Annotated in this window: 54 protein-coding genes and 4 pseudogenes (1 of these 58 cut by a window edge); 28 read left to right on the forward strand and 30 right to left on the reverse strand. The window is 47.3% G+C overall.

Annotation, left to right across the window (positions count from 1 at the left end; all coding sequences use genetic code 11):
• Positions 1-113: pseudogene (locus tag H6G00_RS11515) on the reverse strand (photosystem II D2 protein (photosystem q(a) protein)); the annotation flags it as partial.
• A gap of 386 nt (positions 114-499) precedes the next feature.
• On the opposite strand from H6G00_RS11515, the gene H6G00_RS11520 reads away from it, so the two are divergent.
• The 9 genes from H6G00_RS11520 (at position 500) to H6G00_RS11560 (ending at position 8,849) form a co-directional block, all read left to right on the forward strand.
• On the forward strand, positions 500-1,072 hold the full coding sequence (locus H6G00_RS11520; protein WP_190646549.1) for a photosystem I assembly protein Ycf4: 573 nt from the start codon (positions 500-502) through the stop codon (positions 1,070-1,072).
• A 47-nt stretch (positions 1,073-1,119) separates the two neighbouring features.
• Positions 1,120-1,908 (forward strand): peptidylprolyl isomerase, encoded by a 789-nt coding sequence (locus H6G00_RS11525; RefSeq protein ID WP_190796839.1) that lies wholly within the window; start codon positions 1,120-1,122, stop codon positions 1,906-1,908.
• A gap of 9 nt (positions 1,909-1,917) precedes the next feature.
• Positions 1,918-3,030 carry a beta-ketoacyl-ACP synthase gene (locus H6G00_RS11530; RefSeq protein WP_190796840.1) on the forward strand — a complete coding sequence of 371 codons (1,113 nt, stop codon included), beginning with the start codon at positions 1,918-1,920 and terminating at the stop codon, positions 3,028-3,030.
• A 24-nt stretch (positions 3,031-3,054) separates the two neighbouring features.
• Positions 3,055-4,629 carry an FAD-binding oxidoreductase gene (locus H6G00_RS11535; protein ID WP_190796841.1) on the forward strand — a complete coding sequence of 525 codons (1,575 nt, stop codon included), beginning with the start codon at positions 3,055-3,057 and terminating at the stop codon, positions 4,627-4,629.
• A gap of 83 nt (positions 4,630-4,712) precedes the next feature.
• Entirely contained in the window at positions 4,713-5,537 is an 825-nt protein-coding gene (locus H6G00_RS11540) for a SirB1 family protein (protein ID WP_190796842.1), read from the forward strand.
• Between the two features lie 199 nt (positions 5,538-5,736).
• Complete coding sequence (locus H6G00_RS11545) at positions 5,737-6,411, forward strand: amino acid ABC transporter permease (RefSeq protein ID WP_190646544.1); 675 nt, start codon at positions 5,737-5,739, stop codon at positions 6,409-6,411.
• 31 nt (positions 6,412-6,442) lie between these two features.
• Positions 6,443-7,096, forward strand: coding sequence for an amino acid ABC transporter permease (locus tag H6G00_RS11550; protein WP_190796843.1), 654 nt, complete (start codon positions 6,443-6,445; stop codon positions 7,094-7,096).
• 16 nt (positions 7,097-7,112) lie between these two features.
• Complete coding sequence (locus H6G00_RS11555) at positions 7,113-8,012, forward strand: transporter substrate-binding domain-containing protein (RefSeq protein WP_190796844.1); 900 nt, start codon at positions 7,113-7,115, stop codon at positions 8,010-8,012.
• Positions 8,013-8,060: 48 nt separating this feature from the next.
• Complete coding sequence (locus H6G00_RS11560) at positions 8,061-8,849, forward strand: amino acid ABC transporter ATP-binding protein (RefSeq protein ID WP_190796845.1); 789 nt, start codon at positions 8,061-8,063, stop codon at positions 8,847-8,849.
• 19 nt (positions 8,850-8,868) lie between these two features.
• On the opposite strand, the gene H6G00_RS11565 is transcribed toward H6G00_RS11560, so the two are convergent.
• Positions 8,869-9,816 (reverse strand): bifunctional helix-turn-helix transcriptional regulator/GNAT family N-acetyltransferase, encoded by a 948-nt coding sequence (locus tag H6G00_RS11565; protein ID WP_190796846.1) that lies wholly within the window; start codon positions 9,814-9,816, stop codon positions 8,869-8,871.
• A gap of 136 nt (positions 9,817-9,952) precedes the next feature.
• The gene (locus H6G00_RS11570) at positions 9,953-10,417 is read right to left on the reverse strand and encodes an SRPBCC family protein (RefSeq protein ID WP_190688323.1); all 465 of its coding nucleotides are present in this window, start codon (positions 10,415-10,417) and stop codon (positions 9,953-9,955) included.
• 310 nt (positions 10,418-10,727) lie between these two features.
• Between H6G00_RS11570 and H6G00_RS11575 the strand changes: the two genes are divergently transcribed.
• The 5 genes and pseudogenes from H6G00_RS11575 to H6G00_RS11595 all read left to right on the forward strand — a co-directional run bounded on the left by H6G00_RS11575 (position 10,728) and on the right by H6G00_RS11595 (position 15,381).
• Positions 10,728-12,539 carry a mechanosensitive ion channel gene (locus H6G00_RS11575; protein ID WP_190796847.1) on the forward strand — a complete coding sequence of 604 codons (1,812 nt, stop codon included), beginning with the start codon at positions 10,728-10,730 and terminating at the stop codon, positions 12,537-12,539.
• Between the two features lie 161 nt (positions 12,540-12,700).
• Positions 12,701-13,525: an SDR family oxidoreductase gene (locus H6G00_RS11580; protein ID WP_347278172.1), complete on the forward strand. Its 825-nt coding sequence runs from the start codon at positions 12,701-12,703 to the stop codon at positions 13,523-13,525.
• Positions 13,526-13,864: 339 nt separating this feature from the next.
• Positions 13,865-14,050 (forward strand): annotated as a pseudogene (locus H6G00_RS35285) (LuxR C-terminal-related transcriptional regulator); the annotation flags it as partial.
• Positions 14,051-14,188: 138 nt separating this feature from the next.
• Positions 14,189-14,782 (forward strand): TetR/AcrR family transcriptional regulator, encoded by a 594-nt coding sequence (locus H6G00_RS11590; RefSeq protein ID WP_190646536.1) that lies wholly within the window; start codon positions 14,189-14,191, stop codon positions 14,780-14,782.
• A 203-nt stretch (positions 14,783-14,985) separates the two neighbouring features.
• Positions 14,986-15,381: a hypothetical protein gene (locus tag H6G00_RS11595; protein WP_190796849.1), complete on the forward strand. Its 396-nt coding sequence runs from the start codon at positions 14,986-14,988 to the stop codon at positions 15,379-15,381.
• Positions 15,382-15,607: 226 nt separating this feature from the next.
• Here H6G00_RS11595 and ggt read toward each other — a convergent pair whose 3' ends face one another.
• Complete coding sequence (ggt, locus tag H6G00_RS11600) at positions 15,608-17,407, reverse strand: gamma-glutamyltransferase (RefSeq protein ID WP_190796850.1); 1,800 nt, start codon at positions 17,405-17,407, stop codon at positions 15,608-15,610.
• A gap of 383 nt (positions 17,408-17,790) precedes the next feature.
• Here ggt and H6G00_RS11605 point away from each other — a divergent pair, with 383 nt between their 5' ends.
• From H6G00_RS11605 to H6G00_RS36605, 3 genes are read left to right on the forward strand one after another with little or no spacing between them, the layout of a single operon-like run.
• Positions 17,791-19,221, forward strand: coding sequence for a circularly permuted type 2 ATP-grasp protein (locus tag H6G00_RS11605; protein WP_190796884.1), 1,431 nt, complete (start codon positions 17,791-17,793; stop codon positions 19,219-19,221).
• A 58-nt stretch (positions 19,222-19,279) separates the two neighbouring features.
• Positions 19,280-20,239, forward strand: a complete 960-nt coding sequence (locus tag H6G00_RS11610; protein ID WP_190796851.1) for an alpha-E domain-containing protein — start codon at positions 19,280-19,282, stop codon at positions 20,237-20,239.
• Between the two features lie 7 nt (positions 20,240-20,246).
• Positions 20,247-21,173 carry a transglutaminase family protein gene (locus tag H6G00_RS36605; protein WP_190796852.1) on the forward strand — a complete coding sequence of 309 codons (927 nt, stop codon included), beginning with the start codon at positions 20,247-20,249 and terminating at the stop codon, positions 21,171-21,173.
• A gap of 34 nt (positions 21,174-21,207) precedes the next feature.
• Here the strand turns inward: H6G00_RS36605 and H6G00_RS11620 are convergent, their stop codons facing one another.
• A complete protein-coding gene (locus H6G00_RS11620) occupies positions 21,208-21,993 on the reverse strand; it encodes a class I SAM-dependent methyltransferase (RefSeq protein ID WP_190646531.1) in 786 nt (261 codons plus the stop codon).
• Between the two features lie 123 nt (positions 21,994-22,116).
• Between H6G00_RS11620 and H6G00_RS11625 the strand changes: the two genes are divergently transcribed.
• Positions 22,117-22,440: a hypothetical protein gene (locus H6G00_RS11625; protein WP_242042234.1), complete on the forward strand. Its 324-nt coding sequence runs from the start codon at positions 22,117-22,119 to the stop codon at positions 22,438-22,440.
• Between the two features lie 82 nt (positions 22,441-22,522).
• On the opposite strand, the gene H6G00_RS11630 is transcribed toward H6G00_RS11625, so the two are convergent.
• A complete protein-coding gene (locus H6G00_RS11630) occupies positions 22,523-23,347 on the reverse strand; it encodes an NADPH-dependent oxidoreductase (protein WP_190796885.1) in 825 nt (274 codons plus the stop codon).
• A gap of 256 nt (positions 23,348-23,603) precedes the next feature.
• Complete coding sequence (locus H6G00_RS11635) at positions 23,604-24,146, reverse strand: HNH endonuclease (RefSeq protein WP_190688889.1); 543 nt, start codon at positions 24,144-24,146, stop codon at positions 23,604-23,606.
• 467 nt (positions 24,147-24,613) lie between these two features.
• Here H6G00_RS11635 and H6G00_RS11640 point away from each other — a divergent pair, with 467 nt between their 5' ends.
• On the forward strand, positions 24,614-26,104 hold the full coding sequence (locus H6G00_RS11640; RefSeq protein WP_190796853.1) for a peptidase S10: 1,491 nt from the start codon (positions 24,614-24,616) through the stop codon (positions 26,102-26,104).
• Between the two features lie 86 nt (positions 26,105-26,190).
• Here H6G00_RS11640 and H6G00_RS11645 read toward each other — a convergent pair whose 3' ends face one another.
• The 7 genes and pseudogenes from H6G00_RS11645 to H6G00_RS11670 form a co-directional block, all read right to left on the reverse strand.
• A complete protein-coding gene (locus tag H6G00_RS11645; protein WP_190796854.1) occupies positions 26,191-26,919 on the reverse strand; it encodes a DUF899 domain-containing protein in 729 nt (242 codons plus the stop codon).
• 16 nt (positions 26,920-26,935) lie between these two features.
• The gene (locus tag H6G00_RS11650; protein ID WP_190688900.1) at positions 26,936-27,337 is read right to left on the reverse strand and encodes a VOC family protein; all 402 of its coding nucleotides are present in this window, start codon (positions 27,335-27,337) and stop codon (positions 26,936-26,938) included.
• 79 nt (positions 27,338-27,416) lie between these two features.
• On the reverse strand, positions 27,417-27,827 hold the full coding sequence (locus tag H6G00_RS11655) for a VOC family protein (RefSeq protein WP_190796855.1): 411 nt from the start codon (positions 27,825-27,827) through the stop codon (positions 27,417-27,419).
• 94 nt (positions 27,828-27,921) lie between these two features.
• Positions 27,922-28,365: a nuclear transport factor 2 family protein gene (locus H6G00_RS11660; RefSeq protein WP_190796856.1), complete on the reverse strand. Its 444-nt coding sequence runs from the start codon at positions 28,363-28,365 to the stop codon at positions 27,922-27,924.
• Positions 28,366-28,451: 86 nt separating this feature from the next.
• A complete protein-coding gene (locus H6G00_RS36610) occupies positions 28,452-28,883 on the reverse strand; it encodes a nuclear transport factor 2 family protein (protein ID WP_347278173.1) in 432 nt (143 codons plus the stop codon).
• Positions 28,875-29,276, reverse strand: a pseudogene (locus H6G00_RS36615) (YciI family protein); the annotation flags it as partial. The pseudogene H6G00_RS36615 and the gene H6G00_RS36610, both read right to left, overlap by 9 nt.
• A gap of 96 nt (positions 29,277-29,372) precedes the next feature.
• Positions 29,373-29,729, reverse strand: a complete 357-nt coding sequence (locus H6G00_RS11670) for a YciI family protein (protein WP_190796858.1) — start codon at positions 29,727-29,729, stop codon at positions 29,373-29,375.
• Between the two features lie 224 nt (positions 29,730-29,953).
• Here H6G00_RS11670 and H6G00_RS11675 point away from each other — a divergent pair, with 224 nt between their 5' ends.
• A complete protein-coding gene (locus H6G00_RS11675; RefSeq protein ID WP_190796859.1) occupies positions 29,954-31,207 on the forward strand; it encodes an RNA polymerase sigma factor in 1,254 nt (417 codons plus the stop codon).
• A 31-nt stretch (positions 31,208-31,238) separates the two neighbouring features.
• Here H6G00_RS11675 and H6G00_RS11680 read toward each other — a convergent pair whose 3' ends face one another.
• From H6G00_RS11680 to H6G00_RS11695, 4 genes are all read right to left on the reverse strand, one after another.
• Positions 31,239-33,422 (reverse strand): GAF domain-containing protein, encoded by a 2,184-nt coding sequence (locus tag H6G00_RS11680; protein WP_190796860.1) that lies wholly within the window; start codon positions 33,420-33,422, stop codon positions 31,239-31,241.
• Positions 33,423-33,575: 153 nt separating this feature from the next.
• Positions 33,576-35,063, reverse strand: a complete 1,488-nt coding sequence (locus H6G00_RS11685) for an ATP-binding protein (RefSeq protein WP_190796861.1) — start codon at positions 35,061-35,063, stop codon at positions 33,576-33,578.
• Positions 35,064-35,089: 26 nt separating this feature from the next.
• Entirely contained in the window at positions 35,090-37,903 is a 2,814-nt protein-coding gene (locus H6G00_RS11690) for a PAS domain S-box protein (protein WP_190796862.1), read from the reverse strand.
• Positions 37,904-38,488: 585 nt separating this feature from the next.
• Positions 38,489-39,214, reverse strand: coding sequence for a response regulator transcription factor (locus H6G00_RS11695; protein ID WP_190646518.1), 726 nt, complete (start codon positions 39,212-39,214; stop codon positions 38,489-38,491).
• A 399-nt stretch (positions 39,215-39,613) separates the two neighbouring features.
• On the opposite strand from H6G00_RS11695, the gene H6G00_RS11700 reads away from it, so the two are divergent.
• From H6G00_RS11700 to H6G00_RS11710, 3 genes are all read left to right on the forward strand, one after another.
• Positions 39,614-40,642 carry a fatty acid desaturase gene (locus H6G00_RS11700; protein WP_190646517.1) on the forward strand — a complete coding sequence of 343 codons (1,029 nt, stop codon included), beginning with the start codon at positions 39,614-39,616 and terminating at the stop codon, positions 40,640-40,642.
• A gap of 315 nt (positions 40,643-40,957) precedes the next feature.
• On the forward strand, positions 40,958-41,377 hold the full coding sequence (locus H6G00_RS11705; protein WP_277881869.1) for a response regulator: 420 nt from the start codon (positions 40,958-40,960) through the stop codon (positions 41,375-41,377).
• A gap of 65 nt (positions 41,378-41,442) precedes the next feature.
• Positions 41,443-41,850 carry a response regulator gene (locus tag H6G00_RS11710; protein ID WP_190646515.1) on the forward strand — a complete coding sequence of 136 codons (408 nt, stop codon included), beginning with the start codon at positions 41,443-41,445 and terminating at the stop codon, positions 41,848-41,850.
• A gap of 271 nt (positions 41,851-42,121) precedes the next feature.
• Here H6G00_RS11710 and H6G00_RS11715 read toward each other — a convergent pair whose 3' ends face one another.
• From H6G00_RS11715 to H6G00_RS11735, 5 genes are all read right to left on the reverse strand, one after another.
• The gene (locus H6G00_RS11715) at positions 42,122-42,445 is read right to left on the reverse strand and encodes a hypothetical protein (protein ID WP_190646514.1); all 324 of its coding nucleotides are present in this window, start codon (positions 42,443-42,445) and stop codon (positions 42,122-42,124) included.
• A 137-nt stretch (positions 42,446-42,582) separates the two neighbouring features.
• Complete coding sequence (locus H6G00_RS11720; protein ID WP_190796863.1) at positions 42,583-42,816, reverse strand: hypothetical protein; 234 nt, start codon at positions 42,814-42,816, stop codon at positions 42,583-42,585.
• Between the two features lie 273 nt (positions 42,817-43,089).
• The gene (locus H6G00_RS11725; protein ID WP_190646550.1) at positions 43,090-44,133 is read right to left on the reverse strand and encodes an ABC transporter substrate-binding protein; all 1,044 of its coding nucleotides are present in this window, start codon (positions 44,131-44,133) and stop codon (positions 43,090-43,092) included.
• A 152-nt stretch (positions 44,134-44,285) separates the two neighbouring features.
• Entirely contained in the window at positions 44,286-46,289 is a 2,004-nt protein-coding gene (locus tag H6G00_RS36620) for an ATP-binding protein (RefSeq protein WP_190646512.1), read from the reverse strand.
• Between the two features lie 650 nt (positions 46,290-46,939).
• A complete protein-coding gene (locus H6G00_RS11735; protein ID WP_190646511.1) occupies positions 46,940-47,503 on the reverse strand; it encodes a hypothetical protein in 564 nt (187 codons plus the stop codon).
• Positions 47,504-48,008: 505 nt separating this feature from the next.
• On the opposite strand from H6G00_RS11735, the gene H6G00_RS11740 reads away from it, so the two are divergent.
• Positions 48,009-48,386 (forward strand): DUF6876 family protein, encoded by a 378-nt coding sequence (locus H6G00_RS11740; RefSeq protein ID WP_199318437.1) that lies wholly within the window; start codon positions 48,009-48,011, stop codon positions 48,384-48,386.
• A gap of 121 nt (positions 48,387-48,507) precedes the next feature.
• Here the strand turns inward: H6G00_RS11740 and H6G00_RS11745 are convergent, their stop codons facing one another.
• From H6G00_RS11745 to H6G00_RS11755, 3 genes are read right to left on the reverse strand one after another with little or no spacing between them, the layout of a single operon-like run.
• Positions 48,508-48,855 (reverse strand): hypothetical protein, encoded by a 348-nt coding sequence (locus H6G00_RS11745; RefSeq protein ID WP_190646508.1) that lies wholly within the window; start codon positions 48,853-48,855, stop codon positions 48,508-48,510.
• Positions 48,839-49,309 (reverse strand): hypothetical protein, encoded by a 471-nt coding sequence (locus tag H6G00_RS11750; protein WP_190646507.1) that lies wholly within the window; start codon positions 49,307-49,309, stop codon positions 48,839-48,841. Before H6G00_RS11750 ends, H6G00_RS11745 begins: the two co-directional genes overlap by 17 nt.
• Positions 49,310-49,357: 48 nt before the next feature.
• Entirely contained in the window at positions 49,358-49,702 is a 345-nt protein-coding gene (locus tag H6G00_RS11755) for a hypothetical protein (RefSeq protein WP_190646506.1), read from the reverse strand.
• 265 nt (positions 49,703-49,967) lie between these two features.
• On the opposite strand from H6G00_RS11755, the gene H6G00_RS11760 reads away from it, so the two are divergent.
• Positions 49,968-50,213 carry a hypothetical protein gene (locus tag H6G00_RS11760; RefSeq protein ID WP_190646505.1) on the forward strand — a complete coding sequence of 82 codons (246 nt, stop codon included), beginning with the start codon at positions 49,968-49,970 and terminating at the stop codon, positions 50,211-50,213.
• A gap of 143 nt (positions 50,214-50,356) precedes the next feature.
• Here the strand turns inward: H6G00_RS11760 and H6G00_RS11765 are convergent.
• Positions 50,357-50,797: pseudogene (locus H6G00_RS11765) on the reverse strand (IS1 family transposase); the annotation flags it as partial.
• A gap of 80 nt (positions 50,798-50,877) precedes the next feature.
• Between H6G00_RS11765 and H6G00_RS11770 the strand changes: the two are divergent.
• The gene (locus H6G00_RS11770; RefSeq protein ID WP_190796864.1) at positions 50,878-52,089 is read left to right on the forward strand and encodes an IS256 family transposase; all 1,212 of its coding nucleotides are present in this window, start codon (positions 50,878-50,880) and stop codon (positions 52,087-52,089) included.
• A 25-nt stretch (positions 52,090-52,114) separates the two neighbouring features.
• On the opposite strand, the gene H6G00_RS11775 is transcribed toward H6G00_RS11770, so the two are convergent.
• The 3 genes from H6G00_RS11775 to H6G00_RS11785 all read right to left on the reverse strand — a co-directional run bounded on the left by H6G00_RS11775 (position 52,115) and on the right by H6G00_RS11785 (position 53,477).
• The gene (locus H6G00_RS11775; RefSeq protein WP_190796865.1) at positions 52,115-52,372 is read right to left on the reverse strand and encodes an IS1 family transposase; all 258 of its coding nucleotides are present in this window, start codon (positions 52,370-52,372) and stop codon (positions 52,115-52,117) included.
• 141 nt (positions 52,373-52,513) lie between these two features.
• Complete coding sequence (locus H6G00_RS11780; protein WP_190796866.1) at positions 52,514-52,921, reverse strand: response regulator; 408 nt, start codon at positions 52,919-52,921, stop codon at positions 52,514-52,516.
• A 151-nt stretch (positions 52,922-53,072) separates the two neighbouring features.
• On the reverse strand, positions 53,073-53,477 hold the full coding sequence (locus H6G00_RS11785; RefSeq protein WP_199318438.1) for a response regulator: 405 nt from the start codon (positions 53,475-53,477) through the stop codon (positions 53,073-53,075).
• 447 nt (positions 53,478-53,924) lie between these two features.
• Here H6G00_RS11785 and H6G00_RS11790 point away from each other — a divergent pair, with 447 nt between their 5' ends.
• Positions 53,925-54,335, forward strand: coding sequence for an NUDIX hydrolase (locus H6G00_RS11790; RefSeq protein WP_190646600.1), 411 nt, complete (start codon positions 53,925-53,927; stop codon positions 54,333-54,335).
• A gap of 1,124 nt (positions 54,336-55,459) precedes the next feature.
• Positions 55,460-57,322, forward strand: the start of a protein-coding gene (locus H6G00_RS11795) for a PAS domain S-box protein (RefSeq protein WP_190646601.1). Its footprint extends 2,763 nt past the window's final position; only the first 1,863 of its 4,626 coding nucleotides appear in the window; its start codon is at positions 55,460-55,462; its stop codon lies beyond the right edge, outside the window.

Here is a 57,322-nt window from a genome sequence, read left to right on the forward strand (position 1 = left end):
AAGAGCAAAAGACCAGACCAGCCGATGAAGACGAATCTGTCGCGCTTGAGCCAGTCGTCGAGGACGTCAAACCATCCTCGTTCCGCTTGGGCGCGCCCCATTGCTATGGTCATTTCATAACCTCTTAATATTCATCAAATCCTCAAAAGGGCGGCAGGATAACTCTTTTACTACTGTAAAAGAGACTCTGCTAGTAGAAAAGGCGGACTTTTAATTTAGCGTCGGCAGATGCTAAATAGCTGACTCTTCGATCAGCGCACCTTTCACGCCTGCTCTTTGACGAGCAACCGACGGGTGTTACCGGATAGGATTTAACGTTTCTATATGATAGGGATATATGAAAATTTTTACAATCTGACACGATAATCTCAGCAACAGATTTGTGAAAAATCCTGTCTTATCGCCTTGTTCTATGTCACAACTCCCTTGAGGTTAGATAATGGGGACTGAACGTTTCCTCTAATTCTGAACCGACTTCATCGAACCTGAGCGGATCACCATGGCTACACAAACCGTATCTACAACCGACAAAGACAAAATATTCCGTCAGCAAGTTTTGGGGTCGCGTCGTCTCAGCAACTACTGGTGGGCAACTGTGATCACCGTTGGTGCCACTGGCTTTCTGCTGTCTGGAATTTCTAGCTATTTCCAAGTCAACCTGCTGCCCTTTTCCGATCCCACTCAGCTGATTTTTATTCCACAGGGACTCGTAATGGGTTTGTATGGAACACTGGGTCTGCTGTTGGGAGCTTACCTCTGGCTAATTATTACCTGGGATGTAGGCGGTGGGTATAACGAATTTAACCGAGAGACTGGGTTGGCCACCGTGTTCCGTTGGGGATTTCCAGGGAAAAACCGCCGAATTGAGGTGTCTTATCCCCTAGAGGATGTGCAGGCAATTCGAGCTGACATCAAGGAAGGGTTGAACCCTCGTCGTGCCCTCTATCTACGCGTCCAGGGTAAGGGAGAAACACCACTAACTAGAGTGGGGCAGCCATTGCCACTGTCTGATTTAGAAAATCAGGGAGCTGAGTTAGCTCGTTTTCTCGGTGTGCCTTTGGAAGGGCTATAAAGCGCGAGTAGTGAAAGGGCTTTTCATTAAGAGTTTGGTTGATAAGAATGAAAATCATGATTAATCAATGGGTTGTATCAGTTTTTGTCGTGGTGGCTCTGCTGGTTGGGGGGTGTTCGCCCGCAGCAGATACGACCTCAACGACAGATCCTGCTGCGACCGAAACTGCCTCTGTTCCGGCGGTTGAGGCAAGCCCTCAACCGCCGGATTTGCCCCGCCTGGAAGGTGAGGCAACGGTTGAAATGGTTGTTAACGGTTCAACTATCACGATTCAGGTAGACGGAACCAATGCACCCATTACAGCGGGAAATTTTGTTGACCTGGTACAGCGTGGAGTTTATGACGGGTTAACATTTCACCGCGTCGTGAAGCAGCCAGAGCCGTTTGTGGTGCAGGGGGGCGACCCGCAAGGCAGCGATCCAAATTTCCCAGCAGAGCAGTTAGGAACGGGCGGTTTTATTGACCCGGATACTTCTGCACCCCGCTACATTCCTTTAGAAATCAAGCCAGAAGGCGCAGAGGAACCTGTCTATAGCCAAACTCTCGATCCGGGTGGCGCGCAACCTGTGTTAAAGCACACGCGTGGTGCTGTGGCGATGGCTCGGTCTAATTTGCCGGATTCGGCTTCGTCTCAGTTTTATTTTGCGCTGTCTGATCTGAGTTTCCTCGATGGTAGCTATGCCGTGTTTGGCTATGTGACTGAAAGGATGGATGCAGTAGATCAGATTCAGCAGGGCGATCGCATTGAGTCTGCTAGAGTCACCGCCGGAGCAGAGAACCTGCAAGGTGGCGGAGCCGCAGCTTCAACCGATGCACCCACCCAGCAGCCCCAGTAGTCCTTTGCGGTGGAAGTTGTAGTTACAGGAATTGGGCTAGTTTCAGCGTTAGGAAATCTGGAGCAAACCTGGAGGCGCTCGCTCTCTAAAGAAACCGCAATCTGCCTCCAGCAGCCCTTTTCCGAATTAGCCCCACGCCCTCTAGCGCTAATTGGCAATTCTCCTAGTGCGCTGTTGCCTCTAGTGCAAGTGGCGATCGCCGCTCTCCAGGATGCTGGACTGGAGCTTCCTTTAACCGATTGTGGGATTGTCGTCGGGTCCAGCCGGGGACAGCAAGCGCAGTGGGAAAAGCTGACTCGATCCAGACAAGACGGAATTGAGAATTGGCTAGAAACCTTGCCTAATGCAGCGGCGATCGCCACTGCTCATCAAGTGGGCGCAGTTGGACCAGTGCTATCCCCAATGGCGGCCTGTGCAACGGGATTGTGGGCGATCGCTCAAGCTTTTGAATTGATTCAAACGGGGCAGTGCGAAAGGGCGATCGCTGGGGCTGTCGAAGCCCCTATCACGCCGCTCACCTTGGCTGGCTTTACTCAGGTTGGGGCACTGGCTCAAACTGGAGCTTATCCCTTTGATCGCTATCGAGAAGGACTGGCGCTAGGGGAAGGTGGCGCAGTCTTTGTGCTGGAAACGGCAGAGTCAGCTAAAAAGCGAGCGGCAAAGGTCTACGGACGCATTCTCGGTTTTGGCTTGACGGCAGATGGTTATCACGTCAGCGCTCCTGATCCCGATGGGCGAGAAGGGGCGATCGCCATTAAGCAATGTCTGGAGCGAAGTGGCTTAACTCCAGAGGCGATCGGCTACATTCACGCTCACGGTACGGCAACTCAGCTAAACGACCGCAACGAGGCCCGCTTAATTCAGCGAATTTTTCCCAAAGGAGTGCCCGTCAGTTCTACCAAAGGCGCGACGGGTCATACCCTAGGCGCTTCTGGTGCCTTGGGAATTGCCTTTTGCTTAATGGCGCTAAAGCATCAAATATTGCCACCCTGTGTTGGCTTGAGTCAGCCAGAGTTTGATCTCGATTTAGTTACCGAACCTCGCCGCGTGACGATTCAAAACGCCCTTTGCCTTAGCTTTGGCTTTGGCGGACAAAACGCGGCGATCGCCTTAGGATGCTGATATTGCTGCGCTACCTAAATTCCTATGACCCTGACCGAACAAATTCTCTCGCAGTTACCTGGCGACGTGTTGGGTGGGCTGCGCCATGTCGATCGCCTTTGGCAAAGCTATAAACAAGACGAAATTCCAGCTACTTCAGTGGTTGAAACGAGTGCTGAACCGCTGCAAAGCGTGGATTGGGACGTGGTCGTTTGCGGCGGCACCTTAGGAATTATGCTGGGCTGCGCTCTGGCTCAGCGGGGTTGGCGCGCAGCAGTTTTAGAGCGGGGAATTTTGCGCGGGCGCGATCAGGAGTGGAATATTTCACGCAAAGAGCTAGAAGTGCTGGCGGAGTTAGAGTTGCTGAGCCAGGAGGAATTGGAAAGAGCGATCGCCACCCAATACAATCCTGCCTGCATCCGATTCCTGGATGGGGTTGAGCTTCAGGTTAAAGATGTTCTCAACATCGGCGTTGATCCCGTTTACCTGCTGGATACCTTAAAAGCAAAATTTTTAGCGGCTGGTGGACAGCTTTTTGAACACACCGCGTTTAGCTCAGCTACCATTCATCCGAATGGGGTGAATGTGTCAGCAGGAGAAGGGTTTACCAGCCGTTTGCTGTTAGACGCGATGGGGCACTTCTCACCCATTTCCCAACAGGTGCGAAAGGGACAAAAACCAGATGCCGTTTGTCTGGTCGTTGGCAGTTGCGCTCAGGGATTTCCAGAAAACCCTACGGGCGACCTGTTTGCTTCTTTCACACCGCTGCAAAACCAGTGCCAGTATTTTTGGGAAGCCTTTCCTGCCCGTGATGGCAGAACGACCTATCTGTTTACTTACCTGGATGCCCATACCGATCGCCCCAGCTTAGAAGACTTGTTTGAAGATTACCTGCGCCTTTTGCCGGAATATCAAAACGTTGAGTTGGAACAGTTAACCTTTCAGCGGGCATTGTTTGGATTCTTCCCCTGCTATAGGCAAAGTCCTTTACAGCCAGTGGGCGATCGCATCCTGCCCATAGGTGACAGCAGCGGCAGCCAATCCCCCCTCAGCTTTGGTGGCTTTGGCGCAATGATTCGCCATCTGAGACGTTTGACCGAAGGCATCAATCAGGCACTCGAGGCTGATTTGCTTGATCGTTCTGCCCTAGCCTTACTCCAGCCCTACCAACCTAACCTGTCCGTCACCTGGCTATTTCAACGGGCGATGAGCGCTGGAGTCAACCAAAAACCTGATCCCGACCAAATCAATGCCCTGCTCTCGGCTGTATTTGAGCAGATGGATCAGCTTGGCGATCGCGTTCTCAAGCCTTTCCTACAGGACGTTGTGCAATTTCCTGCGCTCTCCCAAGCAATGCTGAGAACTGCACTATTTCACCCAGGTGTAGTCCTGCGCGTCATTCCTCACGTTGGCTTGCCCGCCCTTCTAGATTGGACAATCCATTACTTAAACTTGGGCGTTTATAGCCTTCTCTCTCCCCTCGGACAAATGGTAGAACCCTGGACAAGAACGCTGACTTCAACCCAGCAATACTACTTTCATCGCTGGCTAGATGCCTGGAAATACGGCTCCGGAGGCGACTATGAAGAGGGACTAGGGGCTAGGGAGGATGAAGGATAAAGGATGAAGTAGATAGCATGGGAATAGGTATGAACAAAATGCTTTCCCTAGCCCTATCCAAACCTTAATCCTTAATCTCTATCATGGACTTCCCCCGCGCACGCCAGCTTTTTTACCAGGAGATTCGCCAACCTGACGAGGCGATCGCCCTCTCCAGAGCTGCACTCTACATTGCTCAGGAAGAATATCCAGACCTGGATGCAGAAGAATACACCAACGCGCTAGATACAATGGCGGCGGAAGTCGAGGAGCGTTTACCAAAAGAACAGTACCCGCTGCGAATTATTAAAACGATCAACCAATACCTTTACGAAGATTTAAAATTTGTAGGGAATGTTGAAGATTACTACGATCCCCGTAACAGTTATTTGAACCAGGTAATCGATCGCCGCACCGGAATTCCGATTACGCTCTCTCTGGTTTATCTCGAAATTGCCCAACGGCTTGACTTTCCAATGGTGGGAGTGGGAATGCCCGGACATTTCCTGATTCGTCCTGCCCTGGATGAGATGGAGGTGTTTGTCGATCCGTTTTATCAAGGGGAGATTTTGTTTCCGGCGGACTGTGAAGAGCGACTAAGCCAACTTTACGGCAAGCCCGTAGAATTGCAGCCAGAATTTGTCGAGGCGATCGCCCCTAAAAATTTTTTGGCGCGAATGCTGACCAATCTCAAAATGCTCTACCTGAATCGTGGAGAAATACCCAAAGCCTTGGCAGCGATTGAGAGAATTTTGTTGCTGTTTCCCGATGCGATCGGAGAGAGGCGCGATCGTGGCGTGGTTTACTACCACACAGGTCGCTGGATAGAAGCCAGTCAAGATCTGGAATATTACCTGGACAACACACCCGATGCAGAAGATGCCTCAATGCTACGCCAATTACTAAAGCGGATTAGCGACGATTCCTAAATCTGCTGAGTGGTAATCCTAAATTTATTCAAAGTCGTAAAGATTATTGTATAAATTTCACTCTGTATTTCAAGGTACAAAAGCAGATTGGTCACTATGTTTCTATAAGCTGCAAATAGCTGTTGAACTGTTTGATTAAAAAGTTTGATTCAGAGTCAGTCAGCAAGCTTTAGATCCTTAAGATCTGCGGTGCTTTGAAATGAATTACGCATTCGACTTTGGAGTCATTTGGGATAACGCTGGAGTTTTACTGGCTGGAGCCTGGTTGACTTTCAAGATATCGTTATTAGCCATTACCTTTGGCTTAATCATTGGCATCATTGGCGCAGCCTTTAGAACTTCTGAAAATCGCATTTTAGATGGAATTGCACTTGCCTACGTTGAGATTATTCGAAATACACCCTACCTGATTCAGCTTTTTTTCATCTTCTTCGGACTGCCCAATTTGGGGCTTAAGCTATCCGCAGAGCAAGCCGCGATTTTCTCACTGGCGGTTAACTTCGGAGCTTATTCAACCGAAATCGTGCGGGCAGGAGTACAAAGCATTGCCAAAGGGCAAATCGAAGCAGGATTGGCGATCGGGTTTAAGAAGTTAGCGGTGTTTCGCTATATTGTTTTGCCGCCTGCGTTAGCTAATGTTTATCCCGCCTTAATTGGGCAGGTAATTTTGGCAGTCTTGTTCACGAGCGTTGTCTCACAAATTGCGGCAGAGGATTTGACCTTCGCTGGAGATTATCTAAACGCTCGTACCTTTCGCAGCTTTGAAATTTATTTCACGATCGCCCTGATCTATCTAGCAATTGTTTGGTTAATCAAGCTCTTGTCTTTTCTAATTGAAAGACGATTCTTTGAGTTTGCTAAGTACAGACGCTAAGCAAGATATTTGAGAACAAAAGCTAAAAAAGATGGACGAATTTACTGTCTCTCGAATTTTTATTAATCTTCTAATTGCTGCAAAGTGGACAGTTATTTTGTCCCTCATTGCCTTCATCGGTGGAGGTATTGTTGGGGCTGCGATTACCTTGATGCGGATTTCTTCAAGTAAGTGGCTCAGGGGAATCAGTTGGGCATACATTGAATTTTTTCAAGGTACACCTCTGCTGCTGCAACTATTCCTGGCATTTTTTGGGCTATCGGTCGCTTTTGGCATCAACCTATCGCCGCTGCAAGCAGCAACCCTGGCACTTACTGGATTTACCAGTGCATTTTTAGCAGACATCTGGCGAGGTTCGATTGAAGCTCTTCCTCAGGGGCAATGGGAAGCGGGTTCTGCAATCGGGTTTGGCTATTTCAAACAGCTTCAGCTGATCATTTTGCCCCAGGCAGTAAGGATGTCAGTTGCTCCCACAGTTGGCTTTCTGGTGCAGGTGATTAAGGGAACTTCGCTGGCTTCCATCATCGGATTTACGGAACTGTCTCGCGCCGCAACTCAGATTAACAATGTGACTTTGCAATCCCTGCTGATTTTCTCGCTGGCAGGGGTGATCTATTTTCTGTTGTGCTATCCCCTTTCGACCTGGAGCCAGCACTTAGAGCGAAAACTGAGCTACAAAACCTGAGCATGGAGCGCTAAAAATGGTTTGGGATTTGTTAAAGGCACTGTTTTACACAAAGCTGCGACGAGTGTTGGCTTTGTTTTTCACCAGTTTGTTAATCACGATAAGTATTGCGTCCTGCTCTGCTGGGGAAGACACCGCTTCGGTGCGATCGCTAGCCACTATTGAAGCCGAAGAAATCGTCTTGCCCTATGCAGACGGTTCAACCCTGAGCAGAATTATGGAGAGGGGCACCGTCAGAGTTGCGGTTCCCGATGACTTCCCTCCCTTTGGTGCGGTTAACGCCACGATGCAGCTACAGGGCTATGACATTGATGTGGCGAATGAAATGGCTAAAGGGCTGGGGGTTGAGCTACAGCTAGTTCCGGTTGTAGGGAACTACCGCATTCCGTTTTTGCAGACCGATCGCGCTGATATGGTCATTTCTAGCTTAGGAAAAAACGCTGACCGTGAAGTGATTATCGACTTCTCTGAACCGTATGCTCCCTTCTTTTCTGGAGTCTACGGGGGCCCAGATATTCAGGTTTCTTCGCTTGAAGAACTGAATGGGCAGACGATAGGCGTCTCACAGGGTTCTCTAGAAGATTTAGAAATTTCCAAGCTACCCGCTGGAACAGTTGAGGTCAAGCGCTTTGCCAGCAACAGCTTAACGGCTTCTGCCCTGGTTTCTGGGCAGGTTGAACTGATTGCAACCGGCAACGTAGTAGCTGCCAAATTGATTCGTGATAACCCCGATCAGCAGATTGAGAGCAAATTCATCATGAAAGACTCTCCTTGCTACGTGGGCGTGCGTAAGGGTGACACAGAGTTTTTAACAGAAATCAACACTATCATCGCTGACTTAAAGCAGTCTGGGCGCTTAAACGAAATCTCGGTTCAATGGTTTGGTGAACCGTTACCGACCAGTCTCGCGAGCTAAATGACCAATGGCGATCGCACTCATCCTTAAAACAGGAGCACATCAGGCATGACATCTTTTGAGCCTCAAATCAATGCAGCAAGTACGGCAACCTTGGGCACTGAACCGATCATCGTCGCCAAAGATGTGGAGAAATGGTACGGCAACGGGTTTCACGTGCTTAAGGGAGTGAGCCTGACGGTGAATAAGGGCGAAGTGGTCGTGCTAATGGGTCCATCGGGGTCTGGTAAATCTACCTTTATTCGCACGTTTAATGGACTGGAACCCTATCAGGGCGGCAGCATTGAAATTGATGGAATTGCGATCGCCCACGACAACAAAGGAATTGAACTGGTGCGCCGAGAAGTCGGCATGGTATTTCAACAGTTCAACCTGTTTCCTCATCTGAGTGTGTTGAAGAATATCACGCTGGGTCCAATTCACCTGCGAGGAATGTCCCCAAGTGACGCAGAAGAACTGGGAATGAGTTTGCTCGATCGCGTCGGCATTTCTCACCAGGCAAGTAAGTATCCAGGGCAGCTTTCGGGCGGGCAGCAGCAGCGAGTGGCGATCGCCCGTGCCCTGGCTATGCGTCCTAAAGTAATGTTGTTTGACGAACCGACCTCAGCGCTTGACCCAGAAATGGTGAGAGAGGTGCTGGACGTAATGCGAAAACTGGCAGAGTCGGGCATGACGATGGTGTGTGTCACCCATGAAGTCGGATTTGCCCGTGAGGTCGCCGATCGCGTCATCTTCCTGGCAGAAGGACACCTGCTCACAGACACAACTCCTGATGAGTTTTTCAACCATCCTAAAGATGAGCGAGTGAAGAAATTTCTATCTCAAATTTTGCATTAGTTGCTGTAAACCTGTTTTGCTAGTTGAGTTTAAGCTCCATTTGAATATTGCAGCGCTCATAGTGTGAAGACGGTCTGACCACTTTTTGAAACCCTAGCTTTTGGTAAAGATTGATCGCAGGAGCTAAAGCAGTATTACTTTCTAGAAACACCGTTTTTGCGCCTAATTCGCGTGCTTTGTTGATCGCCGCTTGCCCTAACAGCCAGCCGATTCCTTTACCTTTAGCCGTTTCGGTGACTGCCATCTTTGCTAACTCATAGGTGTCATCATCCATTTTGATCAGGGCGCATGTTCCTACCATCTCACCATTAAAGCGAGCCATGTAAATATGTCCGCCAGTCGCCAAAATCTTCTCGTTAGGATGATTGAGGGATTGACGGTCAGCTTCTTCTAGCTTGAAATATTTTTCGATCCACTCATAATTCAAGCGCTTAAACTCATCGTGAAACTCTGGTTTGTAATCGATGATTTCAACCTGCTGACGTTCACGCACCTTACGGATTTCTTTGACCCGATCAAAAAAGCTTTGATTCGCAAGTAAAAACTCAACTTCCTCGATCGCTTTCCATAGATCATGCTGCATCTCTGCCAAGAGATCTTCAACCACTTGAGTGACATCAAGCTGCTGTTTATCAAGGTTAGGAATCAGTTGTTTTCCAATATCAGAAAGTTTTACAACACTTACCCTTGCGTCCTCAGCGCTTTTGTCAATCTTGACGAGTTTTTTCTTGCTCATCTCTTTGACAATTTGGCTTACAGACGGGTGTGAGTGACCGATCTTCTGAGCAATTTCAGTGATAGACGCACTTTCTTGATGGGAAAGCACATAAAAAACTGGAAACCACTTTGGGTCTAAGTTTGTTTCGTAGAGCGAATAGATTTTTGCAGCATCCTCTGTAAAAGTTTCGCTCAATCGCCGCAGACGGCTACCTAATGCCACCTTGCCGACTTGAGAGTAGAAATCCATAAGTATGCAACCGCTTACGTAATTAGCTACACATTATCATAAACGACACAAAGCCATCTTCGAGGGAAGTAACAGTACATCCTAGGGTCTAGGTGAGTGTTGGGTTTCGCTGTGCTACACCCAACCTACATTCGCTCTAAACTTTTTGTAGTCCTTGATAAACCTGCTCTGCCAAGCGCTTTAACCGTCGTAGCTGAGCCTGCATGTCTTGCTTAGTCCAATCCGCCGCAAATCGATCAAAGCCATAGCGGACGATCGTATTAGGAATCTCAAATTCAAATCGATTAATCAGATAAGTGCCGTCTTGATCAGGCTGACATTCCCAGCGATCGCGCCCTTTAAAGAACCCATCAAAGCCCCACACAATCAGCCCCGGTTCCCGCTCTAAAACCACACTTTCTAGAGTCGGCTGAATTAATGGAACCTTAATCACAAAGCGGCTTTTGCTGCCGACTTCGGTACTCCATACACCAACGGGGTCGCAGCGTAAAGCCGGATTTAACCAGCGGTGCATCAAAGTGCGATCGGTGATACATCGTTCAACCGTCGTTGCACTGGCCTTGATCTGAATCGATTGCTCAAAAACTTGACGAAATGGCATCCGATGCGTCGGAGTCACAACCTAAACTGCTACTCTACAGTAACCTTAAATTGATCTTGGCTGCTGCACCGCGATAGCTGCCCTTTTTCAGAACTTATTCCTTAAAAACGCAGGTTTTAGCGTATTATTCAGCACTAAGGTAGATGAAAGGCTCGGAGACAAAATTTACCCTTGCTGATGTAGCTTTTACGCAGTTTTGGTAATTTACGGTTGACCAGAGAGATTAAGCAAGGGAATCGCTGGTCAATCTAATGATAGCCACCTATGGTAGCTGCTATCTTCACGTTTGCTGTCGCTAGTTGAGGAAATAATGAACGAAACATGGCAGGGCATGGCGCAGGCGTTGATAGCCTCCACCTCAATGCCTAAAATGCACAGCATTTATACTTTCTTAGCTCAAGTAGAATCTGCACCCACGACCAGACCAGCAAGGGGAGGGGATGTGCTGCGGACGGTTGGTTCTGATTTGAGTGCTTCATTGCCGGACCTACTAAGGGCAATTGTGATCCTGGTAGTGGGTTGGCTAATTGCACTGATTGCAGCGGCGATCGTCAGAGGAATCTTAAAGCAAACAGACCTCGACAATCGTTTAGCTCGATCAGTTGTGGGCGGACAGCCAGGGGCAGAAGCTCCAGCCATCGAGAAGTGGATCTCTAGTGCTGTTTTCTGGCTAATTTTTATTTTCACGATTGTTGCGTTTCTTCAGGCGCTTCAGCTCACGGCTGTATCTGAACCTCTCAACAACTTCTTAAATCAAATTATTGGCTACCTGCCCGCCATTGCGGGAGCCGCGATTTTGCTGGGGGTTGCCTGGCTGCTAGCAACGTTGGTAAAGCTAATTGTCACCCGAACTCTGAAAGCTTTCAACATAGATGAGCGGTTGGGGCAACAGGTAGAAAGCCCATCCACCACTCCCCCCACGGATGCAGTGAGAGATCCCACTGTCCCAGGTGGTTATTCCACAACTAGCGCAGTAGATCCGAGAACTGGCACGGCTACGCCTCCGCCACCGTCCTCAAGAAATCAGTTTTCTCTCAGTGACACGATTGGAAACACCCTGTACTGGTTCATTTTCCTGCTATTCCTGCCGCTAATTTTAAATACGCTGGGGTTGCAAGGAACGCTGGCTCCTGTGCAGGAGTTGCTGAATGAAATTTTGGGCATTTTGCCGAATGTGTTTGCCGCGATTTTGATTGCAGCGGCAGGTTGGCTCGTTGCTCAAGTGGTACGGCGGATTGTGACCAACTTCCTGGCAGCAACTGGAACAGACCGAATTGGGACTCGACTAGGATTGAACCGGACCTCTGGAAGCCAATCGCTCTCCTGGATTCTTGGCACCGTTGTCTATGTTTTAATTCTGATTCCGACGGCGATCGCTGCCCTCAACGCTCTGCAAATTGAGGCGATCTCTGGGCCAGCGATCGCAATGCTAGAGCAGATTCTCACGGTACTACCGCAGATCTTTACTGCTGGACTAATTCTGGCTCTTGCTTATGTGATCGGACAGTTTCTCTCTGATCTCGTAACGGGTGTCCTGACCGGAGTTGGCTTTAACAACGTCTTCTATTGGCTGGGGCTACAGTCTACCCCTTCAGCCCCAACCTCTGCTACAGTTCCCCCTCCGGCTCAGCCCGAAGCGTTACAAGGGCGAGTTCCTCCTGCTACGGTGCCCACCAAAACGCCTTCGGAGGTCGCTGGGATCATTGTTCTAGTTGGGGTAATGTTGATTGCTGCACTTGCGGCAATCGATGTACTGAACATTCCGGCACTGACCGCCTTGGTAGGTGGAATAGTCTTGATTGCAGGGCGCATCTTAGCTGGACTGGTGGTATTTGCGATTGGCTTATACTTAGCGAACCTCGCCTTTAACTTGATTACGAGCTCTGGTGGTCGTCAAGCTAAAATCTTGGGTCAAGTCGCTCGGATTGCAGGTATCGCCTTCTCGGCTGCGATCGCATTGCAGCTAATCGGCGTTGCTAACGATATCGTCAATCTAGCGTTTGGCTTGCTCTTGGGTGCGATCGCAGTAGCGATTGCTTTGGCCTTTGGCTTAGGCGGTCGAGACGTTGCTGCTGAGCAGCTCCGCGAATGGTTAGCTTCGTTTAAGCAAAATCGTCTCTAATAATTCCCTAACTCCATTCGCAAGCATTAACTGGAGTACGGAGGTCATACCCTTCGCACTCCAGTTTTTTTGCGGTAGTAGCATTCTGTCAATCGAGAGATTAGAGCAAGGAATGATTCGTTTAGCCTTGAATAAAGGTGTCATAAATAGGAGAAAGTCCCGTGTCTGAGCGAGTATTGGTTGCAGGAGCAACGGGGGGCGTTGGGCAACTCACCGTCGCAAAGCTGCTTGAAAAAGGATACGCAGTGCGGGCCATGACCCGCAGTTCTGAGAAAGTGCAGCAGATGTTTGACGGCAAAGTGGAAGTGGCGATTGCCGACACCCGCCAACCTGAGACCCTTCCCGCTGCAACCCAGGGTATTACCCACATCATCTGCTGCACGGGCACGACCGCCTTCCCTTCAGCAAAATGGGATTTTGACTTCAGCTCACAAACCAATGGCTTTCAGCAAGTCTTGAACTGGGGCAAAGTGTTCTTGGACTCCAACTATCGCCGCACCCAGGCTAAAAACAGTCCTGAACAGGTTGATGCTCAAGGCGTGATTAACCTGATTGCAGCCGCTCCTAAGGACTTAAAGCGATTTGTGTTTGTCTCATCGTGTGGTGTTGAACACAAAGATAAACCACCCTACAGCTTCTTGAATGCCTTTGGCGTGTTGGATGCAAAACAGAAAGGTGAAACCGTACTGATTCAATCAGGATTGCCATACACCATTGTTCGACCGGGACGGCTGATTGATGGGCCATTTACCTCTTACGATCTCAATACTTTGCTCAAAGCGACAACTAACGGGAAGCAGGGCGTTGTAGTGGCTACGGGTGACACCTTGACTGGACAAACTAGCCGCATTGATGTCGCTGCTGCTTGTGTTGCAAGTGTGAATAGCTTGGCAGCGGAAAACAAAGTGTTTGAACTGATCAACCGGGGTGAAAGACCAGCCACGGTGGATTGGGAAGGGCTTTTTGCTCAACTGCCAGCTCATTAAGGCAGACTTAAGGACGCGCGACAATAGAAATTAGAATTTGTCCAGCCAGAAATGTTTTGGCAAGGACGTAGTGAATCGCGTCTCTACAAGTCTCAGAAATCTTTTCATTTACTTGACTTCACGGCTCAAAAGCGTCATCTTAAATATAACGCACGTTCGATATAAGATAAATCCTCAGGGAGTGGTGATATGCAGCAAGCAAAAAGTCTTCCTCAGCCGACCCCTTCCGCATCTGAAAAAGCTAACCGTGATGCGATTGAGTACCCAATCAGTGACAGTCAACAGCAGGGCTATGTAGAAAAACATAGATCCCTGCGGCAGTTCAAACCAATTAATCGGTTGTCGAAACGAGAATTAGAGATTCTAAAACTGCTGATTGAAGGTCGTAGCAACACCGAAATTGCGACGCTCCTTTACCTCAGTCCTAACACCATCAAAACTCACATTCGAGGAATTCTAAATAAGCTTTCCGTTGAAAACCGCATTCAGGCAGCAGTTGCAGCAGTGCGAATGGGATTGATGTAGAGCGTGCAACCCAACTGGTTTGAGCGCCTCCATTACGCATGAAACCTAAAGCATTTCAGCCGAAATTCTCATGAACTATCTAGATGAGCATCGTATGCTGAAGCTAGATAAACTCAACGTTTCATATCAACGTCACGAATGCCCAAAATTGTTGATCATAATGAGTACCGCAAAGACCTGCTAAACAGAGCCTTTGACCTGTTTGCCCAAAAAGGGTTTGCGGCGGTCACAATGCGCGAAATCGCGCAGGGGTTAGGCGTCTCTACTGGAACTTTGTATCACTACTTTCCTAGCAAGGAAGCCCTGTTTGAGCAACTCATGCAGGAAAAAGCGGATTACTACATTCTCATGCTGACTCGTGAGTTAGAAGGCGCAAAAACACTAACCGAACAGGTAGATGCGCTGGGAAGATTTCTGCAAAAAAATGAGGAGAGTTTAATCAAAGAGACTTACATCTCTGTTGATTTTTGTCGTCACTATGGCTGTGAAGCCTATCAAAACAATAGAGCCAATAAGCAAGCCGACGAACGCTTTAAGCAAACCGTGGCCAACTTTGACGGGATCACTAGTCCAGCCTTTCAACATTTCATGAAAAACTTGTTTATGGGGCTGTTACTCAATCGACTGTATGGAGATCAAGCTGCCTGCTTTAATGAGCAAGTATCTCTGCTAGGAAAAATGCTGACCGCTTATTTAGAAAAACATTCTGACTCTCAACCAGACTCTCAATAAATTGCGACCGCAGCGCACCGTTCCGTAATGCTTGATGCAGAACGGTGTTGCTTAGCCGAGGATGACTGACACGCGCCTTCAACAGTTCTTAGCCACAGAAGGATAAAGCTTGAGACAGCCGGATTTGGATTAGCAAGCTTTACAGAAGTTCATATTGCGTTAATATCTAGATACACTCACGTTGGCTCTGCATTAATACTTCCATGAATAAGAAATTACTCGCTCCTCTTGCAGCGATCGCTCTGAGCCTGGTGATTCTAGTGACTGCTGGCTTCAACCTTGGCTCTGGTCATCTTCTAGGCGAATCGAGAACTGATTACTTCATCAAATCAATCCAAGCTGATCGAGTTTTGTTAGTAGAACCAAATTTGCTGAGCTTTGTTAATTCAAATACAGCAGATGGCAGCATGAATGAACGCCTGCTCAGTGCGCTTGAGGAAATTGGACAGTCCTATACCGTCGACAGTGCAAGACCTATCCAGATCACCAAAAACATTGGCACCATTGTGCCTAATTTAGTGGTGTACGTTCAGCCAAAGCCATTGCAGCAAGACATCGGTGATGCTTTGGCAACAGGCAATGCAGTAACGGTTAACTAAAATTGGGTTTGTGTAAGCAGATCTGCGACTTCTTGAAGAAGTCGTAGATTTTAACGTTTTAGGTTGACAGCGTTTGGCTTACAGCAATTTCCACTTGTATAAACCACAAATCTCTTTAGAGGCGGTTTGCGAACCGCCTCTACGCTAAGGCTTATTCATCTGAAGATGGCTGTAAGTTCTTTATTTCGCCAGTACACTCGGATAAGGATATAAGGTCTGTACTGTTTTACGGTTCAACGGTTTGGGCTGCTCCACCTCCTCGGCGAGTTGGCTCTGCGGCTGCAATCATTGTTCCGTCAGGGTTGATGGCTATACCTGTAGCGGCTCCAATTTCGGCAACAGGTTCCAGCACATGTCCTAACTCGGCCAGGGCTAACCCCAACTCACTAGTTTCAAAGCCACTATCTACTTGAGTTACGCCTCCGTTGCGTTGAGAGATACGAGGAGCGGCGATCGCCTCATCAAGCGGTAGATCAAAGTCAAATACATTAAAGGCAATTCCTAGAACTGTTGTGATGATGGTTGAACCACCCGGAGAGCCAAAAGCTATCACTTGTCCATCTGGAGCAAAGGCGATCGTTGGAGACATACTGCTGCGTGGACGCTTTCCCGGTTCTGGGGTGTTGGGATGAGGACTTTCGGGGTCAAAGTCAGTTAACTCATTGTTGAGAAGAAATCCATATCCTGGGACAACAATGCCAGAGCCACCCGTAGACTCAATCGTGAGTGTGTAGGAAACGACATTGCCAAAGCGATCGGCAACGGTTAGGTGAGTGGTGGAAAGCCCCTCATGATCGCCAATTTGAGCAATAGGAGTGGCGGCAGTCATGCTGGGACTAGGATCAGTTTGATAGGGTAATGGATTGCCTGCTGTGGTGCGGGCTTCGCTCCCTTCAGGTGGGGCAGTATTTCTGATTAGCAATCGCCTCTCCGCTGTGTACTCTTCACTCAACAAACCTGCAAGAGGGACATCAACATACTCTGGATCGCCCAGAAAAGAAGAGCGATCGGCATATGCCAACCTCTCAGATTCAATAATGGCGTGTAAAGCTTGAGCGCGATCGAGTGTAGCTAAGTCAAACCCTTCCGCTAAATTAAGCGTTTGAAGTCCAGTAATGCCGCCACTGCTGGGCAGTCCCATACCGTAAATTGTGTAACCGCGATAGTCGGTCGCCACAGGTGGACGAACCTGTAAATGATACTCATCCAAATCATCTAAAGTCATTCCTCCCGGCAGTGCGGCAAAGGGTGTAATTTCCTGTGCGGGAGGGTTTTGCACCGTTTCTACAATTGCTTGTGCGATCTCACCTCGGTAGAACGCATTCACGCCTTGTTCAGCCAGCAGTCGATAGGTTTTTGCCAAATCTGGATTGCGAAAGGTTGAACCCACTTCGGGCAGCCCATTCGCTAGGTAAAGCGATCGGGTAGGAATGTAGGCACCAAATCGCTCTTGATTCTGCTCAAGCTGAGTGACAAAGGTTGTATCTACCTCGAAACCGTTTTCTGCAATGGCGATCGCAGGTTCTAAAGCTTCTGCCAATGAGATCGTGCCATAGCGACTTAAAGCCTCTGCCCAAGTTAGAGGGGTGCCCGGTACACCAACAGCAAGTCCGGTGCTGATGCGATCGGGGGAAAACGGTAACAGTTCTCCTGGATTGTTGGGATCGTTAAACATATCCACACTGGCAGAAGCGGGAGCCTGTTCGCGTCCATCCAATGTGATCACTCGATCGGCATCCTTCAGGTAAATCACCATAAAGTCGCCACCCCCAATTCCTGCCGAAAAGGGTTCGACTACACCCAGTGCCGCCGCTGCCGCAACCGCTGCATCAATTGCATTACCGCCTGACTGTAGCACTTCAATTCCAACCTCGGTTGCTCTTGCATCGACTGAGGCAACCGCCCCACCCCTTCCTCTAGCAACTGCTGCTGCTCCTTCCTGGGCACGAGGTGGTGCGCCTGTTAGCAATACAATTCCTAAAAAAATGGCGATCGCCAAAACGGCAATAACTCGTCGTCGTCTCATCTCTCACCCCCTTTTGAATACGGAGTATGGTAAACGAGTTGAGCCAATAGGGAAACCTAAGTCAGTTCAAACTCTCTTATTACTAAACTCGATTTCACCAACAGGAGAAAAGTATTAGAAAACCTATCCAAAGATAGTTGTGTTTGCAACTCATTTTTAGGCTCTGTGAAGGCGCAACGGTGGTGGATTTAGGGTGAGTAATCGCTGTATCAGCCCATTACCAATACTGCTTAGGCTACATTCAAACTGTTTCTGTATCATCCATTACAGTCAGCAGTTTCCACTACCCTCTATTGAATAGGTATAAATTGAAGAAGCGTTTGCGCTCAGGCGAGTGGCGTTGCATGAAAGCAAACACCTGGCAGCATTGAAAGGGACTATTGATTGTGATTGACCAGTATAACCCCGGAGACTTTTACGATGAGCTATTTGCGGCAAAGGGGCAACCCCGAGCCGAAGCCACGCTGCTGATTGAGCGAATTCAGTCCTTGACTCTACAAGAACTTCAGCGACGGCAGCAGGCTGCCCAGAATGCTTTGTTTAAGCTAGGGGTAACGTTTAATGTCTATGGCGACAATCAAGGAACTGAGCGAATTTTTCCGTTTGATATTGTGCCACGCATTGTTTCAGCTCAGGAATGGAGCTGGCTGGAGCAAGGGTTAAAACAGCGAATTCAAGCTCTAAATCTTTTTTTAGCAGACATCTACGGAGAGCAGAAGATTCTCAAAGATGGAGTAATTCCTGCTGAGCTAATTTATTCAGCGTCGGGATTTCTCAAACCCTGCATGGAGTTGAAGCCACCTCAGGGGATCTGGTGTCACATTACCGGGACGGATCTGGTACGCGATCGCAGCGGTCAATGGTATGTCCTAGAAGATAACCTGCGCTGTCCTTCTGGCGTTTCCTATGTGCTAGAAAACCGGCGCGTGATGAAAAACACCTTTCCCCTGGTGTTTAACTCGATGGCAATTCAGCCAGTTGATGATTACGCCAGTCAGCTCCTTGAAACGCTGTTAAACCTGGCTTCTTCGGGTTTGCCTGATCCTACAGTAGTGGTACTAACGCCTGGAATCTACAACTCTGCTTACTTTGAACACTCCTTCCTGGCACAGCAAATGGGTATTGAGTTGGTCGAAGGGCGAGATCTGGTGGTGGCAGATGGCTATCTGCAAATGCGAACGACTAGAGGACTGCAACGAGTTGATGTGATTTACCGTCGCATAGATGATAACTTTATTGATCCAAAGGCATTTCGAGCAGATTCGTTATTGGGTGTTCCTGGGCTGACCGAGGTGTATAAGCAAGGACGGGTAGCGATCGCCAATGCCTTAGGAACAGGCGTAGCAGACGATAAAGTAATTTACGCCTATGTGCCTCAAATTATTCGCTACTACCTGGACGAAGACCAGATGTTGCCTAACGTTCCCACTTATCTTTGCTGGGAAGCCGACCAACAGTCACATGTATTAGCCAATTTGGATAAGCTAGTAGTCAAAGCTGCTAATGAATCAGGTGGCTATGGAATGCTGGTCGGGCCCCACGCTACTGTTGAGCAGCGTGAAGAGTTTGCTGAACGGATCAAAGCCAGCCCCCGCAACTACATCGCGCAACCAACCTTATCTCTATCGCGAATGCCCACTTTCTTAGACGATCATTTTGATGGTCGCCACGTTGATTTACGTCCTTACATCCTCTATGGCAAAGACATTTACGTGACTCCGGGTGGGCTGACTCGCGTGGCGTTGAGGAAAGGTTCACTGGTGGTCAACTCATCTCAGGGGGGTGGCAGCAAAGATACCTGGGTGGTGCAATAGTTAAAACCTAGAATTTGCTCACCTATCCCTCTCAACCCTTACTCATTTTTTATGTCTTATGTTAAGTCGCGTTGCAGATTCAATTTACTGGCTCAATCGCTATGTAGAACGGGCAGAAAATGTAGCTCGGTTTGTTGATGTTAACTTTAACCTGCTGCTAGATTCTCCCGTCGGTGTAGCTCAACAGTGGAAGCCGCTGGTGGTTACAACCGGTGACTTATCTTTGTTTATGGAGCGCTATGGTGAGTTCACTCCGGAAAATGTAATTCACTTTCTCACCTTTGACCATCAATATTCCAACTCCATCTTGTCCTGCTTGCGATCGGCGCGAGAGAATGCCCGCTCGGTGCGAGAAATCATTTCCTCGGAAATGTGGGAACAGGTCAACGCCTTCTATCTGATGGTGAAAGAAGCATCTCAAATGCAGCAGCTATCAGAACTGTTTGGCTTCTTTTCTGAGGTGAAAATGGCCAGTCATCTGTTTGCAGGCGTAATGGATGCCACCATGACTCACAACGAGGGTTGGCACTTTGGGCAAATCGGCAGACTGTTGGAACGGGCAGATAAAACAGCGCGAATTCTAGATGTGAAGTATTTCATTCTGTTGCCGTCGGTGAAAGATGTTGGAACAGCACTGGATGAGTTGCAGTGGATTGCATTGCTTAAATCTGCCAGTGCCTATGAGATGTATCGCAAATGCCAACATCGGATTACCCCAAATGATGTGGCAGAGTTTTTAATTTTAGATCGTGAGTTTCCTCGCTCCATTCAGTTTTGTCTCTTGCAGGCGGAGCGATCGCTCTATCAAATCACGGGTTGCTTACCGGGCACCTGGCAAAATCCAGTTGAGCGAACGTTAGGAAGACTGCGCTCTGAGCTAGACTACCTGACAATTGAAGAAATTAACCAGCGAGGCTTACATCAGTTTCTGGACGACCTGCAAAGCCGAATTAACAGCGTTGGAGAAAAGATGTTCAAGACCTTTTTTGCCTTAGAACCCATGCACCAAGTTCAGTAATTAAACTGTGTATTACAAAATTACTCACGTCACGACTTACAGCTACGAGCATCCAGTCACCTTGTCTCCTCATGTGCTGCGATTGCGTCCTCGTTCTGATGTCGCTCAAACGCTGCACCGTTTCTCACTAGAAACTGATCCACAACCAATTCGAGTCGTCGAAAATATTGACATGGATGGCAATGCAGAACTGCGACTGTGGTTTGCAGAAGAGGCGATCGCCACGCTCACCATCACCACCACTTCAGAAGTTGAGACCTTTCGCACAAACCCCTTTGACTATTTAGTAGAATCCTGGGCTATCCAACTCCCGGTTAACTATCCTGCTTCACTCCTGACGCAGTTACAACCTTATTTAGGGGGACAATTCCTTTACTTTTCGAGCAGCGTTGATCCGGTTGCAGTTCAACTGGCTGAGGAGATTTGGCAAGATACGAACAATACCATTTCTTTTCTCACCACGCTCAACCAGCGGATTCACGAAAGCTGCAAATATATCGTGCGAGAAACGGGTGAACCGTTTCCGGCTGGTATCACCTGGACGCAGAAGTCAGGTTCATGTCGCGACCTGGCAGTGCTGTTTGTTGAAACCTGTCGGGCGATCGGACTGGCGGCTCGATTTGTAAGTGGCTATCAGTCGGATGAGCCAAAAGAGGCAGAGGGTGAAGGGGGCGATCGCCAAACAGATACTCAACCTACACCTTCTCAAGAACATCATCTCCATGCTTGGGCAGAAGTTTACCTGCCAGGGGCTGGCTGGCGTGGCTATGACCCTACTCAGGGCTTAGCTGTAGCCGACCATCACATTGCACTAGTTGCTAGCCCTTTTGCCCGTCAAACGGTTCCGATCGTGGGTAGCTTAAAACAGGGTGTAGGGACAAAATCAGAAATGCAGTATCACTTATCTATCGCCGCTGCTCTGGTAAAACCTTGAAACAGATCTTTTTACCCAATGCTATAGAAGTGAATTATTTGATTGTACACAGGTAGTAAAGCCACATATCAGTATTAGCGGACCACTCATTTTTAGTTTTAAGCTCCAACCCATTTTTCCAAGAATAAACTTGGATATTGCTAAAGTTAGTTTCTAACTGGTTAATTTGTTCTTGAGGTCTAACATAGTAAGTTTTTAAGCGAAAGTTGTGAGACTCGTCTTTAATAGTGGCGTGTGTAGATAGACTTAACTGCTCCAAAGTCGTTGAGTAATTGAAGCAGCGTAATAAAGTCAACATCACCAAATTGACATAGGTTGTGATCGGGTTCAGGCTCATTTGATTTCTCCAGTTAAACTCTCGTTCTATCCGCTGGAGGTTATGGCTGGAGAAGAAGAAATAGCCTCCGGGTTTACTCACTCTGCTCACTTCTTGAAGCACTTTCAACCGATCGCTGTGAGAAACATAATCAATGCCATTAAAGCTAAACATAATAAAATCGAAAGTATTATCCTTAAATCGACTCATATCTCTAGCATCACAAACTTCAAAAGCTGTGTCAGAGGATGCTGCAAAACGCCTTTGGCAAGCCCCAATCATCTCTGTAGAGTAGTCAATACCAACATACTCCAGCACTAATTTAGAGAAGTGTTGGGTTGTGCGCCCTCCACCTACTCCAATATCGAGCATTCTTATACTCGACCATTGATTTTGAAACCGATCAAGAACAGTTTGTTCAGCAGGCTGTAGCATCCTCAACTGAGTGTAATGCTGGACGATACTACGGGCTTTGTAGAGCTTTCTATTATTCTCGTCAAGCATGAAGGGTCATGCCTGAGTTTTGCTTTCGACCGAAATTAGCTTGCATTCAGAGACAATAAGGATATCAGCAAAACCATACCATGACGCAGTAGTCATCGATTTGAGCGATCGCCCACCAACTGCATGAGTACCAACACAGCGCATCGTCATGATAATCTTGACGTTAGTTGTTTACTGCGATCGCTCATGGGTAGCCAATCTACAGCCAAAACCGTTTTTCTGCTTACCTCTATGGTGGGTTGGCTCATTATTGGTGCAGCACTGATGTATCTATTTCCCCTCATTGCAGATGGGTTAGTGTCATCCGATTTGACTCATTTGTGGATGAAAAACCTGAGTCGTAGCGGCTACAATCCCTCGCTAGCGTTAATTGTGGGAACCATCACCTTAGCCGTTAACGTAGTGGGTAATATCATCTGGAACCAGCGATTTGAAGGCAAGATTTAGAGCAGTCAACAGAGAGTGAGTTCCAAGAACTGTCCTGCTTGTTGGTTTGTTGTGTTTTCACATGTCAGGGATGATTGGTAGCCTAACGCAGCGGAAACCCGAGACGCTGTAGGATTTCTTTCAAGCGATCGCGTCCACTTAATGCCTGTCCTGTTGCAACTCGTTTGAGGGAATGTTCTACCCAATCGCCAGTTACATTCATCTGCTGAGACTGATAAAACTGTTGCATGATTTCGTTGTACTGGGCGATCGCCCCTTCTTGCTGCGCGATATTGTATGTTTCGTGGTGGAGTACCGCTGCCTGAGGTAGACGAGGTTTAATGGCAGCAGGTTTAGCGGGGTCAGGATATCCCACGCACAGTCCGAAAACTGCAAACAGATGGGGTGGGAGCTGGAGTGTTTCGGCAACTTGTTCGGGATGGTTTCGCATTCCGCCAATGTAAACGGTGCCCAGCCCCAAAGATTTGGCGGCAACCGTTGCATTCTGCGCTGCCAGGGCAGCATCAACCGTGGCTGTCAAAAACATCTCCAGGTAATCTAACCCTTCGGCAGTTAGTCCTCGCTGTGAGGCAAGCTGATGCAGCCGTGCCAGGTCAGTTAACCAGACTAGAAACAAGGGACATTGGCGAATGTGTGCCTGATTCCCTGCCAGTTGAGCAAGAGTGTCTTTTCGTGTTGGATCGGCGATCGCCACAACGCTCCAGGTTTGCAGGTTTGAGGATGTGGCAGCAGATTGGGCAGCCGCGACCAGGGTCTCCAGGGTGTGAGGCGGCAAGGGATCTGGCAGATAGGCACGCACTGAGCGGTGAGAGAGCAGGGCTGTTAACGTCTCATTCCACCGTTCTGGATCGAATGCACGGATACCGTAGCGTTCCTGAATCAGATTGATTGGGTTGGGCGGGTTCATACGTAAAGATAGGTGAATTGGACAGAGGTATGGTAAAACACCGCTCCTTACCTTTGCATCGATCGCACGTTTCATCCTGTCGAGTTCACCTGATTCTGACGCTAACTGTCCCTCACCTTGCTATGTGTGGGTCTGCCTTGGTGCAGGAATACTTGTATCCTTCACGCCAAATCATATTGATTTAAACAGATTTCGGGACATGTCAACTTCTGTCAGGGCGCACTGCGATGCGCCCTGACCCATCTTTGCAACATCTTCAAATCAGGTTGGTATCATGTTGCTCTTTCCAGAATTGCTCGGCAAACGCAATGGCAGAGTGAATCGGTGCTTTCGGTTTAGTTCTCAGTACCATCGCGGTTTCGTGTAAGAGGCGATCGCCCTTCGCTGAATTGCATTTCTCACAAGCCGCTACTACATTATCCCAAGTGTGAGTTCCACCTTTCGAGCGAGGAATAACGTGATCAAGCGTGAGCCGCTTCGGGCTGCCACAGTACTGGCAAATGTGGTTATCGCGCCGGAAAACTTCCCGACGATTCACTGGAGGTGCTTTCCAGTGACGTTCGGGATTGCCACTCGTCAAACGGATATGTTCAGGGATTTGTAGTACGATGCTGGGCGATCGCACTTCCCACTGCTGAGTGTTGCCAAATCCTAGAGATTCCGCCTGACCTGTAACCAGAAGCACGATCGCCCGCTTGATGTTAATCCGCGCCAAGGGTAGGTAATTTTTAGAGAACACTACTACTTGGTTTTGAAGGACTTGGGGTTGCCTGTACTCACTCCGTTGTGTCACCTGCATAAACTTCGCTCCTCAAAAGACAACCCCCACCTCTGATGACCAGAAGCGGGGGCTAGGGAAGTTGGTATAGATTTCCCGATGTGGGTGTTAGGCTTGCCTGCACCTGCCGCTTTTGGTCAATTGTTCTGTAAACCATCTGACGCTAACGGAGCCTGAATAAATCGCTCTATTAATGCCTTCACTGCCAGTACCGCCACCCAATCGATACGTTCCCGTTAGCGCAAACATCGCCGATATACAGCTCAAACCCTTGTGGGTTAGGCACAGCATGGGGTTGCATAAGGTGGCGAGAAGAATGCGTATCATCGAAGGCTGTAAGAGTTGTATTACAAACTTGGCTGTTTTTATACTACACTTGTAGTACTCAACTGTCCACCTTTTCATTAAAATTAAATCGTTCCATTATTCCTATCTGCACCTTTTAACGTTTAATTGATGAGAGATCACGTTGGGTTTCAAGCATCACTATGTCCGATTCCACCACTCCTACAACTCGTCAATCTAGCACCACCAATCACGTTCTTTCCCTGCCTAGTGGAGAGATTCATTACACCGCGATCGCCCAGTGGCAACCCTTATATGAGCGCGAGAAGGCGATCGCCGAACTCTTTCATGTCGCCTATCTGGTAGACAATCAAGACTCCACTCCTCGTCCACTCACTTTTGTATTTAATGGTGGTCCCGGTGCTGCCTCTGCCTACCTACACATGGGCGCGTTAGGTCCAAAACGAGTTGCGTTTGGTCAGAAAGGCACCTTACCTCAACCTCCCGTTAAAGTTGTAGACAATTTAGAAAGTTGGTTGAGCTTTACAGATCTGGTGTTCATCGATCCAGTGGGAACAGGCTTTAGTCGGGCAGTGCCGTCAGAGAAAGATGATGCGAAAGCGGACGAAAAGACAAAATCTGAAAACCCAGAAGAGAAAGAAACTGAGTTTTGGGAAGTAGAACGAGACTTAAAAGCACTGGCAGAATTTATCCAAACCTTCCTCTCAAAGCACAATCGCTGGCTGTCTCCTATTTTCATTGCAGGCGAAAGTTATGGTGGGTTTCGGGTCGCAAAACTAGCGCGTAAACTGCAACAAGACTTTGGTGTAGGGTTATCAGGGGCAATTCTGATTTCACCTGTTCTGGAGTTCAGTTTATTAGAAGGAACCGATTACAACTTAACATCCTGGGCGGCAGTACTTCCCTCAATGGCGGGAGCGGCTGCCCATCACGATCGCGCTCAATTGGTGGGTGAAAACTTGCAAACTCATCTCGCTGCCGCCGAAGTATTTGCCCGCAGAACGCTAATTCCACTCTTGGCACTGGGAGATACCTTACCCAGTAGTGAGCGACAACAGGTTTATCAGGAGTTTGCCGATTTAGTGGGTCTGCCAATCGATCTCATTACTCGCCAAGGTGGACGGATTGGCATTGATGTATTTGCTAGAGAACTGCTCCGCGACCAGCAGCGCATTGTGGGTTTATATGATGCCTCAATTACGGCAATTGATCCCTTTCCCGATCGCCCTCTCTATGAAGGAACCGATCCAACCCTGGACAGTTTGGATCGGTTATTTACAGGAGCAATTAACAGTCACTTACGCGGCACTTTAGGAGTTGAGACAAACTTAACCTATCATTTGCTCAATTTTGAAACCTTCAAAGCCTGGAAATTTGAACTCAAAGGTGGGTTAAAACAAGGCTTTATTGGTGCAGTCGATGATTTGCGTGTGGGCATGACGCTCAATTCTTACATGCAGGTTTACATCACTCATGGACTATTTGATTTGGTCACGCCCTACTTTTCCTCCAACCATCTTGCAGATTTGATGAAACTCGATCCAGAAGTTCGCCCTAATCTAACCATCAAACATTTTCAAGGTGGACACATGTTTTACACCTGGGAAGCTTCTCGGCAAGAATGGTTTGCTGAAATGACACAGTTCTATCATCGGGCGATCGCTCAGAATTAGGGAAAATCGGCATTGCTGAATGCGGATATAATTCACGGATCTCGATCTCCTCTGTGGGGGCATGGTAATGCCATGCCCCCACGAAATTATCCATACGTCGGCTGCTGGGGCCAACCTGGGGGAGAGTCTTCAAAATCCTCTTGCCGCCCGTAGGGAGTCATATCCAGCAAGCTGTAGGAATCCGTGAGTGATTCAACACCACGACCATAAGTCGAGTACGTGTGGAACACATCGTCACCAATGCGGAAGAAAACGCTAAGTCCATGACTCTCGCCCTGCATCACATTTGAGCCATTCCTTCTCTCTAACTCAGCTTTGTCCCGATAGTTGTACTCGATGGGTGCGATGTTTTCATCTAACGTGACATGGAAATCATAGTTGAAATCACTGCCAAAGGAGGAATACCAGGGGACAGTCCATCCTTTGAGTGTTTTGTAGGCTTCAAGTTTGGGCAGTGGGGCACGGGAAACCAGCACGAATGTTGTGTCGCGATCGCTCAGCATTGACAGAGCACCGAGAGCATCAACATAGCCTGTACAGCCCATACAGCCTTTCTCCCACTCCGGAGCAAACATAAAGTGGTAAATGATGAGTTGGGTACGTCCATCAAATAAATCAATTAGTTTGACGGAACCATTTGATCCTTCAAAGGTGTAGTCCTTCTCAAGTTTGATCATGGGTAGTCTGCGTCGCTCGGCATTAATGCGATCGCGTTGCCGGGTATATTCTTTCTCGTGTTCAAGCAGGGTTTTACGAGCAGTGAGCCACTCATTTTGCTCAACAATTTTTGGATGCGCAATTTCGTTCTTAATCATTGTGAATCTCCTTCGATTAGTTAATTGCGCTGGGTTCCATGTACATCAGTTCCCAAATGTGTCCATCTAAATCTTGAAACCCGTGTGCGTACATGAAGCCGTGGTCTTGGGGTTCGCTGTGAGTGGTTCCACCGGCTGCGATCGCTTTGCGAACCATGTCATCAATTTTTTCTCGACTCTCAGCAGATAAGCACACCAACACTTCGGTACTTTGCTTGGCATCACAAATCGCCTTTGGTGTGAAGGTCTTGAACTTCTCATGGGTCAAGAGCATGACGAAGATAGTTTCGGAAACAATCATGCAGGTGGCAGTTTCGTCAGTGAATTGAGGATTGAACTGGAAACCAAGTTGCGTAAAGAACTCGATTGATTGCTTGAGGTCGTTGACGGGTAGGTTGACGAAAATTTGGGTAGTCATGTTTTTTCCTGGGATGATTTGTTGCAGATGTATTGGTAGAAAAGCGTTGAGGATGGAGTTTAAGGGAGATTACAACGGGTTAAGCAACCTGATCGCAGTTAACCATCCAGGGCGTACCGAACTGGTCGATCAACATTCCAAAACGGATAGACCAAAAGGTTTGCTCGATCGGCATCTTTACCTTGCCGTTTTCTGCCAGAGCGTGAAAAATTCGTTCTGCTTCCGCTGGCTCAGCAACGCTGATCTGCACGTAGAAGCCTTGAGCAGTTTCAGAATATTCAGGTGGACTGTCAGACCCCATCAGGAGGCGATCGCCCAGATCAAGACAGGCGTGCATGATTTTGTCATGCCATTCAGGGGAAACATGTTCTGCTGAGGGTGCCTCTTTGTGAGGCATCATCATCGTGATCTTGCCGCCGAGACACTGCTGATAAAAGTTGAACGCTGCCTCGCAATTACCGTTGAACATGAGATAAGGATTAATTTTCATGATGTCCTCTTGTGGGTTAGTTCCTCTAGGGAGGGATTACATTGATTGCTTTGAGGTATTCAATGGGTCTACCAAACCCGCTCGTACCATGTTTCTACGGGTTAAGCGTGAAGACCGCTTGAGAGGTCTCTGGAGCAAATGGCACCGAAATGTGTTCATGTAAAATCTGCCAGTTGCCCTGATTTTTCTGGTAAACAGCAGTGGCGCGTAGCCACATTTTCATTGCAGGATGGTCTTGCTCCCCTGTAAAGTGAAACAACCAGTGGGCAGTAGCTAAGTTGTCATTAACAGCAATGGTGAGGTCTCGTGTTTCCATCTCGAAAGAGTTTGGAAAGTAAGGCAAACAGTCTTCCCAGATTTGACGAACTGCGTCTTTGCCTTTGGTTTGGAATGGAGGTTTGACATCGAAGAGAATGACCTCATTGGCATAATGAGACATGATTTGATCCACGTCTTTGGCGCAAATGGCACGCTGTTGATCGCTAATTAGTTGGCGAATTTGAGCTTCGTGGTTTGTGTTGATGTTTGCAACTGTCATTGAAGAATCTCCTTGGTTTGAAGTTAGAAATTTTAGGCGTCGAGATCTGAGCTAGCGACAAAATGAGTTGGGGTTACAGGGCACGACTAACGGTTCCCCGATTGTTTGCCGATTGGCATTGAAATATGTTGATGAGTGACTAACCACTTCCCCGCTAATTTGTGGAGGCAAAACGTGGCACGTACCCAATCTTCAAATGTCCCACCATCGGGTTGAGTACCCCCGCAGTGGATCAAGCAATGCGCGAACGCTACGTCCTGACCCGCAGTGATTTTGAGATCGTGAATTTCAAACTGACCGGAACTTTCGGTTGTGGGCTGCCACTCGTCCCAGCTTTTGCGATAAGCATCGGCTCCCTCATACTTCAGCGGAGGCAACACATCGAAGATCGTGACATCTGATGCATGGAAAACCAGAACTTCATCATGCTTTCCCAAACGGGTTGCATCTGCCCATTTTTCTAACAGTTCTCGGATTAAAGCTTCATCGGTTGATCGAGTCGTTCCCTGTGCTTCCATTTCCACAAATCCAGCTGCGGCTTGCTGAACATCTTCAGAGAAATCCTCAAATTCTTGCACTTGACGGATTTCGATCGTCTCGTTATCTGAGGCAGGACAGCGAGAAGCCCACTCAATGGCTTCCTCTTTTGAGTTCACTTGAATCATCCAGTAGCCACCCAGCACCTCTTTCACATTCGGGGAAACTCCTTCCATCACTTTTGGGTTTCCCCCATTGAAGGTAATTCGCGCACCCATTGAGGGCGGGTGAAGCCCTTCAAGGGAAACCAGTACGCCAGCTTGTTGAAGTGCTTCGTTGTACTTCATCATGGCTTCAACCGCTTTGGCATCGGGCATAGCTCCAGGAGCCGCATTCTCGTAGCCTTGGGGAATCATGAGCAACATAAATCGCATTGGAATATCTCCTCGGACTGCAGTTTGTGGGGTAAGGATTCTGAACTATTGGAGTTGAAGAATTGGTAGAATTAGGCGAACTGAAACAAGCAGGCACTAACTCTTTGGTAATCCCGCAACTTCAAGCACGGGACGAATTTCGACGGTGCCAACTCGTGCCCCTGGAATCTGAGCGGCGATCGCGATCGCCTCATCCAAATCCTGAGCATCAATCAGAAAAAATCCGCCCAGTTGTTCACGGGTTTCAGCAAACGGACCGTCAGTCACCAGTGATTTGCCGTCACGTACCCGAACGCTGGTTGCCGTTGCAACGGGGTGAAGGGGAGCGGTTGCCAGGTATTGTCCCTTCGAGTTAAGTTCCTGCGCGAGTTGTGCTGATTCCACGTAGCAGTGCTCTCGCTCGGTTTCACTCAGGACATTTTCGTCCATGTATATCAGCAGCAAATATTTCATTCGGTTGCCTCCATTCTTTACCTTTGATTCTTTGCCTTTGTAGGTGAGTCGAACGGCAATGACTTAAATCGACACCTCACCCAAAATTTTTCTCGGCAGATGCGATAGATGCGATCAGATGTACTATAAAGTACGATCGAATTTGCTTCTGTTGCCTCCTTTGTAAGTCAGTCGAACGGCAACTGCTCAAATCGACACCTTGCCCAATTTTTTTTGTGACAGGTATGGCTCCAACCACAAAATCGGATGTTACTCAGGCGATCGCCTCTGTCTACCGGGCGGAGTGGGGACGAATTGTCGCCATCCTGATTCGGTTGATTGGAGATTTCAACATCGCTGAAGAAGCAGCACAAGAAGCGTTTGCGGCGGCTGTGAATCAGTGGCAAACCAGCGGGATTCCCGATCTTCCCCGCGCCTGGATTATCCGAACCGCTCGATACAAGGCAATCGATCGCCTCCGACGACGAACGCGACTCACGGAGAAATTAGAATGGTATGCGGCATCTGGGTTGATTCCTAGTAGTGAGGAGCCAACTTATGACAGTGATGAAATTCCAGACGATCGCTTGCGCCTGATCTTTACTTGCTGTCACCCAGCACTGGCGATCGAAAGCCAGGTTGCTCTAACGCTGCGGATGTTAGGCGGACTGGAAACCGATGAAATTGCCCGCGCGTTTCTTGTACCGACAGCGACACTAGCGCAACGGTTGGTACGTGCCAAGCGCAAGATCCGGGATGCTGGCATTCCTTACAAGGTGCCAGAGGTGGCTGATCTCTCTCCTCGGATAGAGGCAGTACTGACAGTGATTTATCTCATCTTTAATGAGGGCTACGCGGCGACCAAAGGCGAAATAATGGTGCGGGCTGACCTCTGCACAGAAGCGATTCGTTTGGGGCAACTGGTGCGGCAATTGATGGCACCTCAACCTCCTTCAGAAGTCACGGCACTGGTGGCACTGATGTTGCTGCACGACTCACGGCGGGATGCGCGCTTGGATGAGACAGGCGATCTGATTTTGCTGGAGGATCAGGATCGCAGTCGTTGGAATCACCAACAGATTGCTGAGGCGTTGCCACTAGTAGAAGAAGGGTTGCGCGGCGGAACGGGTGTTTATGCCCTGCAAGCGGCGATCGCAGCCCTCCACTGCCAGGCAACACGAGCCGAAGAAACCGACTGGGCGCAGATTGTGCGGCTTTACGAGGTGCTGGAGCGCTTGCAGCCATCACCGATCGTTTCATTGAATCGGGCAGTGGCGATCGCGATGGTAGACAGTCCCCAGCCAGCACTTGAACTCATTGATAGGCTTGCTAGCGAACTCGACAGCTACCACCTGTTTCATGCCACCCGTGCAGATTTATCGCGGCGGGTCGGCGCATTAGAGGAAGCGACCCAGAGCTATAGACGAGCACTGGAACTCGTTACAAATGACAGTGAGCGTCGCTTCCTGGAGCGTCGGCTGCGCGAAGTACAGCCCTAACGGTTGTGAAGGGGACAACATGAGTGTTGTGTTAGCGAGAGCACGGTAGCTGCACAGAAAACGTCGTCCAGCCCTGAGTACTAGTAACCGCAATCGTGCCACCTAAGTGAGTAACTAACTTTTGCACCAGTGCCAGTCCCAATCCTGTACCTCCTTGTCCCCAAGGATCTGCATTCGGAATCCGGTAGAACTTCTCAAAAATATGAGATAACTCAGTTTCTACAATTTCTGCTGTATTACTAATCGTGAACTCCACTACAGATCCTGCTGTTGAAGCCGCAAGAACAGCTTGAGCTTTGAAGTGAATCGTCCCATTTGCCTGCGTGTACTTACAGGCGTTGTTTAACAACTCAGCGAGAACTCGTTCTAAGTGAGTACGGCTAACCCGTAATCGAGGAAGGTCAGGGGAGACATCAACTTCGAGGTGCTGTTGCTGCTCTTGAGTCCGATTTTGAAACGGTTCGATGATGCGAGGAAGCCAGTCTATCAGGTCAATTGGCTCATCTAAAGTTCCAGGAATTGATAAAGTTTCTAATCGTTGTAGATCCAGCAAGTCACTAATCAGTGCAGTTTCCCGGTTACACTCCGATCGCAAAATTTCCAGGTAGCGCTGTCGCTGTTGGTCTGTCCGAGCAACTTGCAGCATTTGGATAGCCATCTTCATGTTAGTAACGGGGGTTCGCAACTCATGAGAGACGGTACTGAGAAAATCATCTTTGAGGCGGTTGAGCTTCTCTAACTCCTTGACCTGCGTCTGTGCTGCTTGATAGAGACGAGACTGTCGAAGGGCGATCGCGCACTGATTGGCAACTTGCTGAACCAGGCGAATATCCTGTTCACTAAAGCCGTAATCGGCATGGTGAATCAACCACAGATCACCCATCACACCTTCATCATCCAAAATCGGACAAGAAAACATAGCAACCCGTCCTCGTCGGGGATGGGGTTGCGTTGAGCAGTGTTGGAAATATTGCCCTTTCAACAGTTGGTTGTACCCTTGAGGGAAATTTGCCATTTGAATAGTTTTTTCTTGCAGGTACTTATCTTCAGTAGAATACTCACAGCGAATTACAGAAGTTCCCTGTTCGAGATCGTACACGGCCGCATTGCAGCAATTCACACCGATCGCTTTTGCTAACTCCTCAACAGCAGTTTGCAGAATATAATCTTCATCGAGCGAATCTCTCACTTTATCGGTAATGCGCTTCAACGTTGCCTCAAACTGAAAAGCTTGCTGAAGTTGAGCTGTTCGCTCTTCTACTTGTTGTTCTAACTGGGCATTCAGCCGTTGCACCTGTTGGTACAGCTCGGACTGTTGAATGGCGATCGCCAACTGGGTCGCCAAATGCTGGAGTAAACTTGTCTCAACTGGTTTCCATTGCCGAGGCACTGAGCAATGGTGAGCCACGAGCAACCCCCATAGGTTATTGCCCTGCAAGATAGGAACTGCTAAAGCGGCTTGGACTTGCATTTGCTGAAGGTCACTCCGGAGCTGAGGTGTGACGTTAGCACTAGCAATTTGATCAATCACGACGGGTTGACCCTCATGAAAGAATTGAGCATAACGCTCATCAAAGTCAGGATCACTAGGAAAGGTAACTCCAGCCACTGAGGATGTCCCTTTGGCAGTCGCATCCACGATTAAGGTTCTACTCCAATCTGGGTTGAGACGGATAATGCAGACGCGATCGCTTTGTAAAAATCGCTGAACTTCAACAACTGTCGTGCTCAAAATTGTTTCTAAATCTAGCGATTGTCGAATATGTTGGGCGATCCTAGTAATCAACTGCTCTTGTTGGGCTTGCCATCGCTGTTCGACGGCGTACCGAGCATGGTTGATTGCCAAACGGACGGCATTAGGTAACCGACTATAGTGCTTAGGTGATTTTATTAAGTAGTCATCTAGCCCTGCTTTGAGTGCCGTAACTGCCACTTCCTCTGTGCCGCTGGCAGTCAACATAATGACAGGACAATCTGGATAGCGATATTTAATCTTTTCAAGAACACTGATTCCATCCGTCCAACGCAAGCGATAGTCTGTAATGGCAATATCAAAGCCATCCATCATTAGAGCTTGGTGAAGGCTGTCAGAATCATTGACCTGCTCAACTTGTAAACCGGGAAATTCACGCCGCAGAATATGGATAACCTGAAGGCGATCGTCGGGACTGTCATCAACCAGGAGTAGGCGCACTTGGGGAATAAGTGGAGTCATTACAGGGTATATCTAGGATGCCCCGCCAGAACGCAGTTGAACGCTTTAATCGAAGGTATATGTTTAAGTTTTCTAATCTGCTCTTAAGGAAATTTTTAGAATAGAAGCTGTGTTGCAAAATTAATCATTTGCAGTGCTAGTAAATGATTAATTTTACTCTCCAAAAGTAGGTAGCTCAATCCAAAAGCGGCTTCCTTGCCCTACTTGAGACTCAACGCCCGATCGCCCACCCATTCGCTCTATGCTGCGTTGGACGATCGCTAACCCAATGCCCGTACCAGGGTAGCTTTCTACCCCGTGTAACCGCTCAAAGATACGGAAAATTCGGTCACGGTGTTGAGGAGCAATGCCGATGCCGTTGTCCTCAATCCACAAACGAATGAACTCACTACGAGGTTCACTCCAAATTCGGATACGGGGTTGGACACCGGGAGTCACGAACTTAATGGCATTCGTGATTAGATTTGTAATGACCTGCTCCACGGTTAAGTAATGACCTATTACAGTAAACAGTGGTGCTTCGACAATGATTTGAGCGTGTTGTAATTGAAGCTCTAATTGAGTCAAGACATCTCTGACAGCGATATCTAAGTCGATCGCCTGTAACGCTAACGTCATTCGACTCAAGCGGTTGTAGGACAATAAGCCCTGTAACATCTGATCCATGCGATCGCCATTCTCTCGAATCCGATCGGCGTAGGCTTGACCTGTTGAGTCTAGCTGGTCAGCAAAGTCTTCTAGCAGGATTTGAGCATACCCACGGATCGAGCGTAAAGGCTCTCGCAAGTCGTGGGAAACCGAGTAGGTAAAGGCTTCCAGGTCTTTGTTTGCCTCCTCTAGCTCCTGAGTCCGGCGGCTTATTTCCTGCTCAAGTTGCTCAGTATAGCGCTGGCGCTCTTCTTCCTGAATGGTCTGTAACCGGGCAGCATAATGTTTGAGTTCTGTGATGTCTTCCACTAACCCATCAATCACTGCCTCTCCACTCACAGAATTGAGAGTTTCAGCCAAGCGAATCCAGACGACATTCCCCTCGTTGGTCAACTGCAATTCTCGCTCTCGCTTCTGCCCAGGTGCAAGTTCTGTCAGTTGGGACAACTGACTTGTGATCTGGTCTATCTGTTCATCTGCTAGAGAACTGATTCGCAAGAGTTGTAGAAAAGCTTGATTGGCTTCGATCACCTGATGGTCAGGCGTTGCCCGAAACACACCAATGCTGAGTTGCTCTAGCAATGACTGAAATCGAACCTCAAGTAAAGCGGCTCTCTGCTTTGATTGGGTACGTTCTACAGCGGCTCGTGCTGACGCTCGTAAACGGATGTAATTTTTTGGAGACTTCAAAATGTAGTCATCCAGTCCAGATTTCATCGCTTCAACGGCAATTTCTTGGTTAGCCGTATCAGTAAACATGATCACTGGACAATTGGGAGAATGTCGTTTTAATCGATGGAGCAGGTCTAGCCCAGTAGTCCACCGTAGCTGATAGTCGAGGATTGCTAAGTCAATGCGATCGCCCCCTAGCACCTGCTCAAAACTATTTTCATCAACAATCTCTTGAGCTTGCAGCCCCGAAAATTCTTTTTCTAATTCTCGAATGATAAACAGCCGTTGATTGGGATCGTCGTCAGCTACAAGGATATACATTGCTTAAAAAATAATCGCTTTTCTGATTATGCAAGGGGCTTGCGTAATTCAATCCAAAAGCGGCTTCCTTGACCAACTTGAGATTCAACCCCAACCCGTCCGCCCATGCGCTCGGCTCCTTTGCGAACAATTGCTAAGCCAATGCCCGTACCCGGATAAACCTCGGCACTGTGCAATCGCTCAAACACCTGAAAAATTTGCTCTTGAAATCTAGGTTCAATGCCAATGCCGTTATCTTCTACCCACAACCGCACCCACGCTCCAGTTTCATCGAGCCGCTCTTCTGTCCAAAGATGAATCTGAGGCTGATGATCTGGTCGAGTAAATTTCAGCGCATTGGTGAGTAAATTGGTGAGAATCCGGCTGAAGATTGCATAGTGCCCTTCGACTTCAGGCAGTGGCGACTCAACCACAACTTCAGCGGGTTTTGCATCGATCTCAGATCGCAAATGAGATAGCACTTCTGCGATGATTGCATTCAGATTAAGCACTCGTAGTTGAATGTCACTGCGGCTGAGGCGGCTGTACTCCAATAGATCCAGAATCAAGGTATCCATGTCTCGTGCGGCTTGCACGATCCGCTGTGTATACTCCTGACCGTCTCCATCAAGGCGATCGCCATAATCTTCTAGCAAAATCGTTCCCAATCCTGCCATTGAGCGGAGGGGGGCACGCAAATCATGAGAAACCGAGTAGGCAAATGCCTGCAACGCTTCATTCGCTTCCTGAAGTTCGGCAGTTCGCGACTCTACCCGTTGCTCCAGTTCAGCGGCATGGAGTTGTAATTGCTCTCGCAATCGAGCTTGTTGAATTGCGACCGCAAGCTGATTGGCAATTTCTTGGGCGATCGCCCGATTCTCAACATCAAAAGCAGCAGGCTCATTAGCAAATAGATACAAATCTCCGATCAAATCCCCTTCTATCAACAGAGCAACAATTAGGACGCTGCGTGTTCCTTGCCTAAACTGATACTCCAGCATGGGAGGACGCTGGAGCATGGTACTCAAATCCTCGATATAGCGAACTGTTTCTCGATAGCGCAAACTCTCTAACGATGAGAATGAGGCGATCGAGGTAATAGAACCTGCCTTTGTAGAGTCAACTTGTCCTGCCAGCACTTGAGCTTCATTAGTCTCAAAGTTAAATAGGACAACCGCTGCTTGTTGGTAGGCAATCACCTGATTTAACCGTAGCAGGGCAGAGCGAGCAATAGCTTCAGAGGAGGTTGCCTGGAGGATGGCGCGATCGATCTGCTGCAAGGTTTCTAATCGTTGAACTGTGCGACGGAGTGACTCTTCTGCCTGTTTGCGTCGGGTAATATCCACGTTTACCGTTACTGCGTTGATGGTCTCGCCCGTTCTATCTAGAATCGGAACCGCTGAATTCAAAATGGTTTTGCGTTGTCCATCAAACGTTTCAATATCAACTTCTTCATTTAAGTAGGTTCGTCCTTCCTGAAGGGCACGGGTTAAAGCCCAATCTTGGCTAGAAAGACGATAATTTGTTCCAGACCGCCATCCCTTATACTCTCGGTATTCTTCCACGCTTCCTGGCATTGGAGCTTCTTCACCCCAAATGGTACGAGTTGCCGGATTCATGTCAATGATCGTTCCATTAGCGTTAGCAATAAACACTCCAACGGGCAGAATATCGAGAATCGCCCGTAAACGTTTGCGCTCCAAATCACTGGTGGCTTTTTCCTGAGCTAAAGCCTCTTCTGCCTGCTTTCGGGAAGTAATATCAAACCGTACCGCAAGGTATTGAACGGGTTTATCAAACTCATCAAGCAACGGAACAATGGTTGTGTCAACCCAATAATAGGTGCCATCCTTAGCGCGGTTTTTAATCTCACCGTGCCATACTTCACCTTGAGTAATTGTGCTCCAGAGATTGCGGAAAAACTCTTTAGCATGATAGCCAGAATTAATAATGCGGTGATTTTGCCCAATCAGTTCTTCTTTAGAGAATTTGGAGAGTTCACAGAATTTATCATTAGTCTCGGTAATAGTTCCTTGAGCATCCGTGATTGCTAAAATTGCCGCTTGATCGAGAGCAAATTTGACATCAGATAAGTCTTTCAGTGTTTTTTGTAATGTTGATTCGGCTTGCCTCCGTGCGGTGATATCTCGCGTGACTTCTACAAACCCTCGTAAATTGCCGCGATCGTCCTGCAAAGCAGTCAGCACTACATCTGCCCAAAATAGCGATCCATCTTTTCGTCGTCGCCAGCCCTGTCCTTCATAGCGAGTTTCAATAGTGGCAGTGTGCAACTGCTGCTCCGGTTGGTGCCGCTCAACGGACTCTGGTGCAAACAGGAGTGAGAAATGCCGTCCCAAAACCTCTAGAGCAGAATAGCCTTTCAGTCGTTCGGCACCTGTATTCCAACTTGTGATCCGACCATTGGGGTCAAGCATGAAAATGGCATAGTCTTTCACACCCTCCACCAAAAGACGATATTGTTCCTCACTTTCCTGCAACGCCACTGCTGTTCTCTCTGCCCGCTGCCTGGCTCTTCTCAGTGCTTCGCTCAAGCTACTGATCAGTATTCCTTCGGTTAGAAAAATGATAATTCGTACACCGTTCTCCAACCTATTAACGTTGAAGCTAAAGTAAGGCGAGACAAAGAAATAGGTGCCAACAAGAGCAGTTAAACCCGTTGCTAGCATCCCAGGACCCAGTCCCCCATACCAAGCGCTAACCATGACAGGGATAATGAAGACCAATAGCGGTGCTTCATATCCAAGCACTGGTATCAGCAGAAACCTTACGAACAACGCCAGTAAGCTTACTAGTACAGCCACACTGTAGCGAGACAGTAACATCCGTTCTGCTCCCAACATTGTTTAGCCCCCTTGCAAAGCTGGAACATCTGAGTCGGTATTTGCGATCGAATTACATTTAACCGACCTGATTGCCTAAGAAAGGCAGGCAGCAAAAGTTAGCCCACTTTATATGCTACGGTCGGTCCATGCTTCAGCTTTCTAAGCTAAAAGCGATAATAATGCTGCAAGCTTAATACTTAATCGTTAAGAACGACAGCGACAAGAAAAAATCTATGGGCGATACTGGATTTGAACCAGTGACCCCTTCCGTGTGAAGGAAGTAAGCAGTCGAATGGAATCCTTCTCAGGCAACGATTTCCCAGTATGTTGCTAGCTCTCATAGTCATTTCATAGTCAAAAGCATTTTACAGTCTGAAGAAACGGTAGTAAGCAATTATCCTTGCTTGGACTATTACAGAACTGGTCGTTCTTATAAATTCATATTCCATCAGGCGATCTCAGTTAATCTTGCTAAGCGCAGCATGTGATCAATTCTAAATTTTTGAGCCGCTCCGCATTTTGACTATTAAACGGCTTTCGTAAGCCTATAGAGGCATGGCTTAAAGCTATCTAGGGTTACGGTTCAATTATTCAATGAACGAATTAAGTTACTAACCCACCCCGCAACGCTCGCACGGCTGCCTGAGTTCGATCATCCACACTGAGTTTATTTAAGATATTACGAACGTGGGTTTTAACGGTGCCAACAGTGATGTAGCACCGTTCTCCAATTTCGGCATTGCTACATCCTTCCACAATGAGCTGGAGGACCTCCAACTCTCGATCAGTAAGAGGAGCAACTGCCAATATGTCGATGTGTTCGGTGTCTGCTGTAATCTCGACGGTGTTAGGTTGAGCAGCGGTACTTGCAATTTCTGCCTGAATTTGACTGTTATGGTCTAACACAACTCGGGCGATCGCTGGGTCAATCCAGTTATTGCCCTCATGGGTGCTTTGAACAGCTCGAAACAGATGGTCTGCATCCACATTCTTCATGCAGTAGGAATCTGCTCCAGCGGCAAAGGCAGCGAGGACATCTGCTTCATTATCCTGCATCGTCAACATCAACACTTTTGTTTGAGCCGCATCAGGTAGCTCATCAGTCAGCGATTCCCTGAACTGGCGTACCAACTCAATTCCGTCGATACCGGGGAGATTAATGTCTACGATGGCAACATCTGGTTTAGCTCTCAGCAGCAATTTCAGACCTTCAGGACCACTTGCAGCTTCTCCGATTACCTCAAGGTCATCCTGCTGACTGAGCATTGTTCGGAGTCCCATCCGGGTGAGGTCATGATCTTCAATGAGAGTAACGCGAATGGGAGCCATTTAGAATAGCCTGCTTGTAATGACAGCGCTGACCCACTGTGTCAGCGACTCTATATTATAGGAGATTACAAATTTTGACTCATTCACTCCTATCCTGTAAGGCTCTCAGCGGTTCAAATCTTTTTACAGCCAGTTTTTTGAATTGCTAAGCCAGTCCAACGGGAAATAATAAAAGAGCAATTTTTGTAAGTTGCTGTGATTATCGCTGCGCTGTTGGGAACTTTGAACCCATCCTGATTATTAAACCTCAAAACATCCCCTAATTTGGCAGAGGAATCGTCAAGTCTAACTCCCCATACCAAATTGAAACTGATTGTCATTCCTTACTCTAAAATATTCTTTTGACTTCATCTAATTTTCTTAACTCCAAGTTAAACGTTGAGTAACTGAGGTAGCACTATGCTCTCTTCTCTGACAGATTTAGATGCAACCGTTTACCTCTGTAGAAAACCGCTGTGGAATGCGATCGCTCTGACTGGTACCCTATGCGGCTATTACGGTGGTACCGCTTTACTTCTATCTGCAAATGCTTGGCTGAACGGATTAGGAGTCTTCCTGCTAACCTATAGCCTCGCATTGACTGTTTTTTGGGCGCATGAATTCATGCACGATTCGGTTTTTAAGAAGAGGCAAGCCAACACTATCGCTGGCAACATTGTACTTTGGTTAAATGGCGGCTGCTACGCTCGGTTTCGGGAGCTCAAACGGTGGCATATTGCCCATCACGTAAAACATGCTGAATTTTCCACTGTTGATGTTGAGGATCTTATTCAAAAGCTTCCTACAGTTGCTCGAAGACTCATTCTGCTATTGGAAGGGTTGTACTTTCCAGCTATTGCTTTTCTATTGCAGTGGCGAGCGTTGACAGCACCCTTTTGGAATCCTCAACGACATGATGAACGGCTGAGGGTCGTAGTACTTCTGTTGCTTAGAGGGACGATGTTTACTGCACTAGGAATACTATCTCCCAAAGCTGTAATACTTTATTTTCTGTCTTACACGGGAATGCATGTTGTCACTCAGTTTACAGGTGCTTTTTTCCATACTTACGAAACGTTTAGACCGGATGAAATTGCACCAAAGCGTGACCAAGACTACGAACAAGCAAATACGTTCTCTTACGTACTCTCTCATCGTTACGTATGGCTCAACTTCTTACTTTTGAACTGTGGCTACCACAATGCCCATCACATCATGATGCAATGCCCCTGGCATAACCTTCATCAACTGGATCAAACTCTTAACTCTCGATACGGCGAAACAGAAGATTGCTTCATCGATTTGCTTCAAATGTTTAAGAACTATCATCGTTTTCGCATGAATCGAGTCTTGGCGGGTTGTGGGCAGTCAAGAGATGATGAAGGGCATCTTCAACTCCAGACATTCTACGGATGCATTGGCTTCTCAGATATAGTTCTACCAGTTTAGAAACAAATCGCTGAGTCTTTCTTAGGAGAATCATGGGTTAGGGATCGTTTTCGCTCTTTCCATGTTCTAATTCCCCAGCAAGCCTAAGAATTTCTTGAACTGACTCATCAGGGTCTAATGGTTTAAGCACAAAATTTTCTCGTCTGCTATACAAGGGCGAGAGTGAAATACCTTCTGTCATAAGGGATACTAAAGCGATCACTCTCCAGACTGTGACACAATTGCTAACTCAGCTTTTGCGATATCTATCGCATGGGAGAGACAAGAAACCGCTTGATAAGTCTTCATGAAGCAGTTGTGTTCTCTGATACGACTATGAAAAGTACAGGAGATAAGGCTCTCCCACACAAAGCGCTTTTGGCAGGACTGACAGTGCTTCTTGTTGAGGATGAGCCTGACATGGCTGAACTTTTAACGGTCATTCTTGAGGAGTACGGAGCCGAGGTTGTCCTAGCCACCTCTGCTATTGAAGCTCTAGCGAGGTTGGGACAACGGCAACCAGACATCTTGGTCAGCAATGTTCGGCTTCCTCAAGAGGATGGACGTTGGTTGATCGAACAGATCAGGCAGTTGGAAGGAGCGTGGAGCGAACTTCCAGCCATTGCTGTAACGTCCTACACCAGGGAAGTTGATGCTGAAGGAGCGATACAATCAGGTTTTCAGCATTTTATGCCTAAACCAGTAGACCCGGATGAGCTAGTTCAAGAGATTCTCAAACTTGTGAAGCAGGATTAACGAAAGACAAAGTTTTTGTGGGAATATCAAATTTTTCCCACAACTTCTATCAAGGTTCCTGATCCATGTCCCCCAATGGTGATCTCAGGCTGGATGGTTTGAAGGTGCTAATCGTAGATGATGATAGCGACAATCTCCAGTTTCTCGCTTTCTTATTTGAGGTTTATGGTGCAGAGATAGCAGCCGTTAGCTCTGCTAATTACGCATTCCAATCAGTTCTGGAGTGGCAACCACACATTCTAGTTAGTAATGTGAGTATGCCTGACGAAGATGGTTACATGCTAATTCGCCGAATCAGAGGGTTGACGGTTGAGCAAGGAGGGCAGGTGCCAGCGATCGCCCTGACCGCTAATGCTAAAGAATCAGATCGAGAGCAAGCGCTTGCAGCAGGGTTTCAGCAGCATTTGGCTAAGCCTGTTGACCCAGATGTGTTACTGCAAGCTGCGTTAGAGATGGTTCCTAGCAAGATTTAACAGCACAATGCCAGCCCCTATTAGATTGGAACTGGCACTGCACTAAGTATTTATAGCAGTCTATGGTCAGGGTCTTTATGAAAGCTAACCCCGTTTGAACAACTGCGAAGAAACTTCGCCATCTGTAAAGATAATGTAAGTTATATGAGAACGCCGTTTTCTGTTCTTAAGGTTTTCTTTAGATTCAACTATCCCCTTCAGGCGATGTGGTTTAGAGATAGGCGACAAGGAAATGTCCAAGAAGCGGCGAGTACTCTGAGGGGTTCCGGCCTTATGACTGCTCAAGTCCTTTGACTTGTACTCTCTGAATCAATTCTTTGATGCTTGTGGTGTGGCTGCGGTAGGCATCTGTCTTTGAATACCGTTCTAGCTGATCCAGGCTAATCATTCCTCGTTCTGCTAGTGCAACGACCTCCCAAGGCATTAAAGCATTGAGTTTTACTCTCTCAACAAAGTATTCATGAGTCTGACCTCGTTCTGCATTGAGCGCTATGACTTGGCGTTCAAGGATTTCTAAGTCATGATAATCAGCGCTTCTGGCTATGATATCTGAAGACTTGATTCGGCAAGCTAATCTGAAGAAGGTATCTTTCATGGCTACAAAGGTACAAAGACTCAAAACCGGCAGCGAGCAGGTGGAACTCTGTAAGCAGGCAAAAATACCTTGAGCCTAAAATAACATATGCAACATAAGTGCGAAACATGTTCCTAATGAACAAAAACTGATGCCTTCTAGTCGGATGCAACTATCTGCTCAGCACTGAACCAATCTTCCTCGATTAACCGGGTTTTCCCATCTGTAAAATAGACTCCGTACGCCCAAGTTTTAGCTTCTGGGTAGAAATCAAGACCGACAATGTAGCCAGTTGAACCTTGAGATGTTCTAACCTTCTGCCCTATCTTAAATACGGGTACTGAGAACTGAAAAAAATCTGTATCAACAACTTCAATATATATTTTATTCACTATAGTTAACCCCAAAGAGTTCAATTTCAACTTAACTCTAGAGGGTGGTCTATATAGTGTCTCCCTTAGGAAAGAAAAAATCTCAAAGCTTTATACAGGCTTCATTAATGCTTTAAGAATTTACAATTGCACTAAAACCGCTCTATTCGACAGAAACTTTCTGCCTTTGTAGACGGATCACTACATTGACCTAGACGAGATTAAAGAACAGATTCAGAAAATCTTCTAATACTGCATCAAACAGTTTTAGGTATCGTTTCTGTAGCAAAATTTCTAGGAACTAGCACCAACCGATTCAACAAAGCGGGGCTCTAGCACTTGAGAAAGGTCTGGAGTCTCTTGAATTTCGTTGTTACTCTTCAAGAAATTAGCTAAGTTCTCCATTCCATTTTGAAGATACAGATCGCTGTCGAAATCGCTTAGCATCGCTAAATTAGTTTGCAAATCCGGTAGTTCTAAACCTTTTAACTGAGCCTCCAGTTCAGAAGGTGTAATACCCAACTCTTTACTCGCGATTGCTAATCCTTCTTCGGGATTTTGAGCTAAGAAATCTAAGCCTTTAAGGATGCCTCTTACAAAAGCTTCTGTAGCTTTCGCTTGGTTCTCAACAAATTGTGTTTTGAAGATGTACAGGTCAGCGATCGCACCAGGTTTTTCAGCAGAGGTATAAATGATACGTCCATCGCTCTGGGCAGCATTTGCTTCTTCCATATAAGGTGAAAAGGTGTAGGCAATTTCTACCTCACCGGATTGATAAGCTACTGCCGCTGTATCGGGAGGTACATCGATAACAGTAATATCGTTGCTGCTTAAGCCTACATCCTCTAAAACTTGAAGCACAAAGAAGTGCCCAACTCCACCTTTTTGGACAGCAACTTGCCTTCCTTTGAAATCTTTAATACTAGCAACACTATTACGAGCTAAGATTCCATCGGCTCCAACTGAAGTATCGCAAACTAAAACGACTCGATAATCTACCCCTCGTGAGGTAAGTAAAACAGCTTCTGTCGTTACAGGATTTAATCCATCTAAGTGCCCAGCTTCAAACGCAGGAAAAGCATCCAAAATAGTGCTAAAGACCTTTGCATCTAATCGAAGCCCCTGCTCTTCAAAGAATCCTTTCTCCTGAGCAATGTGAAGCGGTGTATTTCCAATCCAAGAAGTAATTCCAATAGATGCTGAGACTACTTCTGCTTGAGATGAATCCGTTTCAGTAGATTGAGCACAGCTATGTAAAATAAGACCAGTCGTAGCACCAGCTATAAGCCGAAGAGACTGTCGGCGCGACAAAAGCTGAAGATTTCTCGGCAACTTCATGGCAGTTTTACTTCTGAAATCAATGCGTAAGCATTGTACCTGAGTCAAGCAGCAATTTTTGATCGATGTAAGTATCCTTTACTATCTTTACTTTGAACGCAAATTACTTGGTGGAAAAACTATGAGAGCCTTATTTAACCTCTGAACAAGAATCAGCTTTGATTTCCGAAGAATCGAAGAGTAAATTCAGTCCATTCGTTGTTGCTTGTAACTTCAATACTTCCTGCTAATCTCTCTACTAACTTCTGAACTAAAGCAAGCCCTAGTCCAGTTCCTCGTTGCTGCCAAGGATCTGCTTGAGGTATTCGATAGAATTTATCAAAGATGTAAGGCAACTCTGCTACAGGAATTTCAGATTGATTGCCTATTGTAAAAACAATTGCGGATAAGCTATTAGACAAATTGTCACCGGAGTAGGGAGCATGAATAACATTCAACGCAATCTTTCCTCCAGCAGCGGTATATTTACAAGCGTTATTCAGTAATTCAACGAGGATTCGTTCCAGACTGGGAGGATGTGAAAACAGAGGGGGTAAGTTACCAGACCAATTGAATATCAAACTTTGCTGACACTCACTGGCACGTACTTGAAACGGTTCAATGACTGAAGGTAGCCAGTTTTGCAGATGCAGTGTTTCAAATGAAAGGGGAAGCGCATCTGCTTCTAGCTGTTGTAAATCAAGAAGGTTATTGATTAATTCCGTCTCCCGTTTACATTCCGTTTCTAAAATTTTCAGATAACGCTCCCGCTGCTCTTGAGTTGAAGGCACTTTGAGCATGTGGATTGCCATCTTAATGTTTGCCATTGGTGCTCGCAGTTCATGAGAAACGGTACTGAGGAAATCATCTTTGAGTTGGTTCAGTTTCTCTAAGTTTTCCACCTGCACTTGAGCTGCTTGGTAGAGTCGAGCTTGGCGAATAGCGATCGCGCATTGATTCGATATTTGCTGTACTAATCGAATCTCTGGGTCACTGAAGATATAGTTTGGGTGAGTATATAGCCATAGATCACCAAGAACGCCGTGTTCATCAGAAATAGGACAGCCGAAAATGGAACGATTTTGACCTAACCAAACGGGGCTAGAAGATAGCAAGCAGAACTGGAGGCTTTGACCTTGAAGAAACTGATTATGAAGCTCAAGATGATCTGTTATGAGCAGTACGCTTCCTTGCTTAGAAGGTAACGAGGGACAGTATTCATAATAGACAGTTGAGGTACCTTGTTCAAGATCGTAGAGAGCCGTATCGCAACCATCTACCTCTAGCCCAAGAGCTAATTCTCGAACAACAGTTGTCAAAATCTGACTTTCATCCAAACTGTCACGAACCTTGTCAGTAATGCGCTTTAGCATTGAGTCAAATTTCAATGCTTGCTCTATTTGAGCCATGTATGCTTGTAGCTTATCTTCCTTTTGCTTTCGAGGTGTAATGTCTTGAAGATATATCGAGAGTCCGTACTGGGTTGGATAGATACGAGCTTCAAACCAGGTATTAAGAGAATCACAAAATACTTCAACGGTAGTACTGACTTGTTGCGTCAGAGCGTCATAACACTGCTGTCGATATGGAAGCAAAATCGATGAGTTTGAAAGCTCCCAAATATTCTTACCAATTAAGGCAGCTCGATTGCTTAGAAAGAATTGCTCTGCATGTCCGTTGAGATAAGTAAATTGCCATTGATGATCAAGCGAAAAGAAAACATCAGTTATGCTTTCAAAGATGCTTGTGATCTGCTGACTGGCAGTGTCATTACGCCGATTTGGCGGTAGCGCAGCTTGCTGTTGACGTTGTCTTTGGAATTCTTGCCGTACTCGCTCTTTGTAATTAGCAAAAAACTCAGCTAATCGAGGCTCTTCGTGTAGTAGTAACCCAAGGTGCTCTGTAACTCGTTTATCTGCTTCATACGCTATCTCAGGATGAGCTTCGACCCACATGTGACAAGTTTTTACGTAAGCAATTAAGGCAATGAGATGCTCGTAATTCAGAGGCCCTAATAGACGGAGTAACTCTCTTCGACAAGATTCAGATACTTCTGGTTTTAGGAAGATAGAAGTGCAGCACGCTAACAAACTAGCTTCGAGTGCTGAACCTGGTTCTAAACGAAGTGTTAGTTCTCTTTCACACTGCAAAACGTTGAGATGTTCCTCAAGATTCACCTCAGATGGAGGTGGTGACTCTAGTAGTGCCAGTACCTCCTGTGCCTGCATACCTAAAGGTCTTAAGGTACAACTGTGACAAATCATGCAGTAGGGAATTGTACAGAAGCGCGAAAGATAGGCAGAGAGTTTTTCTTTAAATAGAGCAGGGAGCGGATTCTCAATGTAAGCAAAGAGAGTTTGGTGCCAGAGATAGCTTAGAATTCGTGGACTATGTTGGGCTGGACTAAAAAAGGGAGGAATAAAACCGAATCGGTTTTGAATCTCCAACTGAATTTGTTCGCTAGTTAACATGGATAGGAAAGACAAAATGCAAAGGAGCCCCTTTTCATTGAATTGCTTACGTCCAGCTGTCTGAAATTGTTAGCAGCTTACTAAGGCTTAGCTGCCATGTTGTTTTACCCAGTAAGGAAGGGAGCTATCTGTGTAAAGCAGGGAGTGATCAAGAAACTAATTCAACTATTGTGTAGCGTTATTTCGTATGAAGCGCATTCAATAAGACAAATTTTACTATTGCCTTATTATTGACTTTAGAACCATTAATTAGAACAGTCGCTAGATAGTACTGTGAACCACAGCGACTTCTAAAAAATCGTGATCAAGGTGGCGGCCAGTCTTCCCTTTTTCCCTGCCGCCAAAGGGTTTTCATTTTAACCGACTACGGTCGTAAAAGTCTCAAGATCGCGAAGATACACCGCATCTTCACCTCGTAACTTTCGCCGTTGAATCCTTTCTGGTACCTGAAATGGCAGATCCTTCATGAGCACAGCCTTTTTTTTGTGAAGCGTATAGACCTTCATCCCTTTAAGGTTGAGCACAAACTCTTTTTGTTCCGCTGTGCCCTCTCGCTGCTCAGTTGAAACTTGGTCAAACAATGCTGCCGAATTCCAACCGATCGTAACTGCCCCATCTGTAGCAGGAAGGCTCCACAAGTTTAGATAGCTTGGATCTCGATAACTCTGACTATCCTGCCAGAAATCAAAAACGGGCACTGATCCACTTCCTACAAAAAACTGCTCTGCACTTTCCTGAGTGAAGGACAAGGGGATTGAAGCAACTGAACTCTTCACAGGAACCGCACACGCAGCATGAGCATTTGTGCTACTGCGATCCCAAGCGTAGAGCAAAGAACCCCCACCTACATAAACCACTCCAAACCAAAAGACTGTCCACATCAAAACCGTAACAATCACGTCAAGAGTTTCAACGCTCATAAAAACCTTTCTCCTTACGAGTAGCTGTGTTCGGTGTAGAGATAGAACACACTCTTTGCGTACTAGGAGCATCACGAGCGAGTCAAGAGAAATTTTGCTTCAGCTTCAGCGCTATCTATCAGGCCAGTGCAGGAAGCTAGTAAGGGATATGAAACATTTTTTGCCTTTTTCCCGACGCTTCTCTGAATGTGGGAGAGACCCCAAGGTGTCAAGAGTGCGACAACGGAGCAGCGAAGCGAACTCTTGACACCTTGGAGTACCCACTATCCTACCGAAGCGGGGAAAGGGCTTCTTGCTATTCGTACTGAAATAATGCTTGAAAGCATCAACTCAAAATTATTACTCTGTCCGTACTTTTAGGGCACGGGTAGAAGAGATTGCTTCAAGGCAAGAGACCATGCTGGGTAAAGCTTCTACGGTTTTCAAGCGAGAAGGTTTCCAGGGTGGCTCTGAAGGGTGAACGCAAAACACCTTTAGGGAGTAAACTTCACACGGTTATCCCCCTATGACTCAACCCACTACTCCGCTTACGGAAGGAGATCTCGCCCAATTTATTGGCAGCGAGGCGCTCTACCACCATCCAGGGTTTAACGTTCGCTATACCGAGGGCGTTCGCTACGTCGCTGAACGTGGTGGGGCCTACTGGTTAATTGATGCGATCGCCTCCTGGCAGAATGACCCGCGCATCCGGGACGACCCGATGCTTCAGGGCATCCAGTTCTGGACACTGACAGTAAACCCCGATCGCTCCGCACGACTAATGTGTGAGCGAGACCAGGGAGATGTTGCTGTCACCCAGGAGATTCCTTTCACAGACTTTCCGCTCCAAAGCTTGAAGCTGTACTACCAACAGGGAGTACTGTTTCTGCCATCGGAGTGTTAGGAAGTACAGCGCCAGTGATCGGAGCCATGCAGGGGCATAGAGAGTCAAAGGTTCTGTATGCTTTACCCTGCATGATCTCTTAGCCTTAGCTTGAAAAAGAATAGGAATAGGGAGAAAACTTCTACCAATTCCAGGGGAAGATGCCCTTCACGTCTTTGGACGCATCTTCAACCGTATCTACAATCTGAACGTGTTTCTGAGATCTGTTTCCTTCGATTGGCGTTGCTTTGAGTCTATGAGTCGCAGCAGTTTCACCAACAATGTAAGCGGTCTGAGCATCCTGGGGGAGCGTTGTGCGATCGCCCTCTCTGCCGCCAGTTTCCTGATAGAGTTCTTCGGTGCTGCACCCAAAAAGCGATCGCGTCATCTTCTCTGTGGCATGGGCTTGGGTTCTCTTGTCGCCGCCCTTATCTTGAACCGTTTGCGTAAAATCCTTTCTGACCGTCTTTCCATCAACTCGCCCTCGCACGGGCTGCGAGTTGCCGAGGAGACTTAGTTGTGATTCCTGAGAGTTCTCCTCTGGTTGCTGTCCGAACCAGTTCAAAAAACCCATGAGCCTTACCTCTTTCCTCTGATGTAAAGTCTACCGATAGCAATTGCTCTAAACCGAGCTTGATTAGCTCCAGTCCGTTAGGGAGCATGAGAAACTCTTCAACGATCTGGTGGCGGTACTCGTAGTCCCAATCGTCGGGAGTGAAATTGAAGGTGGAGAGGATGAGCGTGTAGGCATCGACTAAGCCAATTTTGGCGTTGAGCGCCCGAAACCGGCAAAGTGCCTTTTCCCAAGTAACTTTACGGCGAAGATCGCCAAAGTCTTTCCTGATTTCTGCCTTAAACAGCTCAGGCTGAATGACCGACCGCTTAAACCAGCAGTGATCTTTCCACTCTTCAAATACCCGCTCTTTGAGTTCTCGCAGTTTCATAGCTAATCGCACGAGTAAGGCTGTGCCCCTGTATTGTACCTATTACCCTTATTGGCCAATAAAGTAGAAATCATAGGTCACAGCAGTTCTATCTGTCCGATCGATTACAAGAACAATGAGTAAACTCTGCGGGTCCCACTTGGCGCGATAAGCAGCTCCACTTTGGTTAATCCAGCAGGTGGGGGACTCGCTCAAGATGGTGTTCAGGTTGTTGATCGGTATGGGAAATGTCTGATTAATCAAGCTGCTTAGTTCTTCGCGGTTGATGCCTGTACCGCGATCGCGCCCTTCACAGGGATCGGGACCACGAGCAGCGGCGGCTGGTGCAGCCGTAAAGAACAAGATACTGATGGCAACTAGAAAAACCGTTGGGATGGAGCGAAGAAACTGCATGTTTTGCTTCCTCCTTGAACAGATTTCAGTGCGATGGCGTGACTACTAACCTTAAACAAAGCTGTTCTATTCATTTCAACTCGGCTGATTTTCATAGTGATGAAAGGGAATGAGAGGGCGAAGGGGAACCTCATGGAATCTGCTTGAGACCTCCAAGAAGCTCTTGATTCAAAAATACCACATTTATGCATGAATGCATAAATGCACTAAGTCATTTTTGTCTGCCTGAAAATCGACTATGGCAGAATGACTTGAGATTTACTGTGTGCTTAGTGTGCCTGAAGAAGAGAAGCCAAGGCTTTTTCGTGCCTACATCCCACCTCGCATCGATTTTTTGATACGGGCGATCGTCCCGCTCAAAAATAGCGGTAAGGATTGGAATTTGAGTGATGTCCTGACCGAAGCGTTGGAAGACTGGCTGAATAAAGCAGAAAATCGGGCGCTAATTGAGCGTCATAACCTGGAGCAGGCATTGAGAGAGAAGATGGTGTCGGAGGAGAAGTCGGAGTAAAGCCTTATCAGTGCTTACTTCTAACGTTAGAGGTTTATTACTGTCGCTAGCCTGCGAGTGGGGAGAAGGGGATAGTGCAGTTCTTTAAGAGATTTCCCTCATTAAAGTTGATTCACTTTTCGGCGTTGCTGAAAGCGTAATGGTTAAGTAGGTAGAGGAATAGCTCGATACTTCAAATAGTGAAGCAGCAAACGGAGTGAACATTTCAACATCTCAAGGGATTTGGAGTAGCACAAGGTTTTACGGTGCAACCGTGCTAGGTAATGCCGTAGACGGGTGTTCTCCCCCTCAACCCGAGTCATGTAGGTCTTGCTCACAATCTGGTCACCGTCCTCAATGAACATCGGATAAACCTTCCATCCATCCGTGACATAGAAGAAGCAGTGCCAGCACTTAACGATGAGCCACAAGAACTTAAAGGTTTGTGCACTACGGTCGCCTATTACCCATGCCAAAATTCCAGCCTGCTTGTGATTAACGGCAGTCCAAATCCAAAGTTTGTTGCGCTTGTTGCCGACAAAGGTTTGCAGTTCATCCAAGTCAGTTACTTCTGGGATGTCTTGAACTTCAGGCGCATCTGGAAGTGGATGTCCGGGACTGTAAATTAGATTGTGTCAAAGGTCAAAACCAGATCCAATGAACTAATCTACCTGAGACGCAACTAATGGATTTTCGACCTGAATTAATTGATGAGCTGCTGAAAGAGTACCGTCAGCCTGAAGACCTGATGGGTGAGGGAGGCATCTTTAAGCAATTGACCAAAGCTCTGGTTGAGCGGTGCTTGAGTGCTGAACTTGATACCCATCTTTCAGAGGAGCAGGCAGAAGCAGACCTGGAGCGCCCTAAGAACCGCCGTAACGGGCGGAGCAAAAAGACGATTAAGGGTGAGTTTGGCGAAGTCGAGATTGGCGTAGCCCGCGACCGCAACGGTGTGTTTGAGCCACAGTTGGTTCAGAAGGGGCAGACCCGCTTCAACGGGTTTGACGACAAGATTTTGGCGCTGTACGCCCGTGGCATGACGACTCGTGACATCCAAGCTCAGTTGCAGGAGTTGTATGGGGTAGAGGTCTCACACACGTTAATCTCTAACGTGACTGAAGCCGTTGAGCAAGAGCGCAAAGTTTGGCAGAACCGTAGCCTGGATAGGGTCTACCCGATTGTTTATTTCGATGCCCTTGTCGTCAAAGTGCGACATGAGGGACGAGTTATTAACAAAGCGATTCACTTGGCTCTGGGGGTGAATCTGGTCGGTCACAAGGAGTTGTTGGGACTGTGGATGACTCAGAATGAATCGTCCAAGTTCTGGCTTTCAGTGCTCACAGAGTTGCAAAACCGGGGCGTTAAGGACATCTTCATTGCCTGTGTGGATGGATTGACAGGGTTTCCAGAGGCAATTGAGGCAGTCTTTCCCCAAACCACTGTACAACTATGCATTGTCCATTTGGTGCGAAACTCCCTGAGCTACGTCTCCTATAAAGACCGCAAGGCAGTTGCAGCAGACCTCAGAATCGTTTACAGTGCTGCGACTGAAACCGATTCTGAGCAAGCCCTGGTTGATTTCTCGGAGCGCTGGGACAAGCAATATCCCACGATCAGTAAATCCTGGATGAACCACTGGAACCGGGTCATTCCCTTCTTTGCCTTCCCACCTGACATCCGTAAAGCGATTTACACCACCAATGCCATTGAATCAATGAACATGACCCTGCGAAAAGTTTTGAGAAATCATCGTTCCTTTCCGACTGACGAATCTGCCATGAAGGTGATCTACTTGGCGATCCACAACATTTCGAAAAAGTGGACGATGCCCATCCGAGATTGGAAAGCTGCTCTCAATCGCTTTGCCATTGAATTTGAGGGCAGGTTCCCAATCTAATATTCTTCTCTTGACACAAACTACTTTACAAACCCGGATGTCCTGCCGCTTGAATCCAGCGCAAAATTGTGGTGTGGTGAATCTGGGTGACCCGCTCGATACCTCGCAGTCCCATGCTATTGAGATACATCTTGATGCACAATTGCTTCACCTCATCCGAGTAGCGCCAAGGATAGTAGGATTCGAGAAATTGTCGCCTGCACTGCTTACACTTGTAGCATTGTCTCCCTCGACGATGCCCGTTCTTAGCGACTTGAGTTGAATTACATTGAGGACATTTCATTCTTCTATCATGCCAAACCAAGCATTACCCTTGCAGCAACGCCCACTTTTCTGGAGAGTAGAAGAAGGAAACTTACTGGAGCGAGTAACTTAAGGAAGAATCTTTCTTCCAACGGCCGACCTATTAGAGTTGATTACCTCATCAAGCCTTGCTGCAAGCAAACTCTAACACCGCTTGTAACAACACATCTGGGTCAACAGGCTTAGCCAAATGCTGTTGAAAACCTGCTGCAAGTGCCTGTAGCCGATCTGATTCTTTGGCATTAGCGGTCAGGGCGATCGCTGGCACCTGCCCTCCTTGCTCAGCCGTCAACGCTCTAATTTGGCGGATTAACATAAACCCATCTGCATCAGGCATTCTGATGTCACTGATTAAGATATCTGGTTGCTGCTTCAGAAAGGCTTGAAATGCATCATTTGCTGAACTCACTGCGGCTACCTCTGCGCCGTAAGTTTCAAACAGAAAAGCAAAAAGTTGAAGGTTATCATTATCGTCATCTACGATTAACACCCTCAACCCATCTAGACTGGGGCTATTGCTAAGGGACATGGATCAAGATTGGGTGACGGAGATTATAGAATAGACTCGATACTCCCACAAAAAGCCTTACTTTTCGTTAGTGTTGCTAATAAACTCAGGTATTTCTGCCTTAAAATAGACTGATCGTCATAGTAACGGTTCTGCCCTACTTAAATTACCATTAGGAACCGTTTTCATTCCTTTCACCCTCCCCTCGTCCAACCAGCTTAAGGACCTCTTGAACTAACTCATCTGGGTCTAGTGGCTTAGGCATAAAATGCTGAAAGCCTGATTCTAAAGCTCTCTCAGCGTCAACCTCCCTCGTGTAGGATGTTACAGCAATGGCTGGAAGTTCGCTCCACGCTCCTTCCAAATGCCTGACTTGCTCAATCAACCAACGTCCGTCCTCCTCAGGAAGCCTGACATTACTAACTAGAATGTCTGGTTGCCGTTGTCCTAATTCTCCCAAAGCTTCAAGCGCAGAGTTCGCAAGGACAACCTCTGCTCCGTACTCTTCCAGAATGAACGTAAAAAGTTCAGCAATATCAGGTTCATCCTCAACGAGAAGCACTGTCAGTCCTGCCAACAGAAACCTTTGAGAATGAGGCTCATTCTTTGTATTTCGCATAGCTGTAGTAGAGAGTACAACTGCCTTCATGAAGGCTTACAAGGCAGTTGTCCTGTCTCTCCTATCCGATAGAGATCGCAAAATACTGGGTTAAAAATTGTGACTAGCAAATGTCTCGTCTAGGCACCTTACACTTCACCACTGCGGATAAGGCTGGCACCACAACTGATCACCCTTGATGTCAGTGTGCATGAGAATTGTTGTACGGCAACCTCGCTTATAATTGTAAATTGCAGCGCACTATACTCTGCTCTGTGTAACTAACGAAACTGAGAGACTGGAATGCAGTTGAGGACGATGGATTCACGTTTAAAGGAATCCTCATGTTGTCGCTGGGAACCAATAGCAGGTTGGGGATCACTAAATGTCTGTCTCTACTACTGACGCAATACATACGCGAGAAACATGCCCACAGTTTGGCAATCGGGGATCATTCCCTATCGAATTAATCAGGGAAAGATAGAAGTATTACTTATTACTACTTCCAGCGGTAAACATTGGGTGATTCCTAAAGGTTGGATCGCGCCCTGGATGACATCATCGTCCTCTGCAGCAAAAGAAGCGATAGAAGAAGCAGGAGTTATCGGAACGGTTACTACCCCTGCAATTGGTCGCTACTCTACTCAAAAATTGGGATATTCCTATCAGATCGAGGTGTTTTCCATGCGAGTGGAGGAAGAGCTAGAAACCTACCCTGAAGCTAAGCGCCGACAGCGTCAATGGATGAGTCCTTCTCAGGCAGTTAAAAAGGTGCGATCGCTTGAGCTAAAGCGCCTTCTTATACAATTCCGTGAATCCTATACGAGTGGTGAATAAACTACGAGAACAGCGTTGCATCGCATTGCCTTCTCAATTCTAAGACTTCTACAGTCGCAGTTAGTTGTGTCATCACCGATTGCAACTCTTGACTTTATATCTTGGCTAGATCCCTATAAGAAACTCCAACAAGCAACCGTTGGTCTGACGCTACACAAACCAATAAGTGACCAACCGGATTAATCGCAGTAACAGTCAAAATTCTTCTTCCGTAGTCTGAAGCGACTTTAGGGTCATTGCCAACGTAGCAAACCTGGTCACCTCTCTGGAAACAAGTTGGCTTTGAAGACATAATGAGTCAGATAACACATCTGAAACTCATTGTTAGCTCTTGTCAAAGCATCAACATTCACCTTCAGAGGTAAAGATCAGATTAAGGTTTTTTCTGATAAAAGTTCAATAGAGTTAGTTGTCCATATTCTCACACCCGTCATATTCAGCCACCAATGCAGCTTCAATTAGCAGAGTCACCGCAAAGCTGCTGCTAATTCTGCACTCAATTGTCCATGACATCGCCCCGCAGCCTCTGTGATACGCTATGGAACACCTCAACGATGAGTTTAGGCGTGATGGGCTAAAAGGAGCGTAGATTTATATTGTTCTAAGAGATTTGAAGCAGTAGACAAGGCTTCACTTGTGAGATTCAGTAGCTCTAGTTCATCAAAGTCAATGTTGAAAACCAACCGTGCTAAAGCATCATTATTCGATGGATAGTGCATCTATCTGAAGATAGATAATTCAACATATAAATTTTGGCATTCCTGAATCTGCATCAGCTTATTTAGTTTCGTGCTGAAGGAAATAACCGTGCTAAAGCAGATCGCAAGTTGCTGTCCTAATTCGCCGCCTTCTAGCAATCAGCAACGCTCAGCCAGTAGCGGTTTGTAACAGTGCTAGAAACCGCTTATAGCATCGTGCGTTAAGAAGAAGTTGACATTCAACCCTTCACATTGGCGCTCAAGCTAATTAGCACTTTATTCTAAAGATCGAGCAATGCATTCAGCGGTATCTTCCAAGAGTAGGGACGAATCATCAGGGAAAAAATTCTCATAATACCCAGGCTCTATCGTCCACATGTTTTGCCCCTAAAGAGGTTTATTTTCTGAAGACGGAGTTGAGAGCGGATGACTGAGGGAAATTCAGAATTGTTTCGGGGTCTGCAAGTGCGAACGACAGCATTACCCGATCAACTGTTGCACCATGGTGTAGCGTTGCTATCAGTTGCCTTAGCCTTAGGAACTACTTTGCTGTTAGGCTCCTATCTTGAGACAACACCGACTTCACTATTTTTTGTCGCTGTGATGGTTAGTGCCTGGTATGGAGGGTTAAAGCCGGGAATCGTTGCGACGGTTTTGTCTACGCTTGCGATTAACTATTTTCTGACTGAGCCAATCTATGTGCTAAGTATCCCCGATTTAGGAACTTTAGTACGGCTAGGCGTTTTTGTGATGGCAGCGATTCTGATCAGCTCGCTCAATGCTGCACAACGACTCGCACAAAGAAGGGCTGAAGTAAATCTTAAGTCCCTGCGAGAAAGTGAAGCTCGGTTTGGCTGTTTAGCAGAGTCCAACATCATTGGGATGATGGTAGCGGAGTTGGACGGAGCCGTTCTAGAAGCCAACGATGCTTTTTTGCAAATGCTCGGCTATACCCAGGAAGAGCTGCGATCGGGGCGATTGCGTTGGAATGAGATGACCCCTCCAGAATCTTTAGAAGTGAGTAACAAAGCAGTTCAGGAACTGATTACGGCTGGAGCTTGTTCTCCATTTGAGAAGGAGTATGTTCGGAAGAATGGTTCTCGTGTTCCAGTTTTGCATGGGGCAATCATGACTGGCGAGACGACCATAACAGGGTTTGTGCTGGATTTAAGCGAACGTAAACGTGCCGAAGAAACACTTCAGCGCACGAATCAGACACTACAAACTCTGCTAGATGCTTGTCCAGTTGCCATTGCTTTTTTCGATCCACAAGGAATTGTCAGAGTGTGGAACCGGGCAGCCGAGCAAATCTTTGGTTGGAGCGCAGCAGAAGCGATCGGGCAGTTTATGCCGACCGTTCCCCATCGCCGCCAAGAATTTCTTGCCAGTATTCAAACCGTTTTAAGCGGACGATCGCTAAATGGATTAGAGGCTCAGCATCAGCACAAAGATGGGCGCATGGTGGATTTAGAGATTTGGGCAAATCTAGCGCATGATGCTGAAGGAAATCCAGGTTGCCTTGGTATTGCTTGGGACATTACCGAACGTAAGCAGGCAGAGAAAGCCTTGCGTCAAAGTGAAGCCAGGTTCCAAGTGCTCGTGAGCAATATGCCCGGAATGGTTTATCGCTATGCTCCCGGTGCTGATGGTGCGCCTACCTTTACCTACGTCAGTTCTGGTTCCCGCGAACTGGTTGAATTGGAACCCGAAACGATTCTTCAGAATTCAGATGCTTTCTTCAGATTGGTTCATCCCGATGATTTGCAATCCTTTCAAGATTCAGTAGCGATCGCCACTGAAAACTCTGCTGTCTGGCAATGGGAAGGGCGACTTATCACCCCATCAGGACACCTGAAGTGGGTTCAAGGTCGTTCTCGTCCACAGGAAACTGAATATGGAGAGGCTTGGGATGGTTTGCTATTTGATATCACAGAACGCAAACAAGCTGAAGAAGCTTTGCACCAGAGCGAAGAGCGGCTGCGCGTTGCCTTAAAAAGCTCCCCCATTACCGTTTTTAATCAGGATCAAGACTTGCGTTACACCTGGGTTTATAATCCAACGTTTGACTTCCACTCAACAGAAGTGATTGGTAAGCAGGATCAGGATTTTTTGCCAGAAGAAGATGCCACAATCCTCACTCGCATCAAGCGTCACGTTTTAGAAACAGGAAGCGGTGTGCGCGAAGAAATCAAAGTCACGATGCAAAATCAAGTTTTCTACTACGATTTGGCAGTTGAGCCATTGCAAGCTGAGGATGGAGAAACAGTTGGCGTTACCTGTGCTTCTGTA

The organism is Leptolyngbya sp. FACHB-541 (genome assembly GCF_014695875.1).
Lineage (GTDB): Bacteria > Cyanobacteriota > Cyanobacteriia > Elainellales > Elainellaceae > JAAUTN01.

Excerpts from the sequence above, each read along its gene's own strand:
- H6G00_RS11520 (WP_190646549.1), top strand. The coding sequence starts at position 500 with ATGGCTACACAAACCGTATCTACAACCGACAAAGACAAAATATTCCGT.
- H6G00_RS11525 (WP_190796839.1), top strand. The coding sequence starts at position 1,120 with ATGAAAATCATGATTAATCAATGGGTTGTATCAGTTTTTGTCGTGGTG.
- H6G00_RS11535 (WP_190796841.1), top strand. The coding sequence starts at position 3,055 with ATGACCCTGACCGAACAAATTCTCTCGCAGTTACCTGGCGACGTGTTG.
- H6G00_RS11540 (WP_190796842.1), top strand. The coding sequence starts at position 4,713 with ATGGACTTCCCCCGCGCACGCCAGCTTTTTTACCAGGAGATTCGCCAA.
- H6G00_RS11545 (WP_190646544.1), top strand. The coding sequence starts at position 5,737 with ATGAATTACGCATTCGACTTTGGAGTCATTTGGGATAACGCTGGAGTT.
- H6G00_RS11550 (WP_190796843.1), top strand. The coding sequence starts at position 6,443 with ATGGACGAATTTACTGTCTCTCGAATTTTTATTAATCTTCTAATTGCT.
- H6G00_RS11555 (WP_190796844.1), top strand. The coding sequence starts at position 7,113 with ATGGTTTGGGATTTGTTAAAGGCACTGTTTTACACAAAGCTGCGACGA.
- H6G00_RS11560 (WP_190796845.1), top strand. The coding sequence starts at position 8,061 with ATGACATCTTTTGAGCCTCAAATCAATGCAGCAAGTACGGCAACCTTG.
- H6G00_RS11565 (WP_190796846.1), bottom strand. The coding sequence starts at position 9,816 with ATGGATTTCTACTCTCAAGTCGGCAAGGTGGCATTAGGTAGCCGTCTG.
- H6G00_RS11570 (WP_190688323.1), bottom strand. The coding sequence starts at position 10,417 with ATGCCATTTCGTCAAGTTTTTGAGCAATCGATTCAGATCAAGGCCAGT.
- H6G00_RS11575 (WP_190796847.1), top strand. The coding sequence starts at position 10,728 with ATGAACGAAACATGGCAGGGCATGGCGCAGGCGTTGATAGCCTCCACC.
- H6G00_RS11590 (WP_190646536.1), top strand. The coding sequence starts at position 14,189 with ATGCCCAAAATTGTTGATCATAATGAGTACCGCAAAGACCTGCTAAAC.
- H6G00_RS11595 (WP_190796849.1), top strand. The coding sequence starts at position 14,986 with ATGAATAAGAAATTACTCGCTCCTCTTGCAGCGATCGCTCTGAGCCTG.
- ggt (WP_190796850.1), bottom strand. The coding sequence starts at position 17,407 with ATGAGACGACGACGAGTTATTGCCGTTTTGGCGATCGCCATTTTTTTA.
- H6G00_RS11610 (WP_190796851.1), top strand. The coding sequence starts at position 19,280 with ATGTTAAGTCGCGTTGCAGATTCAATTTACTGGCTCAATCGCTATGTA.
- H6G00_RS11620 (WP_190646531.1), bottom strand. The coding sequence starts at position 21,993 with ATGCTTGACGAGAATAATAGAAAGCTCTACAAAGCCCGTAGTATCGTC.
- H6G00_RS11625 (WP_242042234.1), top strand. The coding sequence starts at position 22,117 with ATGAGTACCAACACAGCGCATCGTCATGATAATCTTGACGTTAGTTGT.
- H6G00_RS11630 (WP_190796885.1), bottom strand. The coding sequence starts at position 23,347 with ATGAACCCGCCCAACCCAATCAATCTGATTCAGGAACGCTACGGTATC.
- H6G00_RS11635 (WP_190688889.1), bottom strand. The coding sequence starts at position 24,146 with ATGCAGGTGACACAACGGAGTGAGTACAGGCAACCCCAAGTCCTTCAA.
- H6G00_RS11640 (WP_190796853.1), top strand. The coding sequence starts at position 24,614 with ATGTCCGATTCCACCACTCCTACAACTCGTCAATCTAGCACCACCAAT.
- H6G00_RS11645 (WP_190796854.1), bottom strand. The coding sequence starts at position 26,919 with ATGATTAAGAACGAAATTGCGCATCCAAAAATTGTTGAGCAAAATGAG.
- H6G00_RS11650 (WP_190688900.1), bottom strand. The coding sequence starts at position 27,337 with ATGACTACCCAAATTTTCGTCAACCTACCCGTCAACGACCTCAAGCAA.
- H6G00_RS11655 (WP_190796855.1), bottom strand. The coding sequence starts at position 27,827 with ATGAAAATTAATCCTTATCTCATGTTCAACGGTAATTGCGAGGCAGCG.
- H6G00_RS11660 (WP_190796856.1), bottom strand. The coding sequence starts at position 28,365 with ATGACAGTTGCAAACATCAACACAAACCACGAAGCTCAAATTCGCCAA.
- H6G00_RS36610 (WP_347278173.1), bottom strand. The coding sequence starts at position 28,883 with ATGGAAGCACAGGGAACGACTCGATCAACCGATGAAGCTTTAATCCGA.
- H6G00_RS11670 (WP_190796858.1), bottom strand. The coding sequence starts at position 29,729 with ATGAAATATTTGCTGCTGATATACATGGACGAAAATGTCCTGAGTGAA.
- H6G00_RS11675 (WP_190796859.1), top strand. The coding sequence starts at position 29,954 with ATGGCTCCAACCACAAAATCGGATGTTACTCAGGCGATCGCCTCTGTC.
- H6G00_RS11680 (WP_190796860.1), bottom strand. The coding sequence starts at position 33,422 with ATGACTCCACTTATTCCCCAAGTGCGCCTACTCCTGGTTGATGACAGT.
- H6G00_RS11685 (WP_190796861.1), bottom strand. The coding sequence starts at position 35,063 with ATGTATATCCTTGTAGCTGACGACGATCCCAATCAACGGCTGTTTATC.
- H6G00_RS11690 (WP_190796862.1), bottom strand. The coding sequence starts at position 37,903 with ATGTTGGGAGCAGAACGGATGTTACTGTCTCGCTACAGTGTGGCTGTA.
- H6G00_RS11695 (WP_190646518.1), bottom strand. The coding sequence starts at position 39,214 with ATGGCTCCCATTCGCGTTACTCTCATTGAAGATCATGACCTCACCCGG.
- H6G00_RS11700 (WP_190646517.1), top strand. The coding sequence starts at position 39,614 with ATGCTCTCTTCTCTGACAGATTTAGATGCAACCGTTTACCTCTGTAGA.
- H6G00_RS11705 (WP_277881869.1), top strand. The coding sequence starts at position 40,958 with ATGAAAAGTACAGGAGATAAGGCTCTCCCACACAAAGCGCTTTTGGCA.
- H6G00_RS11710 (WP_190646515.1), top strand. The coding sequence starts at position 41,443 with ATGTCCCCCAATGGTGATCTCAGGCTGGATGGTTTGAAGGTGCTAATC.
- H6G00_RS11715 (WP_190646514.1), bottom strand. The coding sequence starts at position 42,445 with ATGAAAGATACCTTCTTCAGATTAGCTTGCCGAATCAAGTCTTCAGAT.
- H6G00_RS11725 (WP_190646550.1), bottom strand. The coding sequence starts at position 44,133 with ATGAAGTTGCCGAGAAATCTTCAGCTTTTGTCGCGCCGACAGTCTCTT.
- H6G00_RS11735 (WP_190646511.1), bottom strand. The coding sequence starts at position 47,503 with ATGAGCGTTGAAACTCTTGACGTGATTGTTACGGTTTTGATGTGGACA.
- H6G00_RS11740 (WP_199318437.1), top strand. The coding sequence starts at position 48,009 with ATGACTCAACCCACTACTCCGCTTACGGAAGGAGATCTCGCCCAATTT.
- H6G00_RS11750 (WP_190646507.1), bottom strand. The coding sequence starts at position 49,309 with ATGAAACTGCGAGAACTCAAAGAGCGGGTATTTGAAGAGTGGAAAGAT.
- H6G00_RS11755 (WP_190646506.1), bottom strand. The coding sequence starts at position 49,702 with ATGCAGTTTCTTCGCTCCATCCCAACGGTTTTTCTAGTTGCCATCAGT.
- H6G00_RS11770 (WP_190796864.1), top strand. The coding sequence starts at position 50,878 with ATGGATTTTCGACCTGAATTAATTGATGAGCTGCTGAAAGAGTACCGT.
- H6G00_RS11775 (WP_190796865.1), bottom strand. The coding sequence starts at position 52,372 with ATGAAATGTCCTCAATGTAATTCAACTCAAGTCGCTAAGAACGGGCAT.
- H6G00_RS11780 (WP_190796866.1), bottom strand. The coding sequence starts at position 52,921 with ATGTCCCTTAGCAATAGCCCCAGTCTAGATGGGTTGAGGGTGTTAATC.
- H6G00_RS11790 (WP_190646600.1), top strand. The coding sequence starts at position 53,925 with ATGCCCACAGTTTGGCAATCGGGGATCATTCCCTATCGAATTAATCAG.